The sequence below is a fragment of the Goodfellowiella coeruleoviolacea genome, from assembly GCF_024171785.1.
In the GTDB taxonomy this organism is placed as follows: domain Bacteria; phylum Actinomycetota; class Actinomycetes; order Mycobacteriales; family Pseudonocardiaceae; genus Goodfellowiella; species Goodfellowiella coeruleoviolacea.
The window spans coordinates 1-57671 of the sequence record NZ_JAMTCK010000026.1 but is presented as its reverse complement, the minus strand read 5'-3'; the positions used below and the strand labels follow the sequence as shown (position 1 = coordinate 57671).

Genomic DNA, 57671 nt, shown 5'->3' with positions numbered 1-57671 from the left:
ACTCGTCGAGGGGGATGTCCGGGTTGGGGGTGTCGTAGTTGAGGCTGGGCGGCAGTTGTCGGTGCCGGATGCTCAGGGCCGCCTTCAGCAGCCCGACGATCCCGGCCGCGCCCTCCAGGTGGCCGACGTTGGTCTTGGCCGAGCCGACCAGCAGCGGCTGCCGGCGGTTGTCGGCCTGGCCGAGCGCCGCACCGAGCGCGGCCGCCTCGATCGGGTCGCCGCGTCGGGTTCCGGTGCCGTGCAGCTCCACGTACTGCACGGCCCCGGGGTCCACGCCAGCCTGGTGGCAGGCCGCGCTGATCACCGCCTGCTGGGCGGACGCGCTGGGCACGGTCAGGCCGTCGGTGGCGCCGTCGTTGTTGGTGGCGCTGCCCCGGATGACGCAGTAGATGTCGTCGCCGTCGGCGAGGGCCCGGTCGAGCGGTTTGAGCACGACCACGCCACCGCCCTCGCCGCGCGCGTAGCCGTTGGCGCGGGCGTCGAAGGTGAAGCACCGGCCGTCCGGGGACAGGCCGCCGAACCTGGCCGCGCCCAGGGTGCTCTCCACCGCGAGGGTGAGGTTGACCCCGCCGGCGATGGCCAGGGTGGACTCGCCGGCGCGCAGGCTCTGGCAGGCGGTGTGCACGGCCACCAGCGCGGAGGACTGCGCGGTGTCGATGGCCAGGCTGGGGCCGCGCAGGCCGTAGGTGTAGGACACCCGGTTGGCGATGATGCCGCGCTGCAGGCCGGTGAGGGTGTGCTGGTTGATGCCGGCGGCGCCGCGCTGGTGCAGCAGGGTGGCGTAGTCGTCCCCGATCGCCCCGACGAAGACCCCGGTGCTGGTGCCGGCGAGCTGGCCGGGCACGATGCCGGCGTCCTCCAGTGCCTCCCAGCTCAGCTCCAGCACGAGCCGCTGCTGGGGGTCCATTGCGGCTGCCTCGCGCGGGCTGATGCCGAAGAACGCCGGGTCGAACTGGTCGACCTGGTCGAGGAAACCGCCGCGTCTCGGGTGGTCCTCGGCGGCGCTGGCCGGTCCGTGCCGCTCCCACCGCCCCGCCGGTGCGTCGGTGATGGCGTCCACCCCGTCGCGGAGCAGTCGCCAGAACGCCTCCGGGTGGCCAGCTCGGGGCAGGCGGCAGGACAGGCCGATGACGGCGACCGGCTCGTTCGGCCCCGTCCCGGTGGCAGCCAACTCATTGCTCATCGCGCTCAGCGATCCTCACTCACGAAATACGGATTACCAGGTCGCCACAATGAATTCTTTCATTCACATATCAGCGATCCGATATTCCGTCCGCCGGCTGAATGGCATGGGCGCGCACAACCGGATCGCGCACCCGGTAATTCGACCACTGAACAACGAGGCTACGGAGTGCGGACCGCGCTCAAGAGCCCCTACGCACCCCTAACGTGCCCCTAGACCGGGATCGGGCGTCAATTCAGTCCCGCCGTTCCCTCGGGTGTCGCCCGGGTTGGCCGAGCCGGCCGGAGACCCCGTTGCCAGGCGCGGCCGCGTGGTGGACCAGCTGGTCGGGCACGGGCCGAATGTCGCGGAGAACCTACCACCAGCGGTGCTGGCCGACCACCCCTGACTGCCCTCCTCGGCCGCCCGCGCGAACCCCTACCGCCATTTCGTGCACAACCCCTATCTGACCACAGAAACGCCCATCGCGGGTATCGCCACCAGGCGAAGACGGGAATTATCGGCGCCGGTTCCGAATCCCGCCGACATACACCGAGTCTGGAGTGCTGGAGTGGCTGAACCTCGCGCGGTGCCGACGAGCGCACCACCGCCGCAGAGCCCGATCACCGTGACCCCGGGCGACAACCGCTACGGCGACCTCGTGCGGGGAATCAACGACCGCTTCGTGGGTCGGCCCGAGCTGGTGCGGGTGGCCAGATCGACCGCTGAGGTCGTTCAGGCGGTGCAGGAGGCGGTCCGGGCCGGCCAGCGGCTCGCGGTCCGCAGCGGTGGGCACTGCTACGAGGACTTCGTCGCCCACCCCGACGTGCGGGTGGTGCTGGATCTCGGCGAGTTCACCGGGATCTCGTTCGACCAGCGGCGGGGCGCGTTCGCCGTGGGCGCCGGCACCACGCTCGGCGAGGTGTACCGCAGCCTGTTCAAGCGTTGGGGCGTGACCGTTCCCGGCGGCGGCGGGCCGACCGTGGCGGTGGGCGGGCACGTCCCCGGCGGCGGCTACGGCCCGCTGTCCCGGCTGCACGGCTCGATCGTCGACTACCTGCACGCCGTCGAGGTCGTGGTGGTGGACGAGGACGGCACCGCCCGGTGCGTGACGGCCAGCAGCGACCCGGACGACCCGCACCACGACCTGTGGTGGGCCCACACCGGGGGTGGCGGCGGGAACTTCGGTGTGGTCACCCGCTACTGGTTCCGCTCCCCCGGCGGCACGGCGGCCGACCCGGCGCTGCTGTTGCCCAGGGCCCCGGCCGAGGTGGTGGTGAGCACCACCGCCTGGTCCTGGGACGAGCTGGACGAGACCGCGTTCGGCCGCCTGGTCGGCAACCACGGGTCCTGGTTCGAGCGGCACAGCGCGCCGGACTCGCCGTTCACCGGGCTGTACAGCATGCTCGCGCTCACCCACCGGGCCAGCGGCGCGATCGCGATGGTGACGCAGGTGGACGGCACGAACCCGGGGGCGGAGCGGTTGCTGGCCGACTACGTGGCCGCGGTGGGCGACGGCGTCCGGCCCGTCGCCCACCAGCAGCAGCGGATGCCGTGGTGGCACTCCACGCGGTGGCCGGGCATCGCCGGCGACGGCGACATGAGCGGCTCGGTGAAGGTGAAGGCCGCCTACCTGCGCCAGAGCTACACGCCGGCGCAGATCGCCACCCTGTACCGGTACCTGACCCGGACCGACTACGCCAATCCGGGCGCGTTGGTCGGGCTCATCGCCTACGGCGGCAAGGTCAACACGGTGTCGCCGCGGGCCACGGCGCTCGCCCAGCGCGACTCGATGCTCAAGGCCGTGTACGTGACGACCTGGTCGGACCGGGCGGATGCCGAGCACCTGGCGTGGATCCGCGAGTTCTACCGGGACGTGTACGCCGACACCGGGGGCGTGCCCGTGCCCGGGGCCGGCAGCGACGGCTCCTACATCAACTACCCGGACGCCGACCTGGCCGACCCGGCGTGGAACTCCTCGGGCGTGCCGTGGCACACCCTGTACTACAAGGACAACTACCCGAGGCTGCAACAGGTCAAGGGGCGGTGGGATCCGGGCAACGTGTTCCGGCACCGGCTGTCCATCAGCCCCGCGCCCGAGTCCGCGTCCAGGTCCTAGCCCGCGGTGTTCGTCCACCGGCCGTGGCCGATCACTGCGTGGCCGAACGCGCCGTGGCCGAACGCGCCGTGCTCGAACACGGGCGGTGGCCGATCACGCGGTGGCCGAACCGAGCACCGCTGGTGCACTACCTGGCGCACCAGCGCACGGCCGTTTCCGCCACGCGGCCTGGCTCGTCCGCCGCAGCCGGCTGAGCCCGCCGGGTCAACGTCGACCCGATCGTCCCATCGGATTGCGCCGGACAGTCCAGTGAACCTGCCGGCTTTCGGCCGCCCGGCGCCTGCTGTGCCGGTAACGTGAGACGTGCTTTGATCCATCTTGGAGGGCGTCTGGGGGACGTTCCACAAGTTCCCCGCGCTGTCCAGTTGACCGCCCGAGCGTAGTGACTGCTGTCGTCATGTGGGGGAGGCGGCGCCAATGGCATTGGTGGAGCGCAACAGCGAACTTCGCGCCCTGATGAGCCTCTTCGCCTCCTGTGCCCGGGGCACCGGAGGCGTCGCGGTGATCGTGGGTGAGACAGCCACCGGGAAGACCGCGCTGCTGGACGCGTTCGGTGAACTCGTCACCGCCGCGGGCGGTCGGGTGCTCAGCGCGACCGGTTCACCGGTGGAGCGCGACGTGCCCCTGGCGATCGTGCGGCAGCTGGTCCAACGCGCCGCGCTCGCTCCCGAGGTCGACGCCCAGGTGGCCGGTCTGCTCGCGCAGGCGGCCCAACCCGAGCCGGCGCGGCCGGCCGACCCGGTCCGCCCTCGGGGGGTGCACGCGTTGGGCAACGCCCTGCTCGACCTCGCCGACGCCGGCCCGCTGGTGCTGTCCGTGGACGACGTGCAGCACACGGACAGCGCCTCGCTGGACTGCCTGTGCCACGTCATCCGGCGGGTCCGGTCGGCCCGGGTGCTGGTGGTGCTCACCGAGCAGCCGCGCCCCAGCGCGGACCTGTCCTCGGTGCACGCCGAACTCTTCAGCCAGCCGCACTTCCGCCGCATCCGGCTCGCCCCGCTGTCCCAGCACGGCGTGGCGCGGCTGCTGGTCAAACACCTCGGTGAACCGCTGGGCCGGCGGCTGGCTCCGGCCTGCGTGGCAGCGGTCGGCGGAAACCCGCTGCTGGTGCGGGCCCTGATCGAGGACAACCGCACGGCCGGCGCGGGTGCCGGGTCCTCGGCTGCGGGTGACGAACTCACCACCGGGGACGCCTTCGGCCAGGCCGTGCTGACCTACCTGCACCGCGCCGACACCCTGACCCTGGCGGTGGCCAGGGCCATCGCGGTCCTCGGGGACCTCAGTTCACCGGCGCTGCTGGGGCGGTTGTTGGACATCGACGCCGACACCGTGGCGCGGGAGATCCACGCGCTCACCGAGGGCGGCCTGCTGGCCGCCGGTCGGTTCCGCCACGCGGCGACCCGCTCGATCGTGCTGCACGCGCTGTCCCCGGCCGCGCGCGCCGGCCTGCACCGGCGGGTCGCCCAACTGCTGCACGACGAGGGCGCGTCCGCGATGCTGGTGTCCCAGCACCTGTTCGCCGTGGAGGACACCAAGGACGCGTGGGCCGCGGACGTGCTCCGGGAGGCGGCCGAACAGCAGTTGGACAACGACCACGTTGACACCGCCATCGAGTGCCTGGACCGGGCCAGGCAGTTCTGCGCCGACGAGCGGACCCTGGCCGAGATCACCGCGGTGCGCGCCAGGGCCACCTGGCGGGTCAGCCCCTCGGCCGCCGCCCGGCACCTCGGCCAGCTGCGCACGGCCATGCGCCAGGGGCTGCTGTGCCGGTCCAGTGTCACGGCGATGCTCGGCGACCTGCTGTGGTTCGGCCGGTTGGACGAGGCCGCCGAGGCGTTCGAGTGGATCAGGGAGTCGGTGCACGCCGCCGACAACCGGGGCGCGGACGAGCTGCGCATCATCGGCCTGTGGCTGTCCTGCACCCATCCGCGCTTCCTCGCCCGGCTACCCCGGCAGGACACGACCGCGGTGGCCGAGCAGATGGGCCCCGCGGTCACCATCGACCCGCAGTTCCAGGCGGTCGCCGTGCTCGCCGCGACGCTGTCCCGCGGCGCGGACGAGGACCTGGTCACCGGGGCCGAGCAGGTCCTGCAGCTGTCCCGGCTGACCGACCGGACCCTCGGGCGCGTCAAGGTCGCGCTGATGGCGCTGATCTACGCGGACCAGCTGGACAAGGCGGCGCACTGGTCGAACGTGCTGCTCCGGGAGGCCTCCGGCCGGCAGGCACCGACCTGGCAGGGCATGCTCGCCGCCGTGCGGGCCACCGTGTCCTTCCGCCGGGGCGATCTGGCCGCGGCCGCGGACGAGGTCACCTGGTCGTTCCACCGCATCTCGCCCAGGGCGTGGGGGGTCGCCGTGGGGCTGCCCCTGGCCAACCTGGTGCTGGCGCTGACCGCGATGGGCCGTTACGACGAGGCCGCCGCCCAGCTGCGGATGCCCGTGCCGGATGTCATGTTCCAGACCCGCTTCGGCCTGCACTACCTCCAGGCGCGCGGTCAGTACTTCCTGGCCACCGGCCACGCCCAGGCCGCGCTGGGCGATTTCCTGGCGTGCGGCGAGATGGCGGTCAGCTGGAACATGGACCTGCCGGCGCTGGTGCCCTGGCGCAGTGACGCCGCCACCGCCTGGCTGCGCCTGGGCAAGCCGGAGCGGGCCAGGAAACTGGTGGAGGACCAGCTGACCAAGCTCGGCGCCGAGCCGTCCCGGTCGCACGGCCTGTCCCTGCGCGTGCTCGCCACGACCCTGGACCCGTCGGAGCGCCCCCGGCTGCTGATCCGCGCCGCCGAGGAGTTGCGGGCCAGCGGCGACCGGCTGGAACTCGCCCGCGCACTGGCCGAGCTGAGCTGGGCGCACGAGGCGCTCGGCGAGCACGGCCGGGCCAGGGCGACCGGCAGGCAGGCGTGGGCGGCGGCCAGGGACTGCGGCGCGCAGCCGCTGTGCGCGAAGCTGCTGCCCGATCCCACCGACGCCGACCTGGCGGTGCCGCTGCAGGTCACCTCGGACGAGCAGCCGGCGGCGGCGCTCACCGACGCCGAGCTGCGCGTGGCCACCCTGGCGGCACAGGGCAAGACGAACCGGCAGATCGCCCACACCCTCTACATCACCGTGAGCACGGTCGAGCAGCACCTCACCCGGGTGTACCGCAAGCTCAGCGTGCAGCGCCGCACCGACCTGGCGCCCTGCCTGCCGCTGAACGAGCCGGACCGGGTGTAGCGGGGGCCCGGCTCAGGGCGTCACGGGCGGCGTCGAGGCGTCGGCCGCGCGCAGCCGCTCGGCCAGGCCGGCGGGTGTGGGGTCGTTGAACACCTCGGCGAGCCGCAGCCGCACCCCGGTCGCGGCGTGCAGCCGCTGCGCCAGCTTCGCGGCCAGCAGCGAGTGCCCGCCGTGCACGAAGAAGTTGGTCCCGGCCGTCACATCCGCCCGGCCCAGCAGCTCGGCGAACAGGCCGAGCACGGCGGCCAGCAGCGGGTCCGCGTCGGCCGGTGCGTCCGGGCGCTCGGCCCGGTCGGCCCGGCGCCGCTCGGCCAGGCCGGTCAGGGTCGAGTAGTCGACCTTGTCGTTGACCGTGGTGGGCAGCGCGTCCACGATCACGAACTCCTGGGGCACCCACGACCGGGGCAGCTGGGCGCGGGCGTGCTGCCACAGCCGGTCGGCCGCGCCGGCGCTGTCGGCGGTCTGGACGAAGGCCACCAGCACGGCGTCGGCGCTCGGGTCGCCGGCGACCACCACGGCGGCGCCGGCGACCTCGGGGTGGTCGCACAGCACCGACTCGATCTCGCCGAGCTCGATGCGGTTGCCGCGCAGCTTGATCTGCCGGTCGGCGCGCCCGGCCAGCTCCAGGGTGCCGTCCGGCAGCCACCGGGCCACGTCCCCGGTGCGGTAGAAGCGGCCGTAGCGCGGGTGGTCGCCGAAGCGCTGCGCGGTCAGCTCCGGCCTGTCGTGGTAGCCGATGGCCACGCCGCCGCCCGCGATGCAAAGCTCGCCGCGCACCCCGACCGGCAGGTCCCGGCCGGCGGCGTCCATGACGAACACCTGGGTGTTGCCGATCGGGCGGCCCACCGCGACGCGCTCGCCCACCACCCCGTCCACCCGCGCACAGGTGGACCAGATCGTGGTCTCGGTCGGGCCGTAGACGTTGCGCAGCTGGCAGCCGGTGGCGACCAGTCGACGCGCCAGTGCCGGCGGCAGGGGCTCGCCGCCGCACAGCACCCGCCGGCCGGCCAACTCGTCCGCGACCTCGTCCAGCACGCACCGCCAGGTGGTCGGGGTCGCCTGGACGATGCCGACCGCGTGCCGCCGCACCAGCTCGCGCAGGGCCCGGCCGTCCACCCTGGCCTCGTCGGGTGCCACGACCAGCCGGCCGCCGCGGACCAGGGGCAGCAACAGCTCCAGCGCGGAGATGTCGAAGGTGAAGGTGGTCAGCCACAGCACGGCGTCCGCACCGGTCACGTCGAGTTCGTCGGCGAAGTGCGCCACCAGGTTGGCCAGGCTGGCGTGGCTGACCAGGGTGCCCTTGGGGCGGCCGGTGGAGCCGGAGGTGTAGATCAGGTAGGCGCACCCGTCCGGGTGCGCGGCCGTGGTGTCGAGGTCGGCGCGGGGCCGGGCCTCGTCCACCCCGGGCAGGGTGAGCACGGTCCGCTCCTGGCTGGCCGGCACGCTCAGCCCGGCGGCGGCGAGGACCACCCGCGCGCCCGCGTCGGTGAGCTGGTGGGTGAGGCGCTGTTCGGGGTGGTCCGGGTCCAGCGGGAGGTAGGCGGCCCCGGCGAGCCAGACGCCGAGCACGGCGGCGGCCAGTTCCGGGCCGCGCGGCGCCAGCACCGCCACCACCGCGCGCGGGGCCACACCAGATCGGGCCACACCGCAGCCGGCCAGCAGGTCGCGCACGGCCAGCGCCGCGTCCCACAGCCGCTGGTAGCTCACCTGGCGCTCGCCGTCCACCACGGCCACGGCGGCGGGCGACGCGGCCACGGCGGCGGCCACCGCGGCCAGCACGGTCGGTGGGGACACCGGGCGGGCCGTCGCGTTCGCCGCCGCGATCGTGGTGGTGTCGGGCTCGCTCCACCCGCGCAGGTCGGCGACGGGCTGGTCCACGCCCTGGCCCAACGCCACCAGCAGCGCCTCGTAGCGCAGCAGCAGCGCCCGCACGTCGCTCCGGTCGAGGACCTCGGCGCCGTGGGCGGCCCGGACCCGGATTCCGTCCGCGCTGGGCAGCACGAAGAACTCCAGGTCGAACTTGCTGTAGCCGGTCTCCACGGCCAGTGGCTCGCCGACCAGACCGCCGATGCGGAACCGGGCCGCGCCGCTGTCCGGCACGTAGTTGAACACGTGCCGGAAAACCGTGTGCCGCCAGGACGACCCGGTGCGGGGGATCTCCGCGAGCAGGTTGTCCACGGGCACGTCCACGTGCGTGATCGCGCTCAGGAACACGTTCCTGGTGCGGCGGACCAGCTCGCGGAAGCTCTCCCCCGGTTCGACGCGCACCCGCAGCGGCACCACGTTGACGTGGTAGCCGATGGCGCGGGCGGCGGCCGGGCCGCGCACGTTGATGGGCGATCCGACCACCAGGTCGGGCCCGGCGCCGTGGTTGTGCAGCAGCAGGTAGTAGGCGGCGAGCAGGACGACGGCCTCGGGCGCGCGCACGTCCCGCTCCAGCCGCCGCACCACGGCCACGGCCTCGGCTGACAGCGCGTGGGTTACCTGGCCGCCGGCCAGCGTGGTGTTCGGGGCGTTGGGGGTGCCGCAGGACAGTTCCAGGTCGTCCGGCCGCACGCCGCGCAGCTGCGTCCGCCAGAACCGCAGGCTCTCCTGGCTGGGCTCGGCTTCCGGCAGGGCCGGCACCTGGTCGCGCAGTTCGGCCGGTGGCTGGCCGCCGGCGACCAGCGCGTCGTAGACGGCGACGAACTCCTCGTGCAGCACGGTCGCGGACACGGTGTCGAAGTTCAGGTGGTGCACGGCCACGCAGAACACGTCGCCGCCGGGGCAGCGCAGGCACACCGCGCGCAGCAGCGGCCGGCCGTCCAACACGAAGGGCCGCGCCACGAACGCGGTCAGCTCGGCGTGGACGGTCTCGTCCGGGCAGGCCCGCTCGGGGACGTCGACCTCGATCCGCTCGGGAGCGAGCACCGCCTTGCGGAGCCCGGTCTCCCCCGCCGTGAACACCGTGCGCAGCACCTGGTGGCGGTGCAGCAGGAAGGACAGCGCCTGGCGGCACGCGGGCAGGTCCAGGCCGCCGCGCACCCGGAAGGCGAGGTGCAGGTTGTTGACCCCGCTGCCGGGGACCAGCCGGTCCAACAGCCACAGCGCCTGCTCCCGGCGACTGGCCGGGACACCCGTCAGTCCACTGTGGATCGCGGTGTTACCTTGCGACGACATCTGCGACTTCCCTCGTCTCCGCTGTTGTGGTCGTCGCCCGCTGGCGTGACCGCGCCTCGTCCGCTCCCGCACTCCGGCGAACGGCTACCCCAGCAGGCCGGCCACCGTCCGGGCGACCTCGGGGTGGCCCAGCAGGTCCGCGTGCGTGACCGCGAAGCGGACCTCCTCGGCCACGGCGCCCGCCCGCGCCGCCGGGTCAACCGCGTTGAGCCCGCTGGTGGGGGTGGCCGAGCTGACCGCGGTGGCCGTGGCCCACGCCGGGGTCCGGCCGAGGTGGCTGGCCGCCACCAGGTAGGAGACGAACGACCGGTAGGTGGCCACCCACTCCTCGCCGTACTCCGCGTCCAGGCCGGCCCTGGCGAAGGCGTCCCGGCCCACCCGCTCGAAGATGCCGACCAGCTCCGCGCCCACCTCGGCCACGCCCTGCCCGGACTGCCACGCGTGCTGTCCGGCCTGCTGCGCGGCTGCCGCCTGCTCCGGGTCCAGCAGCGTGGACAGGCTGTCCACCACCTTGTGGAACTGGTAGTAGAGGGTCGCCTCGGTGGGCGCCTCGGGGTCGAAGAGCACCAGCCGGGGCGCGCTGGGCTGCCAGGCGGCGACGCGGTCGGCCAGCGCGCCGGCGAACACCCCACCGGCGCAGAAGCCGAACACCGCGCGCACCGGCCGGCCGGTCCCGCGCACCTCGTCGGCCCACCGCGCCACGTAGTCGGCACCGGTCATCCCGGTCTCCCCGCCCAGTGGCGGCTGCACCGTCTCCCAGATCTCGTAGCCGCCGTCCAGGTGGGCGGCCAGGTCGGTGAACGCCGCCTCGGGGCGGCCGGTGGCGGCGTAGTCGACGGCGAGAACGACTTCTTCCCGATCCGATTCGGTGAGCACCCGCCACGAGTTCAGCTCTGCCATGTGGCCCTCGCATAATCTCGATCGAGACCCGCGTTTTCGCGGCCAGGCTATTGAGTGGTCGATCCGACTGGAAACCCCTACGGTTATCCGACCACCCCTGGTCAGGGTTCTTGTTCGGCCAGTACGTAGACATTGCCGAACGGGTCCTTGAAGTAGGCGAACTTCCCGCCGGGCGAGTCGTCGGGTCCCAGGGAGAACTCCACGCCCCGCGCGGACAGCTCCTGGTGGGCCCGCTGGACGTCCGCGCACTCGAAGACCAGCCGGCTGAACCCGCCGACCCGGTCGTCGTGGTGGTCCAGCCAGGTGTAGGGGGTGATGACCGTGTCGCTGCCGGCCGGCGCCACCTCGATCCACCTGCGCCCCTCCCCCATGGGGACATCGACCCGCTTCTCGAAGCCGAGCAGGTCGACGAAGAACCTCAGTGCCTCGTCCTGGTCGGTCACGGGCACGGCCACCGACGCGGTGCGTCTGATCATCTGCACCCCAAAAATCGCACGACGACGAAGATTGACCATTTCGACGGAATAAGTTTGACGCTGCCAAGGCGAACCACGCACTGTCAAGATCGGGGCGGCACCAACAGGGGTGCGAATAGGGGTGAACGTAGGGGTTGCCGCACCCGGTTGGCCCGAAATAAATTACCGATCAGCCGCTGGCTGTCGGCAGCCACTTTTGTTGCCGAAAAACCACCCGACCGCAGCTCGTCCGGCGACAGCGATGTTTGGGGTGTCACCGTGCCCGATCCCGCAACGTCCGAAGCCCTGGCCTATCCCATGCCCCGGTCCTGTCCCCTGCACCAACCCGACGAGTACCGCCGGCTCCGCGCCGAACGCCCGGTGTACCGGGCGGTGCTGCCGTCCGGTCGGCCGGTGTGGTTGATCACCAGCCACGAACTCGCGCGCCAGATCCTGACCGACCCGAGGATCAGCGCCAACCGGTTCCACCCCGGCTTCCCGCACATGTTCCGGCACGTGCCCGCTCCGGAGGCAGCGGCCGAGCAGGCGCGGTTCAGCCACGCCCTGATCGGCAGGGCGTTCGCCGTCGACGGCCCGGAGCACGCCGCGCGCAAGCGCCTGGTCGTCGCCGAGTTCACCGTCAAACGGGTGCAGACCCTGCGACCGGTCGTCCAGCGGATCGTCGACGGCATCCTCGACGCGATGCTGGCCGGGCCGCGCCCGGTCGACCTGGTGCGGGCGCTCGCACTGCCGGTGCCGTCCCAGGTGATCAGCGAACTGCTCGGGGTGTCCGCCGACGACGCGCCGTTCTTCCAGCAGCAGACCAGGATCATGGTCAACCACGACAGCACCGTCGAACAGCGGCAGGCCGCCAACCTCGCGGTGCTGTCCAAACTGGACGAGCTGATCACGGCCAAGGAACACGCCCCGGGCGGGGATCTGCTCAGCCGGCTGGTCGAGCGCAACCGCGAGGCGGGCACCCTCAGCCACGACGAACTGGTCGGGATGGCGGCGTTCCTGCTCATCTCCGGGTTCGAGACCACCGCTAACACCATCGCGCTTGGCACCGTGGGCCTGCTGGAGCACCCCGACCAGTTGGCCGCGCTCATGGCCGACCCCGGGTTGGCGCCGCGCGCGGTCGAGGAGATGCTGCGCTACTTCAGCGTGTCCGACCCGGCGGGCTCCCGGGTGGCCCTGGCCGACATCGAGATCGGCGGCGAGGTGATTCCGGCCGGCGAGGGCGTGATCGCGGTGGCCGGCGCGGCCAACTGGGACCCGGCCGTCTTCGACGACCCGGAGGCGTTCGACATCACCCGGGAGGCCCGCCACCACCTGGCCTTCGGCCACGGCGCGCACCAGTGCCTCGGGCTGCACCTGGCCCGGCTGGAGCTGGAGGTCGTGTTCGGCACGCTGTTCCAGCGGGTGCCCACCCTGCGGGTGACCGTGCCCGCGACCGAACTGCGCTACAAGACCGGTGCCAACCTGTACGGCATCCACGAACTTCCCGTCACCTGGTGACGTTCCCAGCCCCGGCGGGTGCACCACCGACGCCGGGGCCGCGTGGCACCGGTGGTGGAGGACACGAGTAGGTCCGGGCACGGGAGGCGCAGTGGACGGCAGATCGGGCGAGGGCAGGTTCACCGGGGTGTTCGACCGGTTGGCCGACGTCTACGACGCCGCGGACGTCGAGTTCTTCAAACCGGTCGCGCGGCACCTGCTCGACCGGGTCGCGGTCCAGCCGGGCGAGCGGGTGCTGGACATCGGGTGCGGGCGCGGCGCCGTGCTGTTCCCCGCCGCCGCCGCGGTCGGCCCCGCCGGTGCCGTGGTCGGTGTGGACCTCGCCCCGGCCATGGTCCGCGCGGCCACCGCCGAGGCGTTGCGGCGTGGCCTGGCCAACGTGACCGTGCTGGAGATGGACGGCCAGCGGCCCGGGTTCGAGCCGGCGAGCTTCGACGTGATCACCGGCAGCATGAGCATCGGCCTGTTCCCCGACCTGCCCACCGCACTGGGCAACTACCGCGCCCTGCTGCGGCCGGGCGGCCGACTGGGCATCAGCGCACCGGTTCCGCCGGCCAGCCTCGGCGCGTGGGCACTGGGGCCGCTGCGGCTGCGCCACCTGGTCGACGCGATCGACACGGACGCGCTGGTGGCCACCAGCCCCCGGCTGGCCAGGTTCTTCGGCGACTTCCCGTTCGGCCGGCCCGGTGAGCTGGTCGACCTGCTCGGCGCGGCCGGGTTCGTCGACGTCAGTGAGCACCGGGTGGACGTGCCGCTGGTCGCCCCCTCCCCGGAGCAGCTGCTGGAGTGGACCTGGTCGAACGGGCTGCGCATCTTCTGGGAGCAGGTCCCCGAGCACCGCCGGGCCGCGGTGACCGAGCGGCTGGTGGCCGACCTCGCCGGCCACCGCGACGCCGAGGGGAACACCGTCGCGGTCTACCTGGTCAGCTTCTACCTGGCCCACGTCCGCTAGTCCCGGGTTCCGGCGCCGGGGCCGTCCGTCCTGCCGCGTTATCTGCAGTGGACGGACGGCCCCGGCCTCGGGCTAGGGCGCGCCGGTGTGGCGCGTCAGCGGCGGTTGGGTTCGGCTCACGGCGTCCACGGTGTGGTGGGCAGCCAGCTGGTGTCCTGCGGGTACAGGGTCGGGTTGTCGTAGGTGTGCGGGCCGCCGCTGACGGCCACCCACACCTCTTCGGCGTAGTGGCGCACGTTGGCACCGAGTTCGTTGATCGAGGCCAGTCGGACGCTGCCGGGCGAGTCCCCCGGTTGCGCGCAGAACGTGGCGTCCCGCCGGAACAGGTCGGAGTTGTCGTTGGCGTCCAGCCGGACCCGGAAGTTGGCGTGCCGCAGGAACCGGCCCGGATAGTTGCGCGACTCCAGTGAATAGCACGAGGTGTCCGCCAGGCCGCGCCGCACGACGAAGGTCGCGTCGGCCTTGAGCAGCGCGTCGCTGCCGGAGTTCACCACGTCGGTGCGGGCCAGCGAGTCGCGGTGGCGCAGGAACCGGTCGGTGTAGCCGGGCGTGGTGACCTGGAACGAGCGGGCCTGGTCCTGGGGTAGGGCCGCGCCGCTGCGCCACAGCGGCAGGGTGGCGGCCCAGGTGGCATCCACGTCGAAGCTCGCCGCGGTGTCCCAGGGGTTGGTGCCGCCCGGCCGGGCCAGGTACACCCACTCGTTGTAGTGCCGCAGGAACGCGCCGGGGAAGTTGGCCGACTCCAGGCTCGTTCCGCCGCCGGCCCGGCCGGCACGCGGGCAGAAGGTGGCGTCGGCGGCGAACAGCGCGCTGCCGTCGTTGGCGTCCTTGCGCAGCCGGGAGTCCCGGTGGCGCAGGAAGTGGCCGGGGAAGTTGCGGGACTCCAGGGACACGCAGGCCGCGTTGGCCAGGCCCGGCCGCACCCAGAACGTCCCGTCCTGACGGGCGGTGTCCGAACTGGACGCGGACAGCACGTCGGTGCGCCCGAGCGTGCTCTGGTGGCGCAGGAACCGGTCGGTGTAGCCGGAGGTGGTCACCCGCAGCGACACCAGTTCCCCGGTGCCGATCTCGGTGCCCCTGGCGATGGCCAGCACCCGCTGGTTGACCTCGCGCACCCGCGCCTCGGTCATCTTCAGCACCTGGCGGTCGTAGGTGTAGAAGCCGTTGACCTCGTTCTCGACGTCGTAGGGTTCGGTGTAGACGGACGCGGACAGGCCACGGCTGTGGATGAACCTGCCCACCTCCTTGGTGATCTCCACGTACCGGGTGGTCAGCGAGGTCTCGTCGGGGAACAGCTCGCCGTAGGCGAACCCGGCGCCCGGCTGCCACTCGTGACCGGTCACCCGCCGGCCGAGGCCGCCGTACTCGCCGAGCACCGCGATCCGGTTGGCGTCGGGCAGGCGGGTGCCGCTGGACATCTGGTACGCGTGGTCGTCGATCACGTCGCCGTTGCCGGGGTCCGGATCGGACAGACAGCAGTTCGACCCCGAGTTGTGGTTGATCAGCCGGGTGTTGTCGATCGAGCGCACCAAGTCCACGATCCGGCCCGCGTCGTACTCGCCCCAGCCCTCGTTGAACACCACCCACTGAGCGATCGAGGTGATGCCCTTGAGCTGGTCCACGATCCGGCGCAGCTCGCCCTCGTAGTTGGCGTGGCTGCGGTCCGGCGGGTCGTCCAGCGTGTCCAGCGAGGGCATGTCCTGCCACACCAGCAGTCCGAGCCGGTCGGCGTGGTAGTACCAGCGGGCCGGCTCGACCTTGATGTGCTTGCGGACCATGTTGAAGCCCAGCGCCTTCTGCCGCTCCAGGTCGAAGCGCAGGGCCGCGTCGGTCGGCGCGGTGTAGCCGCCGTCCGGCCAGTAGCCCTGGTCCAGGGTGCCGAGTTGGAACACGAACCTGCCGTTGAGCAACGGGCGCGTCACGCCGCCGACCACGCCCTTGCCCAGCGACCGCATGCCGAAGTAGCCACCGACCACGTCACCGCCGCCGGCACCGGTGAGCGTGACCCGCAGGTCGTAGAGGAACGGGTCGTCCGGCGACCAGAGCTGGGCGTTGGGCACCGGAACCCGGATCCGGGCGTCCACCGGCCCGGTCGCCGAGCCGACCACCGCGCCACCGGTCAGCACCTCGACCCGGGCCTGGGTGCCCCCGGTCGCGCCCGCCGCCCGCACCACGATGTCCAACGCGCTCTCCGGCAGGTTCGGCGTGGTGTCCAACCGGGTCACATGCGCCGGGTTGACCGGCTCCAACCACACCGTCTGCCAGATGCCCGAGGCCGCGGTGTAGAAGATCCCGCTGGGATCGCGGCGCTGCTTGCCGACCGGGTACGTGCTTCCGTCCACAGGGGACGAGACACCGACGATGATCTCGTTCTCCCCCGACCGCAACGCGGCGGTGATGTCGAAGGAGAACGCGTCATAGCCACCGGTGTGGCTGCCCACCTGGGTGCCGTTCACCCAGACCCGGGTCAGCCAGGTGACCGCGCCGAAGTTGAGCAGCACCCGCCGGCCCGCCCAGGACTGCGGAACGGTGACCGTGCGCCGGTAGAACATGTTGTCCTCGTGGCGCTTGATCCCCGACAGCGCGGACTCGATCGGGTAGGGCACCAGCACGCCCTCGGCCAGCGGCGTGTCGACCGGTGGCGAGTCGAGGTTGGCCGCGCCGGTGAACTCCCAGACCCCGTTGAGGTTGAGCCAGTCCGACCGGGTCAGCTGTGGTCGCGGGTACTCCGGCAGCGCGTTGGTCGGGCTGACCTGGTTGGTCCACGGCGTGGTCAGCGGTGCGGGCTTGGGCTGCCAGGTCGCCGCGGACGCGGCCGGTGCCACGGCGACCGCCAGGCCGATCACCATCAGCGCGCAGGCGAACGTGGACAGCAGTAGTCGTCGGACAGGATGCGGTAGGCAAGCCACGGAGTACTCCTCGGTCCGCTTTGACACGAAGGGAGACGCTGAGAACGCGACAGATCCTGTTGAGATGACCGTGGTGATCAGGTGGCGTGACGTCCTGCTGTTGCGGATCCGATCCCGGCCGAGGCGCGGCCCGTTGAACCACACCGTGCCCGTGAACCATGTTCGCTCCGTTCCGCCACCACGAGTGCTCCTGAGAGAGCGCTCTCACATCGGACGTTAGCCGCCGGGAGCGGTGTCGGGTGACGGCGTTCGGAGTATTTCGCTCCCCGATCTCAGCGGAGCAGCGGCAGCGCGCCGACGAGCTTGTTGACCTGCCTGCGCGGGCCGTGCAAACCGACACCGACGCTGGCCAGCTCGGCGGTCGGGGTGACCGCCATCTTGGCGATGTACTCCTCGTAGGTCTTGCAGCCCTGGGCCAGGGAGCTGAAGCTGACGAAGAACATCCCGTCCTGCGTGGCCGCCGCCCGCACGATGGCGGCGACCTGCTCGCGCGGGGCCACCAGGATCGGCAGCGGCGTGTGGATGACGCCGGGATGGGTCACGCCGTCGGCGTCCTGCACGTCGGCCCCGACGAGCCCCTCGACGCGGTGCCCCATGGTCAGCGAGAGCACGCTCGCCGCGTTGACCGCGAGTCCCGTGGGCAGCTCGTCGCTGACCACGATCGCGCACTTGAACTCTGGCTGGCCGGTCATGCGTTGTCCTTCTCCGTGTTCGGTTCTGCGGTGTTCGGGTTCGCGGTGTCCGGGTTCGCGGTGTCCGGGTGGTTTGCGGTGTTCGGGCTCGCCGGGCTCGACACCGCCGCTGGCCCGTCGCTGTTCTGCTGGTACAGGCCGGTCACCACACCGGCGATGACGACCGCACCGCCGATGACCTGTTGCCCGTCGACGGATTCCCCGGCCAGCACCGCCGCCCACACCAGGCCCGCCACCGGGACGATGTTGAGCAGGTTGACCGCCACGCTGGGCAGCAGGCCGCGCAACCCGTAGTTGTAGAGCAGGAACGCGGCCACCGAGCACAGCCCGGCCAGGAACAGCACCCGGCCGAGGTTGGCCGGGGACGGCCAGGCCCAGCGGTCCGCCTCGAACAGCGACATCGCGAGGAAGCCGAGTGCTCCGGCCAGCGTCTGGTAGTAGGTCACCACGACCGGCGAGGCGCCCGAGGTGTCGCGCTGCGCCACCAGGTTGTAGCCGGCCCAGACGAGCCCGCCGAGCACCAGCAGTGCGTCGCCCCACCACCGGCTGCCGGACTCGTCGCCCGCTCCGCTCGACACGACCAGCCAGACCCCGCCGATCGCGATGACCATGCCGGCCAGCCGGACGACCGAGAGCGTGGCCCGCCGCAGGATCAGCTCCAGGGCCAGGGTGATGATCGGGTACGCGGCGATGATCAGCGTCGCGTCGGACGCCGTCGCCAGGTCGACGCCGAGGTTCTCCACGGCGAAGTAGGCCGCGATGCCGAGCAGACCGGCCAGGCCGATGAACAGGCGCTGCCGTATGGTTGGCAGCCGCCGGTCCCGTCTGGTGTGGACCACCGCGGCGAGGATGAGGGCGGCGAGGCTGAACCGGAGCGCGCCGATCGTCATCGGCGGGATCTCCGCCAGTGCCACCTTGGTGACCGCGAACGACGTGCTCCAGATCAGCGCCGCCAGCACGACGGCCGCGACCGCCGGCGTGCGCCCGCGCTGGCGCACGGGGCGCGCCGGGCCGGCCGTGGCGGTGAGTTCGGCGAGATCGCCAGCACGCGGGGACATGGCGCTCAACGTAGCAACCGCTGCGGCGCTTCCCCGATTTGTCCGTGTTAAGTTCGGCTTCTCACCGAAAATCGCGAATTTCACACGGGAACGGGGTGCTGACGACGGTGCTGGACGAACTTGACACGGCGTTGCTGACGCTCCTGCAGGAGGACGCCCGGCTGACGAACAAGGAACTGGCCGCCCGCCTGCACGTGGCGCAGTCCACCTGCCTGGAACGCATCCGCAGGCTGACCAAGCGCGGCATCCTGCGCGGCCAGCACGTCGACGTGGACCTGCGCAAGATCGGCCGCGGCACCCAGGCGATGGTGAACGTGCAGCTGCGCCCGCCGAACCGCGCGGTGATCGAGTCCTTCGAGGCCTTCGTGGCGAGCCTGCCGGAAGTGCTGTCGTACTTCGTCATGTCCGGCAGCGACGACTTCCTGCTGCACGTCGCCGTGGCCGACAACGAGCAGCTCAGCGCCTTCGTCCTGGACCGCCTCACCCAGCGGCGGGAGATCGTGCACGTGCGGACCTCGGTGATCTTCAGCCACGTCCGACGGTCCGTGGTCGTGCCCCTGCCAGCCAGGGAGGAGGCCTGACAGGTCCACGCGCGCCGCGGTGACCGGTGTGCGCACGCCCCGCCTCCCACCGGCCGCCCTGCGCGGCATGGGAGACGGGGCGGTGCGGTCGCGCGCCTGCCCGGGTGTGCTGCTGGGGGTGGCGCCTACCAGGTGACGGGGAGTTCCGCCACGCGGTAGACCCCCAGGCCGCCGGGCCGGATCTCCTCGGCCGGCACCGCCAGCCGCAGTGTCGGGATCCGGGTGAACAACGTGGTGAACAGCACCTCCAGCGCGGCGGTGGCCACGTTCTGCGCCACGCACTGGTGCGCGCCGTGCCCGAAGGTCACGTGCGGTTTGGCGTCCCGACGCAGGTCCAGCTGGTCCGGCTCGGGGAAGGCGGCCGGGTCCCGGTTCACCGCTGGCGTGGCCACGATGACGCCCTCGCCCGCCCGCACCAGCTGGCCGCCGATCTCGATGTCCTCGGTGGCCAGCCGCGAGATGATGTCACCGGCGGAGATGTAGCGCAGCAGTTCCTCCACCGCGGTCGACGCGACGCCCGCCGGGTCGGTGCGCATCACCTCGGCCTGCTCGGGGTCGGCCAGCACGGCGAACGTGCCCAACGAGATCATGGTGATCGTCGACTCGTTGCCGGACACCGTGATCAGCATGGCGGAGTTGAGCATCTGCTGGAAGCTGACCTCGCCAGGGCGCTCCGCGTTCTTGGCCACCATGTGGCTGGCCAGGTCGTCCGCTGGCTGTTCCCGCTTGCGCTCGAACAGCCCGGCGTAGTACGTGCTCAACGAGTAGATCGTCGGCACCAGCATGGCCGGCTCGGTCGCCAGGTACCGCACGTTCTGCTGGTACTCCGGCCGGTCCTGCTCGGGCACCCCGAACAGCTCCGCCATCATCATCGACGGGAACGGCACCGCCACCTGCGACACCAGGTCGGCCGAGTCACCCGAGGCGAGCAGCTGGTCGATCAGCTCGTTGGCGAACTGCTGGAACCTCGGCCGCAACCGCTTGGCCTGCCCCACGGTGAAGCTGGGGATCACCAGTCGGCGCTGCGCGTTGTGCTCCGGGTCGTCCATCTGCGCGAACGTCAGCGCGTCGCCCTCGGGCACCGGCTGCGGCAGCCCGGTGCCCGGCATGATCTTCGCGTTGTTCGGGAAGTCCGGGTGGCTGCGGTCGGCGGACAGCCTCGGGTCGGCCAGCAGCGCACGCGCCTCGGCGTAGCCGGTGACCACCCACGCCTTCTTGCCGTCGATCAACCGCACCTCGGCCACCGGGCTCTGCTCGCGCAGTTGGGCGTAGCCGGCCGGCGGGTGGTACGGGCATTTGCCCCGCGCCAGCGGGAACGTCGGAACCTCGGTGGCAATGGTCTCGGTCATGCCGTGCCCTTTCGGAACAACAGGTGGTGTGCGTGGAGTTCGAGGGACCGGTCCCGATTCGTTCTCGCACGGGGTGGATGGGTGGAGCAGCGGACCGCCGGACGCGGTCCGCCAGGGTGGTCCTGCTGGGGAGAGGGGGTCACCGACGGGTCAGGCGGTGCGGGCGCGCAGCGGCACGCTCTTGGGCGTGAACATCTCACCCTCGTAGAACTCGATCTGGGCGTCGGGCGCCACCTCGAACTCGGCGAACCGCCGGAACAGCGCGGCCAGCCCCACCCGCGCCTCGGTCTTGGCCAGGGCCGCGCCAAAGCAGTAGTGGATGCCGTGCCCGAAGGTCAGCGCCTTGCTGGCGGCCCGCTCCGGGTCGAACCGCACCGCGTCGGCGAACACCGACTCGTCGTGGTTGGCCGACAGCAGCCACACGAACACCATGCTCTTGGCCGGGATCGCGACGCCGTCCAGTTCCGTGTCGGTCGTGGTGAACCGCTGCAGCCGGGGCACCGGCGGCTTGGTCCGCAGCACCTCGTCCACGAACCCGGCCACCAGCGAGGAGTCCGCCCGCAGCCGGGCCGCCAGCTCCGGTGACTCCGACAGCGTCAGCACCGAGTTGGCCAACAGCGACGCCGAGGTGATGTGCCCGGCCTGAACCAGCTGGATGGCCAGGTTCACCACCTCGTGGTCACCCAACCGCTGACCGTCCACTTCGGCCTGCAGCAGGTCGCTGAGGAACCCGTCGTTGGGTTGCGCCCGCACCCCGGCGCAGAACTGGTGCATGTAGCCCTGCATCTCGATGAGCGGCCCCATCTGCGCCGAGGCGATCGAGGCGTCCAGCTCCGCCTCGTCGTTGGGGTTGGGCACGGTCACGGCCAACAGCTTCTCGGTCCAGCCCAGGAACAGCGGCAGGTCCGCGCGCGGGATGCCGAGCAGCTCGGACACCACGATCAGCGGCAGCTGCTGGGAGAACCGCGCCACGAAGTCGAACTCCGACTCGGTGATCTGGTCCAGCAGCTCCTCGGCGATGGCCTCGATCCGGTCGCTGAGGTTCTTGACCCGCTTGGGGGTGAACGCCTGGCTGGCGATCTTGCGGACCTTGGTGTGGCCCGGCGGGTCCATCACCGCCAGCATGCCCGAGGTCAGCTCCGCCGCGGCCGCCGGCATCACGTGCGAGGGGTCGCTGGAGAACGTGGTGGGGTCGGCCAGCACCTGCTGCGCCGCCGAGTGGCTGAACACGTGGTGGATTCCGAACATGTCCCGGTGCACCGGGTGTTCCCGCCGCATCCGCCCCAGCCACGCCACCATGTCGGTCAGCCCGGTCCGGGTTGACGGCGGCAGCAACGACGGATCCACCTGCGGCAGCACCTGCTCTGACATGCCTGACACTCCGATTTCGTTCTGGGCAGGCGGAGGTTGGCGCCCCGCCTGGAGTTCGGTGGCACCAGGGATCGCGACCTCGGCGCCAGCGGCGGACTCGCGTCCGGTGGCCAGACGCCCACCCGCCGAGGCAACGCCGCACCAGGGTCGCCCCGATCAACGTGTGGCCCGGGTGCTCGCCCCGTCGCGTGACTGGCCTTCGTGCGGCACCGTCGGTCAAGGTCCCTGAGCGGCGATACGGGGCGAGACTAGGGACAGCTGCTTCCAAACCACTCCCCTGCGACTTCCATTCGAGGCAAGTCACCATTCGCGGCGAAACCGGTTCGGAGCGTGGCTTGCCCCCAGTCGTCGCGGTGCGCCCGGATCCCGGCGCCGCCGTGCGCGGGTCAGGCCCGGCTGACCTGGATCGCGACCCGCTCCGGCGCGAACAGCAGGTGCGTCTCCTGGAACTGGACGGTCTGGTCCGGGGCGACCCGCAGCTGGGTGAACCGGTCGAACAGGGTGTTGAGCGCGCCCACCACCTCCACCCTGGCCAGCATCGCGCCCAGGCAGAAGTGGATGCCGTGACCGAACGACAGGTGCTTGTTGGGGTTGCGGTGGATGTCGAACCGGTCGGGCTCCGGAAACACCCGCTCGTCGTGGTTGGCGGCGAGCATCCACGGGACGACCACGCTGTTGGCCGGGATCGGGTGGCCGGCGACCTCGGTGTCACCGGTGGTGTAGCGCTGGAGCCGGGTGGACGGTGGTCGGCAGCGCAGCACCTCCTCCACCGCCGCCGGGATCAGCGCCCGGTTCGCCCGCAGCTCCGCAGCGGCCTCGGGATGCTCGTCCAGCAGCAGGATGCTGTGGCTGAGCACGGCCGAGGTGGTCAGGTGGCCGGCCTGCAGGATCTGCACGGCCAGGCTGGCCACCTCCTGGTCGGTCAGCCGCTGCCCGTCCAACTCCGCCTGGAGCAGGTCGGAGATCAGCCCGGGGCGCGGGTCGATCCGGCGCACCGCGCACAGCTGCAGCAGGTAGCCCATGAGTTCCATGAACGGCCCGCCGAGCGCGGTCTCGGCCGAGCCCCGCACGGCCGCCTCGTCGGTGAGGTTGGGCGGGTCGATCGCCATGATCTGCTCGACCACCCGCCGGAACAGTTCGACGTCCTCGGCGGGGATGCCGAACAGTTCGGAGATGACCGTGGCCGGCAGCAGCAGCGAGAAGTGCTCGACGAAGTCGAACTCGTCGCCGGGCGCCCGGTCGATGAGGTCGTTGGCGATCTGGGTGACCCTCGGCGCCAGGTCGCGCATCTTCTTGGGGGTGAACGCCTGCGCGGCCAGCCGGCGCAGCTTGCTGTGCTTGGGCGGGTCGGCGACCAGCATCATGCCCTCGGTCATGTTCGGCACGCCCTCGGGCAGCACCCGGGCGGGGTTGCTGGAGAAGACGCCCGGGTCCTTGGTCACGCGCTGCACGTCGTCGTAGCCGAAGACGTGGTAGTGGCCGAACTCGTCGCGGTGCACCGGGTGCTCCGCGCGCATCCGCCGCAGCCAGGCCAGCTGCTCGCCGAGACCGTCGCGGACCGAGGGCGGCTGGCCCGCGGCGACGCGGGTGGGTGCCAGTTGGTCGGTCACGGTTCACGCCCCCCTGTGCGACTGCGACAACGGGCCCACCCGCGGTGGCACCTGCTCTGACATCCCTGACACTCCGAGTTCTCCGGTCCGGTTGCTGGTTCTGTTCCGCCTGTGACGGGGACGCGGGCGGCCGGACCTCGACCGGTGCCGGACCGGCCACCCGCGGTGGGTCGCGTGGTTAGAGTTCCCGTCGGATCCAGTCCTGGACGGCCGCGGCGGTCGAGCCGGCGTGCTCTTCCATCATCGACCAGTGGTTGCCCGGCACGTCCACGGCGCTGTGGTCCAGTTCCCAGGTGGGCCGCCAGGTTCCGCCCGCGTCCTTGTCGGTGTCACCGCCCACGCTGCCCAGCGAGTCCGATGCCCGGACGAACAGCGTCGGCACCCCGGTCCGCTCCGGCAGCCAGTCCGCGAAGATCCGGAAGTAGCAGCCCATCGCGGTCAGCTTGCGGTCGTCGATCCCGCCGACCACGTCCTCCCGTTCCTCGGAACTGCGCACGAAGGTGTTCTTGTACCGGTCGATCTGCTGGCTCTGCGGCACGTAGGTGTCCATCAGCACGATGCCGACCGGGGGTGCGCCCATGTTCTCCAGGTACGTGGCGACCGAGTGCGCCAGCCACCCGCCGGAAGAGTGTCCCAACAGGACGAACGGGGTGCCGCCCGCGCAGTTCCACACCAGCTCCGCCTGGAGTTCGACGGTCGCCGCCACCGACGCCGGCAACAGCTCACCCGGTTGGAAGCCCGGTGCCGGGACCATCGAGACCTCGCGCTCACCCCGGAAGCCCGCCGCGAACCGCGCGTACTGCTGGGCGCCGGTGATGGCGACCGGTGCGGCGAAGCAGATCAGGTTCGGGTTGCTGGTCCCCCGGCTGAGCGTGACGGTGTCGGGCAGGCTGGCCAGTTCCGCCACCGACTCGAACGACGGGCGCAGCCGCGAGGCGCTCTTGATGAACTCCACGCCCTCGGTGATCTTGCCGTCGTTGAGCGCCTGCCGGTACAGGGCCAGGATGCTGCCGCCCGCGGCCTCGGTCGCGGCCTGGTCCGCCGGGTCGGTGGACGCCTGGTTCTCCGCGACGGTCCGCTCCGGCGCGAGTTCGGCCAGCAGGTGCGCGACCAGGGCCTCGGTGGTCGGGTAGTCGAACACCAGGGTGGCCGGCAGCCGCAGGCCGGTCACGGAGATCAGCCGGTTGCGCAGTTCCACCGCGGTGAGCGAGTCAAAGCCCAGCTCGGGGAAGCCAGCTCCGGCCGGCACCGCGTCCGCGTCGGCGAAGCCGAGCACCGCGGCCACGTTGGCCCGCACCACCTCGCGCAGTGCCTGGGCCTGGTCGGCCGGGGACAGACCGGCCAGGCGCTGCCGCAACGAGGACGGGTCCTGGTCGGGCCTGGTCGCGTTGGTGGCCTGGCGGCGGGCCGACCGGACCAGGCCGCGCAGCATCGGCGGCACCGCGCCAGCGCCCAGCTGCCCCCGCAGGGCCGCGGCGTCGACGTGCATCGGCACCAGCACCGCCTCGTCGACGGCACCGGCCATGCTGAACAGCGCCATGCCCTCGGTGGACGCCAGCGGCCGGAACCCGGCCCGGCTCATCCGCTGCCGGCCCGCCTCGCCCAGCTGCCCGGTCATGGCACTGTCCTGCTCCCACAGGCCCCACGCCAGGGACTGGGCGGGCAGGCCCTCGGCCCTGCGGTGGTGGGCCAGCGCGTCCAGGAAGGCGTTGGCCGCCGCGTAGTTAGCCTGGCCCGCGCTGCCGAGCGTGCCGGTGGCCGAGGAGAACAGCACGAAGTCGCGGACATCGAGGTCCCGGGTCAACTCGTGCAGGTGCCACGCGGCGTCCACCTTGGGCCGCAGCACCGCGTCGACCCGCTGCGGCGTCAGCGCCTCCAGCACGCCGTCGTCCAGGACACCGGCCGCGTGCACCACGCTCCGCAGCGGGTACTCCTCGGGCAGCCCGGCCAGCAGTTCGGCCAGTGCGGCGCGGTCGGCCACGTCGCAGGCGGCCACGCTCACCCGGGCGCCGGCCCCGGTCAGTTCGGCGACCAGTTCGGCGACGCCCTCGGCGTGCTGGCCGCTGCGGCTGGTCAGCACCACGTGGCCGGCGCCGTGCGCCACGACGTGCCGGGCGACCAGGCTGCCCAGCAGCCCGGTGCCGCCGGTGACCAGCACCGTGCCGGCCGGGTCGAACTCGCCCGCCGGCAGGTCGGCCGGGACCTCGGCGCGAGCCAGTCGGGGGGCCAGGGCGCGGCCGGCCCGCAGGGCCAGTTGCGGCTCGCCGCTGTCGACCACCCCGGCCAGCAGGGCCGAGGACTCCTCCTGCTCGTCCACGTCGACCAGGACGATCCGGTCGGGGTGTTCGGACTGGGCGGCCCGCAGCAGCCCCCACGCGGACGCGCCGGCCAGGTCGGCGACGTCCTCGCCGGTGCGGGTCGCGACCGCGCCCCTGGTCACCACGACCAGGCGGGCGCCGCGCGGCCCGCCGTCCGCGACCCACGCCTGGGCCAGGGCGAGCGCCCGCGCGGCCACCTCGTGCGTGGTGTCGGGCACCGCGCCCGGTGCCCCGGCCAGCGCGGTGAACACGACCCGGGGGCCGTCCGCGCCGGCGCGGGCCAGGTCAGCGAGGTCGATGACCGACTCGACCCGCGCGCCGCCGGTCTTCAGCGCGGCGGTCAGCCAGGTGTCGTCACCGAGCACGGCGCATTCGGCACCAGCGGCGGGGCTGGTGGGCACGACCGTCCAGTGCACCCGGTGCAGGGAGTCCCGCACCCCGCCGGTGCCGGTGCTGAGCGCCTGCGCCGAGACCGGTCGGGACACCAGGGAACCGACCGAGGCCACCGGGGTGCCGGTGGCGTCGGCGATGGTGAGCGCCACCCCGGCCGATCCGGCCGGGCTGATCCGCACCCGCAGGGTCGTGGCGCCCACGGCGTGCAGCGCCACGTCGGTCCACGCGAACGGCAACCGGGTGGCGTCCGCGCTGTCCGGGCCGGCGGCCAGCATTCCGGCGTGCAGCGCCGCGTCGAGCAGGGCGGGGTGCAGGCCGAAGCCCTCGGCGGTCGCGCCGGCCTCGGCCGGCAGGTCCACCTCGGCGAACACGTCCGCGCCGCGCCGCCAGGCCGCGCGCAGCCCCTGGAAGGCCGGTCCGTAGCCGAAGCCCAACTGGGCGAGCTGGTCGTAGCCGCCGGCCAGCGGGATCTCCTCGGCCCCAGCCGGTGGCCACTCCACCAGCTCACCGGGCCGGGTGCTGGTCTCGGCCGTCAGGGTGCCGGCCGCGTTGCGGGTCCAGGGCTGGTCCCACCCGGCGTCGGCGCGCCGGGAGTGCACCGACAGCGGGCGGCGACCGCTCTCGTCGGGCGCGCCCACCACGACCTGGAGCCGAACCCCGGCGGGTTCGGCCAGCACCAGCGGGGCCGCCAGGGTCAGTTCCTCGACCACGGGGCAGCCCACCTGCTCGCCGGCGCGCAGCGCCAGTTCGAGCAGGGCGGTGCCGGGCACCAGCACGGTGCCCAGGACCGCGTGGTCGGCCAGCCACGGGTGGGTCCGCACGGAGAGCAGCCCGGAGAACAGGACCCCGTTCGACTCCGGCAGGTGCACGGCCGCGCCCAGCAGCGGGTGGTCGGCGGCGTCCATGCCGACCGAGGTGACGTCACCCGCCGCGGGCGGCGCCTCCAGCCAGTACCGCTCCCGCTGGAAGGCGTAGGTGGGCAGGTCGACGCGGCGGGCGCCGGACCCGGCGAACACCTGGGCCCAGTCCACCCGCACACCCCGGGTGAACGCCTCGGCCAGCGAGGTGAGCAGCCGGCGCGGTCCGGCGTCGTCGCGCCGCAGCGTGCCGATGACGGCACCGGGCCGGCCGGACCGTTCGACGGTCTCCTCGATGCCCACGGTGAGCACCGGGTGGGGGCTGCACTCGACGAAGACGCCGTGCCCCTGCGTCAGCAGGGTTTCGGTGGCCCGCTGGAACTCGACGGTCTGCCGCAGGTTGCGCACCCAGTACTCGGCGTCCAGCGCGGCGGTGTCCAGCGGTTGCCCGGTGACGGTCGAGTAGAACGGGATGTCACTGGTCCGCGGGCTGATCGGGGCCAGCACGGTGCGCAGCCGGTCGCTGATCTGGTCGACGTGCGCGGAGTGCGAGGCGTAGTCCACCGGTACCTGTCGCGCCCGGACCCCCTCGGCGGTGAGCCCGGCCAGGAACTCGGTGACCGCCTCGGTGTCACCGGACACGACCACCGACGACGGCCCGTTGACGGCGGCCACGGACAGCCGCTCACCCCAGGACTCCAGCCGCTCCCGCACCTCGTCCACCGGCAACGCCACCGACACCATGCCACCGCGACCAGCCAACGCACCCAACTCCACACTGCGCAACGCCACCACCCGCGCCGCGTCCTCCAACGACAACGCCCCTGCCACACACGCCGCCGCGATCTCACCCTGGGAATGCCCCACCACCGCCGCCGGCTCCACCCCACACGAGCGCCACACCTCCGCCAACGACACCATCACCGCGAACAACACCGGCTGCACCACATCCACCCGGTCCAACCCCGGCGCACCCGGCGCACCCCGCACCACGTCAATGGCCGACCAGTCCACAAAGGACGACAGGGCCGCGGCGCACTCGGCCATCCGCTCGGCGAACACCGGGTTGCTGTCCAGCAGTTCCACGGCCATCCCGGTCCACTGGGACCCCTGCCCCGGGAAGACCAGCACCGGCCGGCCGCCCGGGGTTGGCACGCCCCGCACCACGGCCGGGTCGGGTTGGTCGGCGGCCAGTGCGGACAGCGCGGCGAGCAGCGCGTCGCGGTCCGCGCCGACCAGCACCGCCCGGTGGTCGAAGACGGTGCGGGTGGTCGCCAGGGACAGCCCGATGTCGGCCGGGTCGAGGGTGGGGTCGTCGGCGACCAGAGCGCGCAGCCGGTCCGCCTGCTGCCGCAGCGCGGTCTCGGTCTTGCCGCTGAGCACCCAGGGCAGCACGGGCAGCGCTGCGGCGGGCAGCCCCGGCTCGGTGGCCGCCGCGGTCGCCACCTGTTCGAGGATGACGTGCGCGTTGGTGCCGCTCACCCCGAACGACGACACACCGGCGCGCCGCGGCCGGCCGGTCTCCGGCCACGGCTGCGGGTCGGTGAGCAGCGACACCGCGCCGGACTCCCAGTCCACGTGCGGCGAGGGCTGGTCCACGTGCAGGGTCCTGGGCAGCACCCCGTGCCGCATGGCCAGCACCATCTTGATCACCCCGGCGACACCAGCGGCGGCCTGGGTGTGTCCGATGTTGGACTTCAACGACCCCAACCACAGTGGACGGTCCGCGGCCCGGTCCTTGCCGTAGGTGGCCAGCAGCGCCTGCGCCTCGATCGGATCCCCCAGCGCGGTGCCGGTCCCGTGCGCCTCCACGGCGTCCACATCGGACGGACGCAGCCCGGCGTTGGCCAGCGCGGCCCGGATCACCCGCTGCTGCGCCGGCCCGTTGGGCGCGGTCAACCCGTTGGACGCACCGTCCTGGTTCACCGCGCTGCCGCGCACCACCGCCAGGATGGGGTGTCCGTTGCGCCGCGCGTCGGACAACCGCTCCACCAGCAGCATGCCCACGCCCTCGGACCAGCCGGTGCCGTCCGCCGACGCCGCGAACGACTTGCACCGGCCGTTGGAGGACAGCCCGCCCTGCCGGCTGAACTCGATGAACGCGGTGGGCGTGAACATCACCGTGACCCCGCCGACCAGCGCCATGGTGCACTCGCCCGCGCGCAGCGACTGGGCGGCCAGGTGCAGCGCCACCAGTGAGGACGAGCAGGCGGTGTCGATGGTGACCGCCGGCCCCTCCAGACCGAAGGTGTAGGCCACCCGGCCGGAGGCGACACTGCCGGCGTTGCCGTTGCCCAGGTAGCCGGCCAGTTCGTCGGGCACCGAGGGCAGCCGTGAGACGTAGTCCTGGTACATCAACCCGGCGAACACGCCGATGCGGCTGCCCCGCACCGACGCCGGCTCGATGCCCGCCCGCTCGAACGCCTCCCAGGAGGTCTCCAGCAGCAGCCGGTGCTGCGGGTCGATGGCCATGGCCTCGCGCGGCGAGATGCCGAAGAACTCCGGGTCGAACCGGTCGGCGTCGTACAGGAAGCCGCCCTCGGGCTGGTAGCTGTCCTCCACACCGGCCAGCAACTGGTCCCAGCCCCGGTTGGTGGGGAACGCGGAGATCCCGTCACCGCCCGAGGCCAGCAGCTGCCACAGCTGCTCCGGGGTGCTCACCCCGCCCGGGTATCGGCAGCTCATCCCCACGATCGCGATCGGTTCGTCAGCAGCGACCGCCGCCGAGGGCACCGGACCGGCCGGCCCGTCCTGTCCACCGATCTCGGCCAGGAAGTGCTCGACCAGCGCGGCCGGGCTGGGGTAGTCGAAGATCAGCGTGGCCGGCAGCCGCAGCCCGGTCACCCCGCCGAGCCGGTTGCGCAGTTCGACGGCGGTCAGCGAGTCAAAGCCCAACTCCTTGAACGCCCGGTCCATCTCGACCAGGTCCGGCGAGCCGTGGCCCAGCACAGCCGCCACGTGCGTGCGCACCACGTCGGCCAGCACCCGCCGCTGTTCCTCCTCGGTCACCCCGGCGAGCCGGCGCAGCAGGGCGGCGACCTCACCGACGTCCCCGCTGCCGGCCCGGCGCACCGGCACGCGCACCAGCCCGCGCAGCAGCCACGGCAGTGCCCCGGCCGCGGCCTGGGCGCTGAGCACGGCCATGTCCAACTGGGTGAGCACCAGCACCGCCCGGTCGGCGGCCAGGGCCAGGTCGAACAGCTCGAAGCCGCGCTGGGTGGTCAGCGGGACCATGCCGCCCCGACTCATCCTGCGCAGGTCGGCGTCACTGAGTTCCCCAGCCATGCCGCTGGCCTGCGCCCAGACACCCCAGGCGAGCGAGGTCGCTGGCAGTCCGGTGGCGCGCCGGTGCTGGGCCAGCGCGTCCAGGAACGCGTTGGCCGCGGCGTAGTTGGCCTGCCCGGCACCGCCCATGATGCCCGCGGCCGAGGAGAACAGCACGAACGCGGCCAGGTCGAGATCACGGGTCAGCTCGTGCAGGTGCCAGGCCGCGTCCACCTTCGGCCGCAACACCGCGTCGAACCGCTCCGGCGTCAACGACTCCAGCACGCCGTCGTCCAACGCCCCGGCCGCGTGCACCACGGCGGTGAGCGGGTGGTCGGCCGGAACGGCAGCCAGCACGGTGGCCAGCGCGGCCCGGTCAGCGGCGTCACACGCGACCACGGACACCTCGGCGTCCAGCGCGGTCAGTTCGGCGACCAGTTCCGCGACGCCTGGCGAGTCCGCGCCCCGCCGACTGGTCAACAGCAGCCGGCGGGCGCCCCGCTCCACCAGGTGCCGTGCGGTCAGCCGCCCGAGGGTTCCGGTGCCGCCGGTGATCAGCACGGTGCCGTCCGGGTCGAACCTCGGGGCCGCCCGCTCCACCGAGGTGGGCCGGACCAGCCGGGACATCAGCAGTTCGCCACTGCGCAGGGCGAGTTGGGCTTCACCCGAGGCCACCGCTGCGGCGAGCACCCGGGTGGGGACCTCGGACTCGTCCACGTCCAGCAGCACGAACCGTCCTGGGTGCTCGGACTGGGCCGTGCGCAGCATCCCCCACACCGCGGCGGCGGCCAGGTCCGGGACGTCCCCGTCGGCACGCGTCGCAACAGCACCGGTGGTGACCACGACCAGGCGGCTGTCGGTCAGCCGCTCGTCGGCCAGCCACTGCCGCACCAGCTCCAAGGCCTCGGTGGTCGCGGCCCGAACCCGCGCGGTGATCTCGGTCCGGTCAGCAGACCCGGCCAGCAGTGGCGCGAACACCACATCCGGCACCTGCTCCCCGGTCGCCAGCAGGCTGGCCAGATCCACGTGTCGGGCCAGCTCCCGCCCGGGGTCGCCGAGGGTCACACCGGCCGGGCCCAGCACCGCCCAGTCGGTCGGTTCGACCGCGCCCGTGACGGCCGGCACCGACACCCAGTCCAGGCCGAAGAACGCATTGCGGTGGTTGTCCTGGCCGGCGGTCAGCTGTTCCTGGGCGATCGGCCGGGACACCAGTGAGTCGATCGCGGCCACCGGCCGGCCGGCGCTGTCGGCCAATGCCAGCGAGATCGAGTCCTGGCCCGCCGACACCAGCCGCACCCGGAGGCTTGCCGCTCCCGCCGCGTACAGCGACACACCGGTCCAGGCGAACGGCAGGTTGCCCTGCTGGGGCATGGCGTCCGGGGCGGCCCCGAGCAGGCCGGCGGCGTGCAGTGCCGAGTCCAGCAGCGCGGGGTGCACACCGAACTTCTCCGCCTCGGCGGCGTGCTCGACGGGCAGCGCGACCTCGGCGAAGACCTCGTCGCCGCGTCGCCAGGCAGCGCGCAGTCCCTGGAAGGTAGGGCCGTAGAAGAACCCAGCCTCGGCAGTGCGCTCGTACAGGCCGGCCACGGGTACCTCTTCGGCCCCCGCCGGCGGCCACACCGCCAGGTCGAACACCTCAGCCGGACCACCGGCCACCACGGTGCCCGCAGCGTGCCGCACCCACGGCTCGTCAAAGGCGGCACCGGCGCGGCGCGAGTGCAGGCTCACCGCGCGGCGGCCGGCCCCGTCGGCCATGCCGACCACCAGCTGCACCTGCACGCCGTCCCGCTCGGGAAGCACCAGCGGCGCTTCCAGGGTCAGCTCCTCCACCCGTCCACACCCGACCTGCTCACCCGCGCGGACAGCCAGTTCGAGCATGGCCGTGCCTGGCAACAACACGGTGCCCAGCACCGCGTGGTCAGCCAGCCACGGATGGGAACGCAGCGAGAGCACACCGGTGAACAACAGCCCATCGCCCTCGGCGAGGGTCACGGCGGCACCGAGCAACGGGTGGTCAACGCTGCCCAGGCCGATGGCACTCGCATCACCGGTCGACGGCACCGCGTCCAGCCAGTACCGCTCCCGCTGGAACGCATAAGTCGGCAGATCAACACGACGAGCACCGGTACCGGCGAACAACCCCGCCCAGTCCACAGTGGCCCCACGCGCGTGCAGCCGCCCCACAGCAGCGACGAGCGACTGCACCTCCGGGCGGTCGCGGCGCAGCACCGGCACCGCCGCCAGTTCATCAGGCACGCTCTCCGAGACCATCGCGGTCAGCACCGCGTCCGGACCGACTTCCAACACCGTGGCCACACCCTGGTCGTGCAGTGTGGTGATGCCGTCGGCGAACCGGACCGTGCCCCGCACATGACGCACCCAGTACTCCGGATCCGACACCAACCCCTCACCCGCGAGTTCGCCGGTCAGGTTGGACACGATCCCGATCTCCGGCTCCGCGAACCGAACCCCGGCCAACGCCGCTCGGAAGTCCGCCAGCATCGGGTCCATCAGGCTGGAGTGGAACGCGTGACTGGTCCGCAACCGCTTGACCGACCGACCCCGACCCCGCCAGAGCTGTTCCAACTCACCGATCTCGGCTTCAGGACCGGACAACACCACCGATTCGGGCCCGTTCACCGCGGCGATGTCCACCCCACCAGGCAGCCCGGCCTCACCAACCTCCGCCTCACTGGCGGCCACAGCCAGCATGGCCCCACCCGCCGGCAACGCACCCATCAACCCCGCACGCGCCCGAACCAGCCGGGCCGCATCCGACAGGGACAACACCCCCGCCACATGCGCCGCGGTGATCTCCCCGACCGAGTGGCCCATCACCACATCAGGACGCACACCCCACGAGGCCAACAGTCGGGTCAACGCCACCTCGACCGCGAACAACGCCGGCTGGGTCCACCGGGTCTCGTCCACACCGGGAGCGGCACCGAACACCACATCAGCCAACCCCGGCTCGAACTCAGCACACACCTCGTCGAAATTGCAATCGCCGTAGACCGGGAACGCCGCATACAGCTCCCGACCCATCCCGACCCGCTGCCCACCCTGACCGGTGAACACGAACGCCAGCCTGCCGGACCCACTGGTATCCCGAACCACCGCCGCCGCATCACGCTGCTCGGCCACAGCGGCCAAACCAGACAGCAGCTCCTCCCGGTCGGCCCCGACCACCACCGCACGGTGCTCGTGGGCCCGGCGGGTGGTGGCGGTCGAGAAGCCGAGATCGATCGGTGCCAGGTCTGGCCGAGCGATGAGGTGTTCCCGCAACCGATCGGCCTGTCCCCGCAGTGCGTCAGCTGTCTTGGCCGAGAGCACCAACGGCACAGCGGGAAGGACGCCGTGCTCATTCTCCACTGTGGACTCTTCAGCCGGTGGCTGTTCGAGGATGACGTGTGTGTTGGTGCCGCTGACCCCGAACGAGGACACCCCGGCGCGACGCGGCTGGCCCGTCTCCGGCCAGTCCCGTGCCTCGGTGAGCAGCTCGACCGCACCCGCCGACCAGTCCACGAACGGGTTCGGCTGGTCGACGTGCAACGTCTTGGGCAGCACCCCGTGCCGCATGGCCAACACCATCTTGATCACCCCACCCACGCCGGCGGCGGCCTGGGTGTGTCCGATGTTGGACTTCAACGAGCCCAGCCACAGTGGACGGTCCGCCGGCCGGTCCCGGCCGTAGGTGGCCAGCAGGGCCTGTGCCTCGATCGGATCGCCCAACGTGGTGCCGGTGCCGTGCGCCTCCACCGCGTCCACATCGGACGGTGTGAGTCCGGCGGCGGCCAGGGCGGCGCGGATCACCCGCTGCTGCGACGGCCCGTTGGGCGCGGTCAACCCGTTGGACGCACCGTCCTGGTTGACCGCGGTGCCCCGCACCACCGCCAGGATCGGGTGTCCGTTGCGCTGCGCGTCGGACAACCGCTCCACCAGCAGCATGCCCGCACCCTCGCCCCAGCTGGTGCCGTCGGCCGCGGCCGCGAAGGACTTGCAGCGACCGTCCCTGGCCAGCCCACGTGCCCGGCTGAACTCGATGAACGCGGTCGGGGTGGACATCACGGTCACCCCGCCGGCCAGGGCCATGGTGCACTCGCCCCGGCGCAGCGCCTGAATGGCCAGGTGCAGTGCGACCAGTGAGGACGAGCAGGCGGTGTCAATGGTGACCGCTGGGCCCTCGAAACCGAACGTGTAGGCCACGCGGCCCGAGGCGATGCTGCCGGCACTGCCGTTGCCGAGGAATCCCTCAAAGCCCTCGGGCACCGGTTGCAGCCGCGCGGCGTAGTCGTTGTACATGACGCCGGCGAACACCCCGACCTGGCTGCCGGCGAGCGCGGCCGGGTCCACGCCCGCGGACTCGAACGCCTCCCAGGAGGTCTCCAGCAGCAGCCGCTGCTGCGGGTCCATGGCCAGCGCGTCCCTGGGCGAGATGCCGAAGAACGCCGGGTCGAAGTGGTCGGCGTCGTGCAGGAAGCCGCTCTCCCGCACGTAGTAGGTGCCCAGAGTGTCCGGGTCCGGGTCGTACAGCTTCTCCAGGTCCCAGCCCCGGTTGTCGGGGAATTCGGAGATGCCGTCCCGACCGTTGGCCACCAGGTCCCACAGCTGCTCCGGAGTGCTCACCCCGCCCGGGTAGCGGCAGCTCATCCCGACGATGGCGATCGGCTCGCGCGCCTCTGCCTCGACCTCCCGCAGCCGTGACTGGGCCGCGCCCAAGCGCTGACGGGTCTGCTGGAGATCGGCCGTCACCCGCTTGAGGTAGTCCCGAAGCTTGTCTTCATTCGCCATCAGAGCGTCAGCTCCTTGAAAAGTCAGAAGGGTGGTACGAGCGCCGCGGTTGGTTCGGCTCGCCGGGTCAGGAAACTTCGAGGTCGTTGTCGATGAGGTTGAACAGCTCTTCGTCCGTCACCGACTCCAGTTGGTCGGCCGAGATGACGGCGGTGCCGCCGTCGTCGCCTGACCCGTACAGACCTGCCAACAGGGCCTCCAACCGGCCCCTGATGTTGACCCGCACCTCGTCGGCCAGTGCCGTTGCCGACCCGGCCAACTGGGCTTCCAGTCGGGCCAGGTCCACCAGTAGCGGAGTCTCGGCCGTGGCCTCGGTCACCAGTTCCGAGCGCAGGTGCTCAGCCAGGGCGACCGGACTCGGGTAGTCGAAGACCAGGGTCGCGGGCAGCCGCAACCCGGTGGCGGTGTTGAGGCTGTTGCGCAGTTCAACGGCGCTGAGCGAGTCGAAACCGAGATCGCTGAACGCCCGCGTCGGTTCGACGCTGTCCAGCGAGGCGTACCCGAGCACGGCGGCGACCTGCTCGCGAACCAGGTCCACCAGGATCTTCTCCTGTTCCTCCTCGGTGGCCGAGGAGAGCCGCAGCACCAGCGACGCGCCGCCGTCGGTCTCGGGCGTCTCTCGTGCCTGGCGCCGGTTCGGCCGGACCAGTCCGCGCAGCAGCGGCGGCACCGGGTTGGTGCCGATCTGGGCGCGCAACGCGGTGGTGTCCAGATTCATCGGCAGCAACACGGGATCGGGCAGGACCCTGGCCGTGTCGAACAGCCGCAGCGCGTCCGGTGTGGACAGTGCGGCGAAACCGCCCCGGTTCATCCGGCGCCGGTCGACCTCGGTCAACTCGCCGAGCAGCCCGCTCGCCTGTTCCCACAGGCCCCACGCCAGCGAGTGCGCGGGTAGACCGGTGGCCCGGCGGTGCTGGGCCAGTGCGTCCAGGAAGGCGTTGGCCGCCGCGTAGTTCGCCTGACCGGCGTTACCCAGCGTGCTCGCCGCCGAGGAGAACAACACGAACGCGGACAGATCACGATCCCTGGTCAGCTCGTGCAGATACCAGGCCGCATCCACCTTCGGCCGCAACACCGCATCGAACCGCTCCGGCGTCAACGACTCCAACACCCCGTCATCCAGAACACCGGCCGTGTGCACCACAGCCGTCAACCCAGGCAACGCGGCCACCAACTCAGCCAGCGCATCCCGGTCGGCCGCGTCACAGGCCACCACGGAGACCCTGGCACCCAGCTCGGCCATGTCGGCGACGAACTCGGGCACACCCGGCGTCGCCATGCCCCGGCGGCCGGTGAGCACCACCTCACGGCTTCCTCGGTCGATCAGGTGCCGGGTGATCAACCGGCCCAGCCCGCCGGTGCCTCCGGTGATCAGCACGGTCCCGGTGGGATCGAGTTCGAGCGGTTCCGGTAGGTCCGGTGCCGCCGGAACCCGCACCAGCCGAGGAGCGAGCACCGCGCCTTGTCGAACCACCAACTGCGGCTCGTCGCCGGCCAGCGCGGCCAGCAGCGTGTCAGCGTCCGGCACTGCGCCGTCAACGTCCAGGTCGAGCAGGGTGAACCGGCCCGGGTGTTCTGCCTGGGCGGTGCGCAGCAGCCCCCACACGGAAGCGGCGGCCAGATCCGGCGCGACCGGCGAGCCGGTGGTGCTGGCCGCCCCGCGAGTGACCACCACCAGCCGGCTGTCCGCCAACTGGGGCTCTGCCAGCCAGGCGCGGACGAGGTCGAGCACACGCGTGGTGGCCTGGCGCACCGCAACCGGCGGTGCGTCGGCTGCCGGTGCGATCGGCAGGAAGACCAGGCTCGCTGGTCCAGCTGCCATCAGGTCGGCCAGATCGGTCGCCGTCCGTGCCCCGACCGACTGGAGCGCGGTGTGCAGCCCGAACTCCTCGACACCGAGCACCGCACAGGTCGCCGTGCTGGCCGCGCCGGGCAGCGCCGGCGCCCAGTCCACTCGGAACAGTGACTCGTGGTACTCCACGCGAGTGGTGTTCAACTGTTCCGGGGAGACCGGCCGGAGCATCAGGGACCGCACCGAGGCCACGGGCTGGCCGGTGGTGTCCGCGACGGTCAACGAGATCGAGTCCGTGCCGACCGGGGCCAGCCGAACCCGCACGGTGGCGGCGCCAGTGGCGTGCAGGCGCACCCCGGCCCAGGAGAACGGCAGGTGCCCCTGACCGGTGGCGGTGACGAACCGACCCAAGCCGACCGCGTGCAGGGCCGCGTCCAGCAATGCCGGGTGCACACCGAACCGGCCGGCTTCACCCTGTTGCGGCGAGGGCAGCGCAACCTCGGCGAACACCTCGTCATCCCGGTGCCACGCTGCCCGCAGGCCCTGAAACGTGGGGCCGTAGTGGAACCCGTTGTCGACCAGCCGGTCGTACAGGTCGTGCACTGGAATCGCGGTCGCCCCCGTCGGGGGCCACTCGACCAGTTCGGCCGAGCCCTGCTGTTCGTCAATGCCGGCGAGGAACCCGCTCGCGTGCCGGGTCCACTGCTCACCGGGGTCCGCGTCGTGGCGACGCGAGTGCACCGTGACCGGCCGCCGACCGGTTTCGTCGGCGGCACCCACCATCACCTGCACGTGCACGCCACCACGCGCCGGCAGCAGCATCGGCGCGCCAAGGGTCAGCTCCTCGATCACCCCACAGCCCACCTGGTCGCCAGCGCGCAGCACCAGTTCGACAAAGGCGGTTCCGGGTAGCAGGACGGTTTCCAGCACCGCGTGGTCCGCCAGCCACGGGTGGGAGCGCAGCGACAGGGAACCGGTCAGGACGTGCCCGCCCGCCTCGGGCAGTTCGACGGCCGCGCCGAGCAGCGGGTGCTCGGCCGCGACCAGTCCGGCTGAGGCGACATCCCCGACCCGCCACGGCGCGTCCAGCCAGTACCGCTCCCGCTGGAACGCATAAGTCGGCAGATCAACACGACGAGCACCAGTACCAGCGAACAACCCCGCCCAGTCCACAGTGCCCCCACGCGCGTGCAGCCGCCCCACAGCAGCGACGAGCGACTGCACCTCAGGGCGGTCGCGGCGCAGCACCGGCACCGCCGCCACCTCGGCTGGCACGGTGTCCGAGACCATCGCGGTCAACACCGCGTCGGGGCCGACTTCCACCACGGTGGCCACGCCCTGGTCGTGCAGCGTGGTGATGCCGTCGGCGAACCGGACCGTGCCCCGCACATGACGCACCCAGTACTCCGGATCCGACACCAACCCCACACCCGCGAGTTCGCCGGTCAGGTTGGACACGATCCCGATCTCCGGCTCCGCGAACCGAACCCCGGCCAACGCGGCTCGGAAGTCCGCCAGCATCGGGTCCATCAGGCTGGAGTGGAACGCGTGACTGGTCCGCAACCGCTTGACCGACCGACCCCGACCCCGCCAGAGCTGTTCCAACTCACCGATCTCGGCTTCAGGACCGGACAACACCACCGATTCGGGCCCGTTCACCGCGGCGACGTCCACCCCACCCGGCAGCCCGGCCTCGCGGACTTCGGCTTCGGTGGCGGCCACCGCCAGCATGGCCCCACCGGCCGGCAACGCACCCATCAACCCCGCCCGCGCCCGAACCAGACGCGCCGCATCCGACAGGGACAACACCCCCGCCACGTGCGCGGCTGTGATCTCCCCGACCGAGTGGCCCATCACCACATCAGGACGCACACCCCAGGAGGCCAACAGTCGGGTCAACGCGACCTCAACGGCGAACAAGGCGGGTTGGGTCCACTGGGTCTCGTCCAGTCCGGGGGCGGCGCCGAACACCACATCGGCCAACCCGGGCTCGAACTCGGCACACACCTCGTCGAAGGCTTGGGCGTAGACCGGGAACGCCTCGTACAGCTCCCGACCCATCCCGACCCGCTGCCCACCCTGACCGGTGAACACGAACGCCAGCCGTGCCCCATCCCGGGCCACATCACGCACGACCGCCGCCACGTCACGCTGCTCGGCCACAGCGGCCAAACCGGACAGCAGCTCCTCGCGGTCGGCCCCGACCACCACGGCACGGTGTTCCAAAGCAGACCTGGACGTGACCAGCGACCAGGCCAGGTCAAGGGAAGCCAACTCAGGGCGTTCGACCACAGCGGACCGGAGGCGCTGCGCCTGCTCGGCGAGGGCGGACGCGCTCCTGGCCGACAGAACGACCGGAACCACGGGAAGCGACTGAACAGCTTCCTCCAGTGGCCGGTCCGGTTCGGCCGGTGGCTGTTCGAGGATCACGTGGGCGTTGGTGCCGCTGACCCCGAAGGAGGACACCCCGGCCCGGCGCGGCAGTCCCTGCGCCTGTGGCCACTCCCGTGCCTCGGTGAGCAGTTCGACCGCGCCCGCCGACCAGTCCACGTGCGGCGAGGGCTGGTCCACGTGCAGGGTCTTCGGCAGCACCCCGTGCCGCATGGCCAGCACCATCTTGATCACCCCGGCGACACCGGCGGCGGCCTGGGTGTGTCCGATGTTGGACTTCAACGAGCCCAACCACAGTGGACGGTCCGCCGGCCGGTCCTGGCCGTAGGTGGCCAACACCGCCTGCGCCTCGATCGGGTCACCCAACGTCGTACCGGTGCCGTGCGCCTCCACCACGTCCACATCGGACGGTTCGAGCCGGGCGTTGGCCAGCGCCGCCCGGATCACCCGCTGCTGGGACGGCCCGTTCGGCGCGGTCAACCCGTTCGACGCGCCATCCTGGTTCACCGCGCTACCGCGCAGCACCGCGAGGATGGGGTGGCCGTTGCGCTGGGCATCGGACAGTCGCTCCACCAGCAGCACGCCGGCGCCCTCGGACCAGCCAACGCCGTTCGCGGCAGCCGCGAATGACTTGCACCGGCCGTCCGGGGCCAACCCCCGCTGCCGGCTGAACTCGATGAACCCGGCGGGGGTGGCCATCACGGTCACACCACCGGCCAGGGCCATACCGCACTCACCCTGGCGCAGCGCCTGCGCGGCCAGGTGCAGTGCCACCAGTGACGACGAGCACGCCGTGTCCACGGTGACCGCCGGTCCCTCGAAGCCGAACGCGTAGGCGACTCGGCCGGAAACCACGCTCGCGGCGGTTCCGGTGCCGACGTAGCCCTCCACCTCGTCCGGTGCCATGGCCAGCAGTGACCCGTAGTCGTGTGCGGAAGTGCCAGCGAACACGCCGACCCGGCCGCCGTGCAGTGACAGCGGATCGATTCCGGCGCGCTCGAACGCTTCCCAGGACGCCTCCAGCAGCAGCCGCTGCTGCGGGTCCATGGCCACCGCCTCGCGGGGTGAGATACCGAAGAAGGCGGCGTCGAAGTTCATCGCGTCGTGCACGAACCCGCCCTCGCGGGAATAGGTCGTGCCGGGGCGCGCCGCGTCCGGGTCGTACAGCTGCTCGATGTCCCAACCCCGGTCGGTGGGGAACTCGGAGATGGCGTCGGTGCCGGAGACCACGAGCCGCCACAGGTCCTCCGGTGAGGACACCCCACCCGGGTAGCGGCAGCCCATGCCGATGATCGCGATCGGCTCGTCCGCGCTGGCGGTGGTGCTGGCCGTGGTGGGATCGCCGCCGGCGACGCCGAGCAGTTCGCTGTTCAGGTGTTCGGCCAACGCCTGTGGCGTGGGGTAGTCGAACACCAGGGTGGACGGCAGGGTCAGCCCGGTGGCGGCGGCCAGTTGGTTGCGCAGTTCCACGGCGGTCAGCGAGTCGAAGCCCAACTCCCTGAAGGCTCGACTGCTCGGCACGTCCGCCGCGGTCGGGTGGTTGAGCACCGTGGCCACGTGCGCGCGGACCAGCTCGACGAGTGCTCGTAGGCGGTCCGAAGTGGACAGACCGGCGAGTCGTCCGGCCAGCGCGGGTTCGGCCCGGTGGGTGTCGGCCGCCTCGGTGGCCTGCTGCGCCTCCGGCAGGTCGTCCAGCAGCTGGCCGCGGCCCCCGGCGGTGAGGTTCGCGGCGAGCCGCGTCCAGTCGACGTCGGCGACCACCGCGGTGGCGTCACCGTGGGCGATGACGCGGGCAAGGGCGTGGGTGGCCAGTTCCGGTGCCAGTTCCCGCAGTCCCAGCCGAGCCAATCGGCTCCGCAGATCCGGGTCGGCGCCGGTGCGCGCCCACGGGCCCCAGGACACGGACGTGGCCGGCAGTCCCTGGGCCGCCCGCTGCTCGGCAAGGGCGTCGAGGAACGCGCCACCGGCCGCGAGACCGGCCTGGCCGCCGCCACCGATCATCCCGGCAACCGACGAGAACACCACGAACGCGGTCAGGTCCAGTTCCCTGGTCAGCTCGGCCAGGTGTGCGGCGGCCAGTGCGTTGGCCCGGAACACCGGTTCGAGCCGCTCCGGGGTGAGGGCGTCCAGCACGCCGCTGTCGGGCACGCCGCTGTCGAGCGCGGTGGCGGTGTGCACGACCGCGGTCAGCGGAGCGTCGGCCGGCAGTGCGGCCAGCAGGGCGGCCACGGCGTCCCGGTCCGCACAGTCACAGGCGGCGATGGTGACCTGGCAGCCCGCCGAGGTGAGCGCCTCGACCAGGGCGCGGTCCGTGGTCTCGTGCTCGGTGGTGGTCAGCACCAGGTGTTCGGCGCCGTGCTCGGCCAGCCAGCGGGCCACCTGGGCACCGACCGGGGTGGCGCCACCGGTGAGCAGCACCGTGCCGTGCGGGCGCCACTCCGGCGCGTCGTCCGTGCCGGCGACGGCTGGCCGGATCAGCCGGCGGCCGTACAGGCCGGCGGAGCGGACCGCCAGGTGGTCCTCAGCCCCGGCCAGCGCGTGGCGAAGCCGGCTGGCAACGCGGTCGTCGAGGACCGCAGGCAGGTCGATCAGCCCGCCCCAGCGGTGCGGGTGTTCCAGTGCGACCACCCGGCCCAGCCCCCACACCGCGGCCTGTGCCGGGTGGGGCGCCTGGTCGGCGGGATCGGCGGACACCCCGCCCTGGGTCACACACCACAGCGGGACCGCGAGGTTGGCCTCGCCCATGGCCTGCACCAGGGCGAGCGTGCCGGTGAGCCCGCCGGGCACGGATGGCGCACCCGGGTCGGCCACCCCGGACAGCGCGGCCAGCGACAGCACACCCGCCACGGCAGCCTCGGTGTTGGCCGTCCGCAACCGCTCGGCCAGGGCGGCGCGGTCCACTCCGGCGGGCGGCACGCGGATCTCGGTGACGGTGACGCCGCTGTCAGCCAGGGCCTGACGGCAGGTGGTGGTGGTGGTCTCGTCCGGCACGTCGTCGGGGGTGACCAGCAGCCAGTGTCCGGTGAGCACATCGGGCTCGGCCTCGGACAGCACCCGCCAGGAAACCTGGTAGCGCAGTTCGTCCACTGTGGCGCTGTGCGCTCGCCGCCGGCGCCACCGGCTCAGTGCGGGCAACACCACGCTGAGCGAGTCGTCGTCGACGTCGAGCGTCCGCGCCAGCTCGGTCAGGTCCTCCCGGTCGACCGCGGCCCAGAACCGGGTGTCGGCCGGGTCCAGCGCCGGCTGTTCGGCAGGCTCGTCCGTCAGCCAGTAGCGTTGGCGTTGGAAGGCGTAGGTGGGCAGGTCGACGTGGTGGGCGTCGATCCCGGCGAACACCGCCGACCAGTCCACAGTGGCCCCGCGAGCGTGCAGGTGGCCCACGGCGGTCACCAGCGAGTGCGCCTCGGGCCGCTCGCGGCGCAGCAGTGGGATCGCGCCCTGTTCGGCCACCATCGGTGTCAGCACGGCGTCCGGTCCGACTTCGAGCAGCGTGTGCACGCCCTGCTCGCGCAGGGCGTCGACGCCGTCGGCGAACCGGACCGTGCCCCGGACGTGGCGCACCCAGTACTCCGGGTCGGTCAACAACCCCGCGTCGGCCAGTCCACCGGTCACATTGGACACGATCCCGATCCGGGGTTCGGTCAGGCTGATTCCGGCCAGTGCCGCCCGGAAGTCAGCCAGCATCGGGTCCATCAGGCTGGAGTGGAACGCGTGGCTGGTCCGCAACCGGTTGACCGGGCGCCCCTGTTCCTTCCAGGCGCGGGCCAGTTCAGCGATCTCGGCTTCCGGTCCGGAGAGCACCACGGCCTCGGGTCCGTTGACCGCGGCGACATCCACCCCCACCGGCAGCCCGGCGTCGTTGACCTCGGCCTCGGACGCGGCGACCGCGAGCATCGCGCCACCGGCGGGCAACGCGTCCATCAGGGACGCCCTGGCGGTGACCAGGCGAGCGGCGTCGGCCAGGGACAGCACCCCGGCCACGTGCGCGGCGGTGATCTCGCCGACCGAGTGGCCCATCACCACGTCGGGGTGGATCCCCCAGGAGGCGAGCAGTCGGGTCAACGCGACCTCGACCGCGAACAACGCCGGCTGGGTCCACCTGGTCTGGTCCAAACCGGACGCGGCGCCGAACACCACGTCGGCCAGCTCGGTGGTGAAGTGGCCGCACACCTCGTCGAAGGCCTGGGCGTAGACCGGGAACGCCGCGTACAGCTCCCGCCCCATCCCGACCCGCTGCCCACCCTGACCGGTGAACACGAACGCCAGCCGGCCTGAACCGGCGACGTCGGACACCACGTTCGTCGCTGGTGTGCCCTCGGCGATCGCGGCGAGCCCCGCCGTCAGGTCGGCTCGGGTCTGGCCGACCACCACGGCCCGGTGCGCCAGCGCCGACCTGGTCGTCGCCAGCGCCGCCGCCAGGTCGACCGGGGACAGGTCGGTCTGGCCGGCCAGGAACGCCCGCACGCGTGTGGCCTGGGCGCGCAGCGCCGCCGCTGTTCCACCGGACAGCAGCCACGGCAGCGCCGGCAGCCGCACCGGTTCACCGTCCGTTGTGGACTGTTCTGGCTCGGGGCCGGCCTGCTCCAGGATCACGTGCGCGTTGGTGCCGCTGACCCCGAACGAGGACACCCCGGCGCGACGCGGCTGGCCCGTCTCCGGCCAGTCCCGTGCCTCGGTGAGCAGCTCGACCGCACCCGCCGACCAGTCCACGTGCGGGGTCGGCCGGTCCACGTGCAACGTCTTGGGCAGCACCCCGTGCCGCATGGCCAACACCATCTTGATGACCCCACCCACACCGGCGGCGGCCTGGGTGTGCCCGATGTTGGACTTCAACGACCCCAACCACAGTGGACGGTCCGCCGGCCGGTCCCGGCCGTAGGTGGCCAACACCGCCTGCGCCTCGATCGGGTCACCCAACGTCGTGCCGGTGCCGTGCGCCTCCACCGCGTCCACCTGGTCGGCGGTCAGCCCGGCGTTGGCCAGTGCCTGCCGGATCACGCGCTGCTGCGCCGGGCCGTTCGGAGCGGACAGTCCGCTGCTGGCGCCGTCCTGGTTGACCGCGCTGCCGCGCACCACCGCCAGCACCGGATGCCCGTTGCGGCGCGCGTCCGACAGCCGCTCCACCAGCAGCAGTCCGGCGCCCTCGCCCCAGGCGGTGCCGTCGGCCGCGGCCGCGAAGGACTTGCACCGCCCGTCCGGGGCCAGGCCGCGCTGCCGGCTGAACTCGATGAAGCCGCCGGGCGTCATGATCACCGTCACGCCGCCGGCCAGTGCCATGGTGCTCTCGCCCCGCCGCAGCGACTGCACGGCCAGGTGCAGCGCCACCAGTGACGACGAGCACGCGGTGTCCACGGTGATCGCGGGGCCCTCGAAACCGAAGGTGTAGGCGACCCGCCCGGACGCCACACTGCCCGCGTTCCCGCTGCCGAGGTAGCCCTCCACGATCTCCGGTGCCGAGCTGAGCCGGGACGCGTAGTCGTGGTACATCACCCCGGCGAACACGCCGATCCGGTTGCCCCGCACCGACGCCGGGTCGATGCCGGCCCGTTCGAACGCCTCCCACGAGATCTCCAGCAGCAGCCGGTGCTGCGGGTCCATGGCCAGGGCCTCACGCGGGCTGATGCCGAAGAACTCCGCGTCGAACTCGGCCGCGTCGTGCACGAACCCGCCCTCGCGCACGTAGGACTTGCCGGAGCTGGCCGGGTCCGGGTCGTAGAAGTCGGCGATGTCCCAGCCCCGGTCGGCGGGGAAACCGGAGATGGCGTCCCCGCCGTTGGCCACCAGCCCCCACAGGTCCTCAGGGGACCGCACCCCGCCGGGGAAGCGGCAGCTCATGCCGACGATGGCGATGGGCTCGTGCTCGCGCGCCTCCAACTCGCGGACGCGCCCGCGTGCCTCACGCAGGTCGTTGGTGGCCCACTTGAGGTATTCGCGAAGCTTCTCTTCGTTAGACATCCAGTCGCTCCTTGGGGCGGGTTGGGCGGTTCCCGGTCGTCGCGTCAGGACGTCCGCAGCTCGTCGAGAACACCGAAGAGTTCCTCGTCGGAAGCCGAGTCGAGGTCCCGGGGATCACCGGCCGCCTCGGGACCGGTCTGCCCGTCGCTCCACCGTGCCAGCAGGTCCCGCAGTCGCAGCGTGATCGCTGCCCGTGCGCCGTCGTCGCCGGCGTACGGCGCGAGCACCGCTTCCAGCCGGTTCAGTTCCGCCAGCGCGGGCACCAGCGGCATGGTCGTGTCACCGCCCAGGTCCTCGCGCAACCGGCCGGCCAGCGCGGCGGCGGTCGGGAAGTCGAACACCAGGGTCGCGGGTAGCCGCAGCCCGGTGGCCGCCTGGAGCCGGTTGCGCAGTTCGACCGCGGTGAGCGAGTCGAAGCCCAGTTCCAGGAAGCCCCGGGTGGGTTCGACCGCCGCCGGGGTGGCGTGACCGAGCACGGTCGCGGCCTGGGCCCGCACCAGGTCGAGCAGCACCCGGTCGCGTTCGGACTCGGACAGCCCGGCCAGGCGCTGGCGCAGCGTGGCCGCGGCCCCGGTGTCCACATCGGACGCCCGGCGCGGTGCGGTGCGGACCAGCGCGCGCAGCAGTGGTGGCACGGCGTCCGCCTCGGCCCGGCCGCGCAGCAGTTGGCCGTCCATGCGGATCGGCACCAGCACCGGCGCGGCCAGGTGCGCGCTGGCGTCGAACAGCGCCAAACCCTCCTGGGTGCTCAGTTCGCGTGAACCGTCACGCCGCAGCCGGGCCCGGTTCGTCTGGTCGAGGGTGCCGGTCAGTTCACTGGTCTGCGCCCACAGGCCCCAGGCCAGGGACTGGGCCGGTAGCCCGGTGGCGCGGCGGTGCTGGGCCAGCGCGTCCAGGAAGGCGTTGGCCGCCGCGTAGTTGCCCTGCCCGGCGGTGCCGAACGTCCCGGACGCCGAGGAGAACAGCACGAACGCGGTCAGGTCCAGGTCACGGGTCAGCTCGTGCAGGTGCCAGGCCGCGTCCACCTTGGGCCGCAGCACCGGCTCGAACCGGTCCGGGGTGAGCGCGTCGAGCATCCCGTCGTCGAGGACGCCAGCCGTGTGCACCACGGCGGTCAGCGGGTGCTCGGCGGGGATCCCGGCCAGCAGTTCGGCCAGTGCGGCGCGATCGCCGGTGTCGCAGGCGGCCACCTCGACCTGGGCGCCCAGCCCGGTGAGGTCCTCGACCAGTTCGTCGGCACCGGGCGCGGCCGGGCCTCGCCGGCTGACCAGCAGCAGCCGCCGGACGCCCTGGCCGGCCAGGTGCCTGGCGACCAGGCTGCCCAGGGTGCCGGTGCCGCCGGTGACCAGGACGGTGCCGGTGGTGGCCGCCGCCGGGTTGGCCGCGCCGTCGTCGTGCGGCTGCCGGACCAGCCGCGGCGCCAGCGGGCGTCCGTCGCGCACGGCAATCTGCGACTCACCCGGGGCGAGCACGGCGATCTGCGACTCGCCCAGGGCGAGCACGGCCGGGAGGCCGGCACCGACACCGGCTTCGGGGGGCAGGTCGACCAGGAGGAAGCGGTCGGGGTGTTCGGACTGGGCGGTGCGGACCAGGCCCCACACGGCCGCGCCGGCCAGGTCGGGCACGGCCTCGTCGCCGGTCGTGGCCACCGCGCCCCTGGTCACCAGGGCAAGCCTGGCGTGGGTGAACCGCTCGTCGGCCAGCCAGGACTGGATCAGCCCGAGCGCGTGGTCAACGGCGGCGCGCACGTCCGCCGGCACCCCGTCGGGGCCGGCGGGTCGGGACACCGACGCGAACACCACCTCGGGGACGGGCGCCCCGGCGTCCACTGCCGCGCCCAACCCGGCCAGGTCGGTGTGGTGTTCGGCCAGGCCGAGGTCGTCGCCGAGCGCCGCCACCAGGCCGGTGGTCGGGTTGGCCGGCACCGGCAGCCAGTCGACCCGGAACAGCGCGTCGCCGCGGCTCCCACGAGCGGCCCTGAGCTGGTCCGGGACCACCGGCCGGGAGGTGAGCGCGGCAACGGTGGCCACCGGGGTGCCGGCGGCGTCCGCGACCTCCACGGCCGTGGTCTCCGCGCCGACCTGGGCCAGCCGCACCCGCAGCGTGGTCGCGCCGGTGGCGTGCAGTCGCACCCCGGACCAGGAGAACGGCAGCCGCCCGGTGCCCTCGGTGTTCAGCGCGCCCAGCGCGACCGCGTGCAGGGCCGCGTCCAGCAGGGCGGGGTGCACCCCGAACCGGATGGCGTCGCCGTGGTTCTCCCTGGGCAGCGCGACCTCGGCGAAGACCTCGTCGCCGCGCCGCCAGGCCGCCCGCAGTCCCTGGAAGGTCGGGCCGTAGACGAACCCGCGATCGGCGGCGCGCTCGTAGACGTCGGCCACCTCGACCGGTTCGGCACCGGCCGGCGGCCACACCAGCAGGCTGGCCGAGGCCGAGGAACCCACCGCGGTCGCCGGGCCGAGCACGCCACTGGCGTGCCGGGTCCACGACTCGGCCAGGTCGTCGTCGGCGGGTCGGGAGAACAGGCTCAGCGAGCGGCGGCCGGCCTCGTCAGCCGGGCCCACGCTGAGCTGGATGTGCACCGCGTCCTGGTCGGTCAGCACCAGCGGGGCTTCCAACGCCAGTTCCTCGACCTCGGCGCAGCCCACGCCGGCCGCCGCACGCAGCGCCAGTTCCACGTAGGCCGTGCCGGGCAGCAGCACGGTGCCCATGACCGCGTGGTCGGCCAGCCACGGGTGCGTGCGCAGTGACAGCTGGCCGGTGAGCAGCAGGCCACCGGTCTCCGGCAGGTGCACGGCCGCGCCCAGCAGCGGGTGGTCGGCGCCACCCAGTCCGGCCGAGGTCACGTCGGCCGGACCGGTGCTGGCGGCCAGCCAGTAGCGCTCGGACTGGAACGCGTAGGTGGGCAGGTCGACCCAGCCGCCGCCGGGGAGCAGCGCCCGCCAGTCCACGGGCACGCCGTGCGCGTGCGCCTCGGCGAGCGACATCAGCATCCGGTGCGGGCCGCCCTCGTCCCGGCGCAGCGACCCCACCACGGTCACGTCCTGTCCGGCGTCGTCCGCGGTCTCCTGGATGGCCGCGGTGAGCACCGGGTGTGGGCTGCACTCGACGAACACGGTGTGCCCGTCGGCCAGCAGCGCGCGGGTCGCCTGGTCGAACTCCACGGTCTGGCGCAGGTTGAAGTACCAGTAGCCGGCGTCCAGCTCAGCGGTGTTGATCGGTCCGCCGGTCACCGTCGAGTAGAGCGGCACGGTGGCACTGGTCGGCCGGATCGGGGCCAACACTTCGAGCAGGCCCTCCTCGACCGCCTCGACCTGCGCGGAGTGGGAGGCGTAGTCCACCGGGACGCGCCGGGCGCGCACCCCGTCGGCTGCGCAGCCGGCGAGCAGTTCGTCCAGTGCCTCGGTGTCGCCGGAGACCACGACCGACCGGGCGCCGTTGACGGCGGCCACGGACAGCCGCTCACCCCAGGACTCCAGCCGCTCCCGCACCTCGTCCACCGGCAACGCCACCGACACCATGCCACCGCGACCAGCCAACGCACCCAACTCCACACTGCGCAACGCCACCACCCGCGCCGCGTCCTCCAACGACAACGCCCCTGCCACACACGCCGCCGCGATCTCACCCTGGGAATGCCCCACCACCGCCGCCGGCTCCACCCCACACGAGCGCCACACCTCCGCCAACGACACCATCACCGCGAACAACACCGGCTGCACCACATCCACCCGCTCCAACCCCGGCGCACCCGGCACACCCCGCACCACGTCAATCGCCGACCAGCCCACGAACGGCTGCAGCGCCGCCGCGCACTCGGCCATCCGCTCGGCGAACACCGGGTTGCTGTCCAGCAGTTCCACGGCCATCCCGGTCCACTGGGACCCCTGCCCCGGGAAGACCAGCACCGGCCGGCCGCCCGGGGTTGGCACGCCCCGCACCACGGCCGGGTCGGGTTGGTCGGCGGCCAGTGCGGACAGCGCGGCGAGCAGCGCGTCGCGGTCCGCGCCGACCAGCACCGCCCGGTGGTCGAAGACGGTGCGGGTGGTCGCCAGGGACAGCCCGATGTCGGCCGGGTCGAGGGTGGGGTCGTCGGCGACCAGAGCGCGCAGCCGGTCCGCCTGCTGCCGCAGCGCGGTCTCGGTCTTGCCGCTGAGCACCCAGGGCAGCACGGGCAGCGCTGCGGCGGGCAGCCCCGGCTCGGTGGCCGCCGCGGTCGCCACCTGTTCGAGGATGACGTGCGCGTTGGTGCCGCTCACCCCGAACGACGACACACCGGCGCGCCGCGGCCGGCCGGTCTCCGGCCACGGCTGCGGGTCGGTGAGCAGCGACACCGCGCCGGACTCCCAGTCCACGTGCGGCGAGGGCTGGTCCACGTGCAGGGTCCTGGGCAGCACCCCGTGCCGCATGGCCAGCACCATCTTGATCACCCCGGCGACACCAGCGGCGGCCTGGGTGTGTCCGATGTTGGACTTCAACGACCCCAACCACAGTGGACGGTCCGCGGCCCGGTCCTTGCCGTAGGTGGCCAGCAGCGCCTGCGCCTCGATCGGATCCCCCAGCGCGGTGCCGGTCCCGTGCGCCTCCACCACGTCGATGTCGGCGGGCACCAGCCTGGCGTTGGTGAGCGCCGCCCGGATCACCCGGCGCTGGGACGGCCCGTTGGGCGCGGACAGCCCGTTGGACGCGCCGTCCTGGTTGACCGCGCTGCCGCGCACCACGGCCAGCACGCGGTGCCCGTTGCGGCGGGCGTCGGACAACCGCTCCAGCAGCACCACGCCGGCGCCTTCGCCGAGCCCCATGCCGTCGGCGGCCTCGGCGAAGGCCTTGCACCGACCGTCCGCGGCCACCCCGCGCTGCCGGCTGAACTCGATGATCACCGAAGGGGTGGACATCACGGTCACCCCGCCGGCCAACGCCATGCCGCACTCCTGCGCCCGCAGCGCCTGGCAGGCGATGTGCAGGGCCACCAGCGAGGAGGAACAGGCGGTGTCCACGGTGACGGCGGGACCTTCCAGGCCCAGCGTGTAGGCGACCCGCCCGGACAGCACGCTGCCGGCCTTGCCGGTCACCATGTGGCCCTCCAGCCCGTCCGGGGCCGCCTGCATCGCCCCGCCGTAGTCGGAGAAGCCGCCCCCGACGAACACCCCGGCCCGCTCGCCGCGCATCGAGGTCGGGTCGATGCCGGCGCGTTCGAACGCCTCCCAGCAGGTTTCCAACAGCAGGCGTTGCTGCGGGTCCATGGCCAGCGCCTCCCGGGGGGAGATGCCGAAGAACCCGGCGTCGAACTCACCCGCGGCCTGGTAGAAGCCGCCGCCCTGGGCGTAGGTGGTGCCCTGGCTGTCCGGATCGGGGTCGTAGAGCGCGGCCAGGTCCCACCCCCGATCAGCGGGAAAAGCACCGATGGCGTCGCCGCCGGTGACCACCAGCTGCCACAGGTCCTCGGCGGAGCGCACGTCGCCCGGGTAGCGGCAGGCCATGCCGATGATGGCGATCGGCTCGTGCGCGCGCTCCTCAAGCTCGGTCAGGCGCTTGCGGGTGTCACGCAGGTCGGCCGTGGCCCACCGCAGGTACTCGCGCAGCTTCTCTTCGTTGTCCATTCAGCGCACTCCTCGGGGCGGTGCAGTGGTTCGGGGTCGTCGGGTCAGGAGGTCCGCAGCTCGTCGAGAACGCCGAAGAGTTCGTCGTCCGTCGCCGTTCCCAGATCCCGTTCCCCAGAGCCGCCCTCGGCGTGGTCCATGCCTTCGGTCCACCGCGACAGCAAGCTCCTCAGCCGCAGGGTGATCTCGGTTCGCACACCGTCGTCGACGGTGCCGATGGCCAGCGCCGCTTCCAGTCGGTCCAGCTCGTCCAATCCGGACACACTCGTTCCGGCCTGTGGAAGCAGCTCCGCCAACACGTGTCCGGTCAGCACCGTCGCGTTGGGATGGTCGAAAACCAGTGTGGTCGGCAGGCGGAGCCCGGTCGACGCGTTGAGCCTATTGCGGAGATCAACCGCCGTCAACGAGTCGAAACCCAACTCCTGGAACGCCTTGTCCGGATCGATGGCGCTGGCCGATGCGTGGCCGAGCACCTCGGCCACCTTGGTGCGCACCAGATCCAGCACGATCCGGTGCCGCTCGACCGGGCTGGCGTCGGTCAACCGCTCCCGCAGCGCGGCGAGGACGTCCTCGGCGTCCCGGTCGGGTTCGGCGGCCTCAGCCGTGAGCAGCCGCCGCACCTCGGGCAGCCCGGTGAGCAGTGGGCTGGGCCGCGCCGAGGTGAACGCCGCGGTGAACCGCTCCCAGTCGACGTCGGCGACCGCCACGACCGTGTCGTCCAGGTCGAGTGCCCGCCCCATGCCGCGCATGCCCAACTCGGGGTCCATCGGGGACAGTCCGTGCCACTCCGGGTTGAGATCCATCATGTCCTCGACGACCTGTCCGTCGTCCATGCGGTGCAACGCGTCCCACACCCCCCAGGCGATCGAGGTGGCCACTCGGCCGCGCGCCCGGCGCTGTTCGGCCAGGGCGTCCAGGAACGCGGCGGCAGCGGCGTAGGCGCCGTGGTCACCGCTGCCCCAGATGCCGGCGATCGAGGAGAACAGCACGAACGCGTCCAGGTCGTCCCGGTCGAAGATCTCGTCCAGGTTCGTCGCGCCGGCCACCTTCGCGCTGACCACCTCGGCGAACTCGGCCACGGTCGTCTTGGCCAGGGAGACCAGCCGGATCAGCGCGGCGGCGTGCACCACGGCCCGGATCGGCCCACCATCGGCCTCCACCTGGCGGACCAGCTCGGCGAGGGCGGCCCGGTCGGCCACGTCGCAGGCGGCCACGGTCACCCGGACCCCGGCCGCGGTCAGCTCGGCCGACAGTTCGGCCATGCCCGGCGCGGCCGCACCCCGACGACTGGTCAGCACCAGGTGTTCGGCGCCGTTGCCGGCCAGCCACCGGGCGATGATCGGTCCGAGCGCACCGGTCGCGCCGGTGACCAGGACTGTCCCCCGCGCCTGCCACGTCCCGCTGGCGGGCGCGTCACCGCCGATCGCGGCCCGGACCAGCCTGCGGCCGAACAACCCGGCCGGTCTGATCGCGACCTGGTCCTCTCCGGACTGTCCGAACAGCACACCACGCAGCCGGGCGGCGGCCCGCTCGTCCACCACCTCGGGCAGGTCGACCAGGCCGCCCCAGCGGTGTGGCTGTTCCAGGCCGACCACCCGACCCAGACCCCACACCTGCGACTGCACCGCACTGCTCGGTGTTTCCGCGTCGGCGACCGCGACCGCGCCCCGTGTCAGGCACCAGAGCGGAGCGTGCACCCCGGCATCACCCAGCGCCTGCATCAGCACCAGCGTCAGCGACGCCCCGATGGGCACGCCTGGCCAGCCCGCCAGCTCAGCCTCGTGCGCGGCGAGCAGTGAGACCACACCGGTCACCGGTTCGTCCCCGACCGCCGCGGTCAACCGCTCGGCCAGCACCGCCCGGTCCAGCTCGGTGTCGGCGAGCGCCACCGGCACGGCCCGCACCTGCCCGGTGTCCAGCGCGTCGACCGCCGCGCGAACCCAGTCCTGCTCGGTGCACCCGGCCGGCACGACCAGCAACCACCGACCACCGGGTGTGGCCGGCTCCGGCTCGGCGACCGGCTCCCAGGTCACCCGGTACCGCCATCCGTCTACTGTGGACTCAGCGTGCTGTTCCCGCCGCCACCGGGACAACGCAGGCAGGACCGCGTCCAGCGCCGCGCCGTCGACCTCCAGGGTGTCGGCCAGCGTCCGCACGTCCTGTTCCTCCACGGCCGCCCAGAACCCGGCGTCGGCGCCGGTGCCCCCGGCCTCCCCGCTCTCCCGGTCGTCACCGGCTGCCGTGGTGAAGTCCAGCCAGTAGCGCTGGCGTTGGAAGGCGTAGGTGGGCAGTTCCACCGGCCGCGCTCCCGAACCCGCGAACACGCTCGCCCAGTCCACCGCGACGCCACGCGTGGCCAGTTCGGCGAGGGACAGCAGCACCCGGTCCAGCCCACCGTCGTCGCGGCGCAACGTGCCCACGGCCACGCCGGTGGCCCCGGCCCGCTCCACCGTCTCCTCCACGCCGACGGTGAGCACCGGGTGCGGGCTGCACTCCACGAACACCCCGTGACCGTGCTCCACCAGCAGGGCGGTGACCCGCTCGAACTCCACGGTCTGGCGCAGGTTCCGGTACCAGTACGCGGCGTCCAGACCGGTCGTGTCGAGCAGGTCGCCGGTGACCGTGGAGTAGAACGGGATCCGCGCGGCGCGCGGCTGGATCGGTGCGAGCGCGGCCAGCAGCTGGCCCTCGATCTGTTCGACGTGCGCCGAGTGCGAGGCGTAGTCCACCGGCACCTGCTTGGCGCGCACGCCGTCGGCCGCGCACTCGGCGAGCAGCTCGGCGACCGCCTCGGCGTCACCGGACACCACCACCGAGTTCGGGCCGTTCACCGCGGCGACCGACAACCGGCCGGCCCACCGCTCCAGCCGCGTGGTCACCTCGTCCCGGCCGAGCGGGATCGAGACCATGCCGCCCTGGCCGGACAGTGCCAGCAGAGCCTGGCTGCGCAGCGCCACCACCCGTGCCGCGTCGGACAGCGTCAGCGCACCCGCCACGCAGGCCGCCGCGATCTCGCCCTGGCTGTGCCCGATCACCGCGGCCGGCCGCACCCCGTGCGAGCGCCACACCTCGGCCAGCGAGACCAGCACCGCGAACAGCACCGGCTGCACCACGTCCACCCGGTCCAGTTCGACGTCCGAACGCAGCACGTCCACCAGGGACCAGTCGACGAACTCCGCGAGCGCCACCTGGCACTCCCGCATCCGCTCGGCGAACACCGGTGACGTCTCCAGCAGTTCCCGCCCCATGCCCAGCCACTGCGAGCCCTGGCCGGGGAAGACGAACACCACCTTGCCCGCCTCACCCGCGACTCCGCGCACCAGGCCGGGTCCTGAGCCGTCCTCGGCCAGTGTCGCCAGGCGCTCCACCAGCTCGGCACGATCCCGGCCAACCAGCACGGCCCGGTGCTCGAACGTTTCCCTGGTCGTGGCCAGGGCCAGCCCGATGTCGGCGGCGGTCAGCTCGGACCGGGCCCGCACGTGCGACACCAGCTCGGCTGCCTGGGCACGCAGCGCACCGGGCGTGCGCCCGGACAGCGGCCAGGCCACCGCGGCCGGCTCGGTGACCGGTGTCTCGTCCGGGTGTTCCACCGGTGCGGGCGCCTGTTCCAGGATCACGTGCGCGTTGGTGCCGCTGACCCCGAACGAGGACACCCCGGCGCGACGCGGCTGGCCCGTCTCCGGCCAGTCCCGTGCCTCGGTGAGCAGCTCGACCGCGCCCGAGTCCCAGTCCACGTGCTGCGACGGGACGTCCAGGTGCAGTGTCTTCGGCAGCCTGCCGTGCCGCATGCCCAGAACCATCTTCATCACCCCGGCCGCGCCCGCCGCGGACTGGGTGTGCCCGATGTTGGACTTGACCGATCCGATCCAGAGTGGACGCTCGGCTGGCCGGTCCTGACCGTAGGTGGCCAGCAGGGCCTGCGCCTCGATCGGGTCGCCCAACGTGGTTCCGGTGCCGTGCGCCTCCACCGCGTCCACATCGGACGCTGTCAGGCCGGCATTGGCCAACGCAGCCCGGATCACCCGCTGCTGCGACGGCCCGTTCGGCGCGGTCAACCCGTTCGACGCGCCGTCCTGGTTCACCGCGCTGCCCCGCAGCACCGCAAGGACCTGGTGCCCGTTGCGCTGCGCGTCGGACAGCCGCTCCACCAGGAACATGCCCACGCCCTCGGCCATCCCCATACCGTCGGCCGCATCCGAGAACGGCTTGCACCGCCCGTCCGCCGCCAGGCCGCGCTGCCGGCTGAACAACACGAACGGCGCCGGGGAGGCCATCACCGTCACGCCACCGGCCAACGCCAGCGAGCACTCACCCGCCCTCAGCGACTGGGCGGCCAGGTGCAGCGCCACCAGCGACGACGAGCACGCCGTGTCCACGGTGACCGCCGGTCCCTCGACACCGAAGTTGTAGGCGAGCCGGCCGGCGACCACGCTCATCGCGGTGCCGGTCAGCAGATGCCCCTCGGTGCCCTCCGGCGCCTCCCGCACCCCGGTTCCGTACGAGGACGAGCTGGCTCCGACGAACACTCCGATCTGGCTGCCACGCACGCTGCCCGGCCGGATTCCGGCGCGTTCGAACGCCTCCCAGCAGACCTCCAGCAACAGCCGCTGCTGCGGGTCCATGGCCAGCGCCTCACGCGGCGAGATCCCGAAGAACGCCGAGTCGAACAGCGCGACGTCGTGCAGGAAACCGCCCTCGCGCACGTAGGTCTTGCCCGGTTGGTCCGGGTCACCGTGGTACAGGTCGGCCACATCCCAGCCCCGGTCGGTCGGGAATCCGGTGATGGCGTCACCTCCGGTGACCAGCAGCTGCCACAGCTGCTCCGGCGAGTTCACCCCGCCGGGGAACCGGCAGCTCATGGCGACGATCGCGATGGGCTCGTCACCCACCGGCCGCGTCGCCACCACCGGAGCAGCCGGCGCCACCACACCGCCGGCGATCTCGCCGGCCATGTGCCGCGCCAGCACCACCGGCGTCGGGTAGTCGAACACCAGGGTCGCGGGCAGCCGCAGCTCGGTCGCCACCTGCAGCCGGTTGCGCAGTTCCACCGCGGTCACCGAGTCGAAGCCGAGGTCCTTGAACGCGCGGTCCGCGTCCACCAGCGCCGCCGAGTCGTAGCCGAGGACCGCGGCGACCTGGGCGCGAACCAGCTCCAGCAGGGTCTGCTCGCGCTCGGCCGCGGACAGCCGGGCCAACCGACCGGTCAGCGACTCCGGAGTGGCCTGGCCAGCGCCCGCCTGGTCAGCGCTCGACTCGGCCACCAGCCGGCGGACCTCCGGGATCTCCTGGAACAGTGAGCTGGGCCGACCGGACACGGCGACCACCCTGGCCCAGTCGATGTCCACCACGACCGCGCTGGTCTCGTCGTTGTCGAGCACCCGCTGCAACGCCGACAGCGCCAGTTCCGGTGCCATCGCCGGCACACCCCGCTGGAACATGCGCTCCTCGACCGCGCCGGTGGCCATGCCGCCGGCCGCCCAGTGGCCCCACATGATCGCCGTGGCTCGCCGACCCCTGGCCCGCATCGTCCTGGCAAGGGCATCGACAAACGCGTTGCCCGGTGCGTAGTTGCCCTGGCCGGCCGCGCCGAACATGCCACCGAACGAGGAGAACAACACGAACGCGGACAGCTCCAGCTCTTCGGTCAGCTCGGCCAGGTTGCGCGCGGACTCGACCTTCACCCGCAGCACGTGGTCGATCTGCTCGACCGACAGGTCGGCGAGCAGCGCGTCATCCAGCGCGGCCGCGGTGTGCACCACGGTGGTCAACGGCTGCTCGGCGGGAATCCCGGCCAGCAACTCGGCGAGCGCGTCCCGGTCCGCGAGATCCACAGTGGACACCGTGACCGCGGCGCCCGACTCGGTCAGCTCAGCGACCAACTCCTCAGCGCCAGGCGCGGCCATGCCCCGACGACTGGTCAGCAGCAGGTGTTCGGCACCGTGCCTGGCCAGCCAACGGGCAACGTGCGCACCCAACGCGCCAGTGCCACCGGTGACCAGCACCGTCCCCCGGGGCCGCCAACCCGCACCGGGCAGCGGCGGGACGTCCGGGTTGGCGTGGGCGAGCCGGCGCGCGTGAACTCCGTTGGCGCGAACCACGAGCTGGTCCTCGGTGTCCGCAGTGGCCAGCAGAGCGGCCAGCCTGGTCAGGGTGGTCCGGTCCAGTGCGCTCGGCAGATCCACCAGACCACCCCAGCGCTGCGGGTGCTCCTGGCCGACCACGGGACCAAGTCCCCACACCAACGCCTGAATCGGCTCGGTCACCGGGTCAGCCGGTCCTGTGGACACAGCCCCCCGCGACACCACCCACAGTGGCGCGTCGATCGCGGCGTCACCCAGTGCCTGCACCAGTGCAACCGTGCCGGCATACCCGGCCGGAACGGCCGAGTAGGTGGGATGGCTGCCCGTGGCAAGAGCCAGCAGGGAGAGCACCCCGGCCGGCGCGGGAACGTCGGCCACCGCTGCCGCCAGCCGGGCCGCGATGCCCGCCCGATCCGTGGTGGGGTCCAACTCGACCGGCACGACCCGGGCGCCCTGATCGGTCATCGCCTGGCCGATCGCCTCCGCCCACTCGACCCCCTCGCCAGCAGGAGCCACCACCAGCCAGGTGCCAACCAGTTCGGTGGATGCCGCCTCCGGCAGTTTCTTCCAGGTGACCCGATAGCGCCATCCATCCACAGTGGATGTTTCCCGCTGGCGTCGACGCCACGAGGAGAGCACCGGCAGCACCGATTCCAGCGCATTGCGCTGCTCATCGTCGGCTTGGAGCGTGTTGCTCAGCGCGGGCAGGTCCTCCTGCTCGATCGCAGCCCAGAACCGGTTGTCGCCCTCGGACCCCGTGGCCGCGGCGGACTCGCTCCACACCGGCTCGCTCGGCCAGAACCGCTGGTGTTGGAAGGCATACGTCGGCAACCCGACCAACCCAGCCTCGCCACCGGTCTGGTCCGGTAAGACACGGGACCAGTCGACGGTCACGCCGCCGACCCATGCCTGGCCCAGCGCGCTGTAGAACTGCCGCAACCCGTCCTGATCACGACGCAGCGTGCCCACCGCCAGCACATCATCCCGGCCAGCCACCTCAGCCCGCTGCTCAACCCCCACCGTCAACACCGGATGCGGGCTGCACTCCACAAACGCCGAGTACCCCTCATCGATCAGCCTGGCGATGACCTCGTCCAGACGCACCGGCAACCGCAGATTCCGATACCAGTAGCCACTGTCCAGAGTGCTCGGGTCGATCCAGTCACTGGTCACCGTGGAACACCA

Annotated in this window: 19 protein-coding genes (1 of these 19 running past the window's edge); 5 read left to right on the top strand and 14 right to left on the bottom strand. The window is 72.4% G+C overall.

Going from position 1 to position 57671, the window contains the following annotated elements:
* On the bottom strand, positions 1-1183 hold part of the coding region annotated (locus LX83_RS35960; RefSeq protein ID WP_301329495.1) for a type I polyketide synthase (this coding region is incomplete at its 3' end). 8242 nt of the annotated region lie to the left of the window's left edge; 1183 of 9425 annotated nt are visible.
* 550 nt (positions 1184-1733) lie between these two features.
* On the opposite strand from LX83_RS35960, the gene LX83_RS35955 reads away from it, so the two are divergent.
* Positions 1734-3281 (top strand): FAD-dependent oxidoreductase, encoded by a 1548-nt coding sequence (locus LX83_RS35955; RefSeq protein ID WP_253780201.1) that lies wholly within the window; start codon positions 1734-1736, stop codon positions 3279-3281.
* A gap of 417 nt (positions 3282-3698) precedes the next feature.
* Positions 3699-6494, top strand: coding sequence for a helix-turn-helix transcriptional regulator (locus LX83_RS35950; RefSeq protein WP_253780198.1), 2796 nt, complete (start codon positions 3699-3701; stop codon positions 6492-6494).
* Positions 6495-6506: 12 nt separating this feature from the next.
* Here LX83_RS35950 and LX83_RS35945 read toward each other — a convergent pair whose 3' ends face one another.
* From LX83_RS35945 to LX83_RS35935, 3 genes are all read right to left on the bottom strand, one after another.
* Positions 6507-9653 carry a non-ribosomal peptide synthetase gene (locus LX83_RS35945; protein WP_253780195.1) on the bottom strand — a complete coding sequence of 1049 codons (3147 nt, stop codon included), beginning with the start codon at positions 9651-9653 and terminating at the stop codon, positions 6507-6509.
* A gap of 84 nt (positions 9654-9737) precedes the next feature.
* Complete coding sequence (locus LX83_RS35940) at positions 9738-10553, bottom strand: hypothetical protein (RefSeq protein ID WP_253780192.1); 816 nt, start codon at positions 10551-10553, stop codon at positions 9738-9740.
* 101 nt (positions 10554-10654) lie between these two features.
* Positions 10655-11029, bottom strand: a complete 375-nt coding sequence (locus LX83_RS35935) for a VOC family protein (RefSeq protein ID WP_253780189.1) — start codon at positions 11027-11029, stop codon at positions 10655-10657.
* 258 nt (positions 11030-11287) lie between these two features.
* Here LX83_RS35935 and LX83_RS35930 point away from each other — a divergent pair, with 258 nt between their 5' ends.
* Positions 11288-12526 (top strand): cytochrome P450, encoded by a 1239-nt coding sequence (locus LX83_RS35930; RefSeq protein ID WP_253780187.1) that lies wholly within the window; start codon positions 11288-11290, stop codon positions 12524-12526.
* Between the two features lie 91 nt (positions 12527-12617).
* Positions 12618-13478: a class I SAM-dependent methyltransferase gene (locus tag LX83_RS35925; RefSeq protein ID WP_253780173.1), complete on the top strand. Its 861-nt coding sequence runs from the start codon at positions 12618-12620 to the stop codon at positions 13476-13478.
* 116 nt (positions 13479-13594) lie between these two features.
* On the opposite strand, the gene LX83_RS35920 is transcribed toward LX83_RS35925, so the two are convergent.
* From LX83_RS35920 to LX83_RS35910, 3 genes are all read right to left on the bottom strand, one after another.
* Positions 13595-16327 carry an AbfB domain-containing protein gene (locus LX83_RS35920; RefSeq protein WP_301329497.1) on the bottom strand — a complete coding sequence of 911 codons (2733 nt, stop codon included), beginning with the start codon at positions 16325-16327 and terminating at the stop codon, positions 13595-13597.
* 332 nt (positions 16328-16659) lie between these two features.
* The gene (locus LX83_RS35915; RefSeq protein WP_253780169.1) at positions 16660-17079 is read right to left on the bottom strand and encodes a DUF2000 domain-containing protein; all 420 of its coding nucleotides are present in this window, start codon (positions 17077-17079) and stop codon (positions 16660-16662) included.
* On the bottom strand, positions 17076-18137 hold the full coding sequence (locus tag LX83_RS35910) for a DMT family transporter (RefSeq protein ID WP_253780167.1): 1062 nt from the start codon (positions 18135-18137) through the stop codon (positions 17076-17078). Before LX83_RS35910 ends, LX83_RS35915 begins: the two co-directional genes overlap by 4 nt.
* Positions 18138-18247: 110 nt before the next feature.
* On the opposite strand from LX83_RS35910, the gene LX83_RS35905 reads away from it, so the two are divergent.
* Positions 18248-18718 carry an Lrp/AsnC family transcriptional regulator gene (locus LX83_RS35905; RefSeq protein ID WP_253780205.1) on the top strand — a complete coding sequence of 157 codons (471 nt, stop codon included), beginning with the start codon at positions 18248-18250 and terminating at the stop codon, positions 18716-18718.
* Positions 18719-18843: 125 nt separating this feature from the next.
* Here the strand turns inward: LX83_RS35905 and LX83_RS35900 are convergent, their stop codons facing one another.
* The 7 genes from LX83_RS35900 to LX83_RS35870 all read right to left on the bottom strand — a co-directional run bounded on the left by LX83_RS35900 (position 18844) and on the right by LX83_RS35870 (position 57659).
* Positions 18844-20067 (bottom strand): cytochrome P450, encoded by a 1224-nt coding sequence (locus LX83_RS35900; RefSeq protein WP_253780165.1) that lies wholly within the window; start codon positions 20065-20067, stop codon positions 18844-18846.
* Positions 20068-20217: 150 nt separating this feature from the next.
* Positions 20218-21438 (bottom strand): cytochrome P450, encoded by a 1221-nt coding sequence (locus LX83_RS35895; protein ID WP_253780152.1) that lies wholly within the window; start codon positions 21436-21438, stop codon positions 20218-20220.
* A 386-nt stretch (positions 21439-21824) separates the two neighbouring features.
* Positions 21825-23048 carry a cytochrome P450 gene (locus LX83_RS35890; protein WP_253780140.1) on the bottom strand — a complete coding sequence of 408 codons (1224 nt, stop codon included), beginning with the start codon at positions 23046-23048 and terminating at the stop codon, positions 21825-21827.
* A gap of 178 nt (positions 23049-23226) precedes the next feature.
* On the bottom strand, positions 23227-34671 hold the full coding sequence (locus tag LX83_RS35885) for a type I polyketide synthase (RefSeq protein WP_407649753.1): 11445 nt from the start codon (positions 34669-34671) through the stop codon (positions 23227-23229).
* Between the two features lie 67 nt (positions 34672-34738).
* The gene (locus LX83_RS35880) at positions 34739-44857 is read right to left on the bottom strand and encodes a type I polyketide synthase (RefSeq protein WP_407649756.1); all 10119 of its coding nucleotides are present in this window, start codon (positions 44855-44857) and stop codon (positions 34739-34741) included.
* Positions 44854-50376, bottom strand: a complete 5523-nt coding sequence (locus LX83_RS35875) for a type I polyketide synthase (protein ID WP_407649755.1) — start codon at positions 50374-50376, stop codon at positions 44854-44856. Before LX83_RS35875 ends, LX83_RS35880 begins: the two co-directional genes overlap by 4 nt.
* 74 nt (positions 50377-50450) lie before the next feature.
* Complete coding sequence (locus LX83_RS35870; RefSeq protein WP_253780129.1) at positions 50451-57659, bottom strand: type I polyketide synthase; 7209 nt, start codon at positions 57657-57659, stop codon at positions 50451-50453.
* Positions 57660-57671: the final 12 nt, after the last annotated feature.

Coding starts and splice junctions, on each gene's coding strand:
- LX83_RS35950 (WP_253780198.1), top strand. CDS start 3,699: ATGGCATTGGTGGAGCGCAACAGCGAACTTCGCGCCCTGATGAGCCTC.
- LX83_RS35945 (WP_253780195.1), bottom strand. CDS start 9,653: ATGTCGTCGCAAGGTAACACCGCGATCCACAGTGGACTGACGGGTGTC.
- LX83_RS35940 (WP_253780192.1), bottom strand. CDS start 10,553: ATGGCAGAGCTGAACTCGTGGCGGGTGCTCACCGAATCGGATCGGGAA.
- LX83_RS35935 (WP_253780189.1), bottom strand. CDS start 11,029: ATGATCAGACGCACCGCGTCGGTGGCCGTGCCCGTGACCGACCAGGAC.
- LX83_RS35920 (WP_301329497.1), bottom strand. CDS start 16,327: ATGGTGATCGGCCTGGCGGTCGCCGTGGCACCGGCCGCGTCCGCGGCG.
- LX83_RS35915 (WP_253780169.1), bottom strand. CDS start 17,079: ATGACCGGCCAGCCAGAGTTCAAGTGCGCGATCGTGGTCAGCGACGAG.
- LX83_RS35910 (WP_253780167.1), bottom strand. CDS start 18,137: ATGTCCCCGCGTGCTGGCGATCTCGCCGAACTCACCGCCACGGCCGGC.
- LX83_RS35900 (WP_253780165.1), bottom strand. CDS start 20,067: ATGACCGAGACCATTGCCACCGAGGTTCCGACGTTCCCGCTGGCGCGG.
- LX83_RS35895 (WP_253780152.1), bottom strand. CDS start 21,438: ATGTCAGAGCAGGTGCTGCCGCAGGTGGATCCGTCGTTGCTGCCGCCG.
- LX83_RS35885 (WP_407649753.1), bottom strand. CDS start 34,671: ATGGCGAATGAAGACAAGCTTCGGGACTACCTCAAGCGGGTGACGGCC.